Origin of the sequence: Marinomonas fungiae (assembly GCF_001418205.1) — a bacterium.
Lineage (GTDB): Bacteria > Pseudomonadota > Gammaproteobacteria > Pseudomonadales > Marinomonadaceae > Marinomonas > Marinomonas fungiae.
In genome coordinates, this window is the sequence record NZ_LIQF01000001.1 from 447,548 (window position 1) to 505,218 (window position 57,671).

50 protein-coding genes, 3 tRNA genes and 1 riboswitch (2 of these 54 running past the window's edge) are annotated in these 57,671 nt (G+C 45.3%); of the genes, 19 read left to right on the top strand and 34 right to left on the bottom strand.

What is annotated here, in order from left to right; genetic code table 11:
* The 9 genes from ASC49_RS02015 to ASC49_RS02055 all read right to left on the bottom strand — a co-directional run.
* Positions 1-1,569, bottom strand: partial view of a BCCT family transporter gene (locus ASC49_RS02015; RefSeq protein WP_055461530.1) — the 5' portion only. The gene continues 9 nt to the left of window position 1, outside the view; only the first 1,569 of its 1,578 coding nucleotides appear in the window; it begins with the start codon at positions 1,567-1,569; its stop codon lies beyond the left edge, outside the window.
* Between the two features lie 468 nt (positions 1,570-2,037).
* Positions 2,038-2,274, bottom strand: coding sequence for a hypothetical protein (locus tag ASC49_RS02020; RefSeq protein WP_055461531.1), 237 nt, complete (start codon positions 2,272-2,274; stop codon positions 2,038-2,040).
* A 120-nt stretch (positions 2,275-2,394) separates the two neighbouring features.
* A complete protein-coding gene (gene etfB, locus ASC49_RS02025; RefSeq protein WP_055461532.1) occupies positions 2,395-3,165 on the bottom strand; it encodes an electron transfer flavoprotein subunit beta in 771 nt (256 codons plus the stop codon).
* Positions 3,155-4,414 carry an electron transfer flavoprotein subunit alpha gene (gene etfA, locus ASC49_RS02030; protein ID WP_055461533.1) on the bottom strand — a complete coding sequence of 420 codons (1,260 nt, stop codon included), beginning with the start codon at positions 4,412-4,414 and terminating at the stop codon, positions 3,155-3,157. Before etfA ends, etfB begins: the two co-directional genes overlap by 11 nt.
* Positions 4,414-6,327 carry a (Fe-S)-binding protein gene (locus ASC49_RS02035; RefSeq protein WP_055461637.1) on the bottom strand — a complete coding sequence of 638 codons (1,914 nt, stop codon included), beginning with the start codon at positions 6,325-6,327 and terminating at the stop codon, positions 4,414-4,416. Before ASC49_RS02035 ends, etfA begins: the two co-directional genes overlap by 1 nt.
* An 87-nt stretch (positions 6,328-6,414) precedes the next feature.
* Positions 6,415-8,478, bottom strand: a complete 2,064-nt coding sequence (gene dgcA, locus ASC49_RS02040) for a dimethylglycine demethylation protein DgcA (RefSeq protein ID WP_055461534.1) — start codon at positions 8,476-8,478, stop codon at positions 6,415-6,417.
* Between the two features lie 50 nt (positions 8,479-8,528).
* Complete coding sequence (locus tag ASC49_RS02045) at positions 8,529-9,074, bottom strand: DUF5943 domain-containing protein (protein WP_055461535.1); 546 nt, start codon at positions 9,072-9,074, stop codon at positions 8,529-8,531.
* Between the two features lie 143 nt (positions 9,075-9,217).
* Positions 9,218-10,195 carry a dipeptidase gene (locus ASC49_RS02050; RefSeq protein ID WP_055461536.1) on the bottom strand — a complete coding sequence of 326 codons (978 nt, stop codon included), beginning with the start codon at positions 10,193-10,195 and terminating at the stop codon, positions 9,218-9,220.
* Between the two features lie 207 nt (positions 10,196-10,402).
* The gene (locus ASC49_RS02055) at positions 10,403-12,004 is read right to left on the bottom strand and encodes a methyl-accepting chemotaxis protein (RefSeq protein WP_055461537.1); all 1,602 of its coding nucleotides are present in this window, start codon (positions 12,002-12,004) and stop codon (positions 10,403-10,405) included.
* A gap of 196 nt (positions 12,005-12,200) precedes the next feature.
* Here ASC49_RS02055 and purB point away from each other — a divergent pair, with 196 nt between their 5' ends.
* From purB to ASC49_RS02070, 3 genes are all read left to right on the top strand, one after another.
* Positions 12,201-13,574 carry an adenylosuccinate lyase gene (gene purB, locus ASC49_RS02060; RefSeq protein WP_055461538.1) on the top strand — a complete coding sequence of 458 codons (1,374 nt, stop codon included), beginning with the start codon at positions 12,201-12,203 and terminating at the stop codon, positions 13,572-13,574.
* 74 nt (positions 13,575-13,648) lie between these two features.
* Complete coding sequence (locus ASC49_RS02065) at positions 13,649-14,839, top strand: ribosomal protein uL16 3-hydroxylase (protein WP_055461539.1); 1,191 nt, start codon at positions 13,649-13,651, stop codon at positions 14,837-14,839.
* Positions 14,840-14,843: 4 nt separating this feature from the next.
* Positions 14,844-15,260, top strand: a complete 417-nt coding sequence (locus tag ASC49_RS02070; RefSeq protein ID WP_055461540.1) for a GNAT family N-acetyltransferase — start codon at positions 14,844-14,846, stop codon at positions 15,258-15,260.
* Between the two features lie 71 nt (positions 15,261-15,331).
* Here ASC49_RS02070 and ASC49_RS02075 read toward each other — a convergent pair whose 3' ends face one another.
* Positions 15,332-15,952, bottom strand: a complete 621-nt coding sequence (locus tag ASC49_RS02075; protein WP_055461541.1) for an FKBP-type peptidyl-prolyl cis-trans isomerase — start codon at positions 15,950-15,952, stop codon at positions 15,332-15,334.
* Between the two features lie 143 nt (positions 15,953-16,095).
* Between ASC49_RS02075 and ASC49_RS19745 the strand changes: the two genes are divergently transcribed.
* The 3 genes from ASC49_RS19745 (at position 16,096) to ASC49_RS02085 (ending at position 18,843) form a co-directional block, all read left to right on the top strand.
* The gene (locus ASC49_RS19745) at positions 16,096-16,248 is read left to right on the top strand and encodes a hypothetical protein (protein ID WP_156085536.1); all 153 of its coding nucleotides are present in this window, start codon (positions 16,096-16,098) and stop codon (positions 16,246-16,248) included.
* 83 nt (positions 16,249-16,331) lie between these two features.
* Complete coding sequence (locus tag ASC49_RS02080; protein ID WP_055461542.1) at positions 16,332-16,817, top strand: universal stress protein; 486 nt, start codon at positions 16,332-16,334, stop codon at positions 16,815-16,817.
* Positions 16,818-16,893: 76 nt separating this feature from the next.
* Positions 16,894-18,843 carry a DNA topoisomerase III gene (locus ASC49_RS02085; RefSeq protein ID WP_055461543.1) on the top strand — a complete coding sequence of 650 codons (1,950 nt, stop codon included), beginning with the start codon at positions 16,894-16,896 and terminating at the stop codon, positions 18,841-18,843.
* Here ASC49_RS02085 and ASC49_RS02090 read toward each other — a convergent pair.
* The 5 genes from ASC49_RS02090 to exaC form a co-directional block, all read right to left on the bottom strand.
* Positions 18,840-19,457, bottom strand: coding sequence for a LysE family translocator (locus ASC49_RS02090; RefSeq protein WP_055461544.1), 618 nt, complete (start codon positions 19,455-19,457; stop codon positions 18,840-18,842). The two genes, ASC49_RS02085 and ASC49_RS02090, sit on opposite strands and share 4 nt — an antisense overlap.
* Positions 19,458-19,559: 102 nt before the next feature.
* Positions 19,560-20,348, bottom strand: coding sequence for a hypothetical protein (locus ASC49_RS02095; RefSeq protein ID WP_055461545.1), 789 nt, complete (start codon positions 20,346-20,348; stop codon positions 19,560-19,562).
* Positions 20,349-20,418: 70 nt separating this feature from the next.
* On the bottom strand, positions 20,419-21,132 hold the full coding sequence (locus ASC49_RS02100) for a hypothetical protein (protein WP_055461546.1): 714 nt from the start codon (positions 21,130-21,132) through the stop codon (positions 20,419-20,421).
* 88 nt (positions 21,133-21,220) lie between these two features.
* Positions 21,221-22,789 (bottom strand): inorganic phosphate transporter, encoded by a 1,569-nt coding sequence (locus ASC49_RS02105; RefSeq protein WP_055461547.1) that lies wholly within the window; start codon positions 22,787-22,789, stop codon positions 21,221-21,223.
* Positions 22,790-23,146: 357 nt separating this feature from the next.
* Positions 23,147-24,664 carry an acetaldehyde dehydrogenase ExaC gene (exaC, locus tag ASC49_RS02110; RefSeq protein ID WP_055461548.1) on the bottom strand — a complete coding sequence of 506 codons (1,518 nt, stop codon included), beginning with the start codon at positions 24,662-24,664 and terminating at the stop codon, positions 23,147-23,149.
* 200 nt (positions 24,665-24,864) lie between these two features.
* Between exaC and ASC49_RS02115 the strand changes: the two genes are divergently transcribed.
* The 3 genes from ASC49_RS02115 (at position 24,865) to ASC49_RS02125 (ending at position 27,867) form a co-directional block, all read left to right on the top strand.
* Positions 24,865-25,764 carry a helix-turn-helix domain-containing protein gene (locus ASC49_RS02115; protein WP_055461549.1) on the top strand — a complete coding sequence of 300 codons (900 nt, stop codon included), beginning with the start codon at positions 24,865-24,867 and terminating at the stop codon, positions 25,762-25,764.
* A 112-nt stretch (positions 25,765-25,876) separates the two neighbouring features.
* On the top strand, positions 25,877-27,097 hold the full coding sequence (locus ASC49_RS02120) for an MFS transporter (protein WP_055461550.1): 1,221 nt from the start codon (positions 25,877-25,879) through the stop codon (positions 27,095-27,097).
* Positions 27,094-27,867, top strand: coding sequence for an ABC transporter ATP-binding protein (locus tag ASC49_RS02125; RefSeq protein ID WP_055461551.1), 774 nt, complete (start codon positions 27,094-27,096; stop codon positions 27,865-27,867). The genes ASC49_RS02120 and ASC49_RS02125 overlap by 4 nt, the downstream gene beginning before the upstream one ends.
* Before the next feature lie 65 nt (positions 27,868-27,932).
* On the opposite strand, the gene ASC49_RS02130 is transcribed toward ASC49_RS02125, so the two are convergent.
* The 3 genes from ASC49_RS02130 to ASC49_RS02140 form a co-directional block, all read right to left on the bottom strand.
* Positions 27,933-28,017, bottom strand: a tRNA-Leu gene (locus ASC49_RS02130).
* 152 nt (positions 28,018-28,169) lie between these two features.
* A tRNA-Leu gene (locus tag ASC49_RS02135) sits at positions 28,170-28,254 on the bottom strand.
* Positions 28,255-28,394: 140 nt separating this feature from the next.
* A tRNA-Leu gene (locus tag ASC49_RS02140) sits at positions 28,395-28,479 on the bottom strand.
* A gap of 192 nt (positions 28,480-28,671) precedes the next feature.
* Here ASC49_RS02140 and ASC49_RS02145 point away from each other — a divergent pair.
* Positions 28,672-29,559: a carboxylate/amino acid/amine transporter gene (locus tag ASC49_RS02145; RefSeq protein ID WP_055461552.1), complete on the top strand. Its 888-nt coding sequence runs from the start codon at positions 28,672-28,674 to the stop codon at positions 29,557-29,559.
* Between the two features lie 73 nt (positions 29,560-29,632).
* On the opposite strand, the gene folE is transcribed toward ASC49_RS02145, so the two are convergent.
* Positions 29,633-30,316, bottom strand: a complete 684-nt coding sequence (folE, locus tag ASC49_RS02150; protein WP_055461638.1) for a GTP cyclohydrolase I FolE — start codon at positions 30,314-30,316, stop codon at positions 29,633-29,635.
* A gap of 60 nt (positions 30,317-30,376) precedes the next feature.
* Positions 30,377-31,108: a dihydromonapterin reductase gene (gene folM / locus ASC49_RS02155; RefSeq protein ID WP_055461553.1), complete on the bottom strand. Its 732-nt coding sequence runs from the start codon at positions 31,106-31,108 to the stop codon at positions 30,377-30,379.
* 145 nt (positions 31,109-31,253) lie between these two features.
* On the opposite strand from folM, the gene ASC49_RS02160 reads away from it, so the two are divergent.
* A complete protein-coding gene (locus ASC49_RS02160; protein WP_055461554.1) occupies positions 31,254-32,150 on the top strand; it encodes a dienelactone hydrolase family protein in 897 nt (298 codons plus the stop codon).
* A 28-nt stretch (positions 32,151-32,178) separates the two neighbouring features.
* Here the strand turns inward: ASC49_RS02160 and ASC49_RS02165 are convergent, their stop codons facing one another.
* The 7 genes from ASC49_RS02165 to ASC49_RS02195 form a co-directional block, all read right to left on the bottom strand.
* Positions 32,179-33,258, bottom strand: coding sequence for an MJ1255/VC2487 family glycosyltransferase (locus ASC49_RS02165; protein WP_055461555.1), 1,080 nt, complete (start codon positions 33,256-33,258; stop codon positions 32,179-32,181).
* The gene (locus tag ASC49_RS02170; RefSeq protein ID WP_055461556.1) at positions 33,255-33,770 is read right to left on the bottom strand and encodes a phosphatase PAP2 family protein; all 516 of its coding nucleotides are present in this window, start codon (positions 33,768-33,770) and stop codon (positions 33,255-33,257) included. The genes ASC49_RS02165 and ASC49_RS02170 overlap by 4 nt, the downstream gene beginning before the upstream one ends.
* Before the next feature lie 141 nt (positions 33,771-33,911).
* Positions 33,912-34,877 (bottom strand): phospholipase A, encoded by a 966-nt coding sequence (locus ASC49_RS02175; RefSeq protein ID WP_072242017.1) that lies wholly within the window; start codon positions 34,875-34,877, stop codon positions 33,912-33,914.
* Between the two features lie 44 nt (positions 34,878-34,921).
* Positions 34,922-35,269: a 5-carboxymethyl-2-hydroxymuconate Delta-isomerase gene (locus tag ASC49_RS02180; protein WP_055461557.1), complete on the bottom strand. Its 348-nt coding sequence runs from the start codon at positions 35,267-35,269 to the stop codon at positions 34,922-34,924.
* Between the two features lie 40 nt (positions 35,270-35,309).
* Positions 35,310-36,260: a 2-hydroxyacid dehydrogenase gene (locus ASC49_RS02185; RefSeq protein WP_055461558.1), complete on the bottom strand. Its 951-nt coding sequence runs from the start codon at positions 36,258-36,260 to the stop codon at positions 35,310-35,312.
* A gap of 76 nt (positions 36,261-36,336) precedes the next feature.
* Positions 36,337-38,736 carry a putative bifunctional diguanylate cyclase/phosphodiesterase gene (locus tag ASC49_RS02190; RefSeq protein ID WP_055461559.1) on the bottom strand — a complete coding sequence of 800 codons (2,400 nt, stop codon included), beginning with the start codon at positions 38,734-38,736 and terminating at the stop codon, positions 36,337-36,339.
* Positions 38,737-38,973: 237 nt separating this feature from the next.
* A complete protein-coding gene (locus tag ASC49_RS02195; protein WP_055461560.1) occupies positions 38,974-40,182 on the bottom strand; it encodes an MFS transporter in 1,209 nt (402 codons plus the stop codon).
* Between the two features lie 97 nt (positions 40,183-40,279).
* Between ASC49_RS02195 and ASC49_RS02200 the strand changes: the two genes are divergently transcribed.
* Complete coding sequence (locus ASC49_RS02200; RefSeq protein ID WP_055461640.1) at positions 40,280-41,161, top strand: LysR family transcriptional regulator; 882 nt, start codon at positions 40,280-40,282, stop codon at positions 41,159-41,161.
* A gap of 53 nt (positions 41,162-41,214) precedes the next feature.
* Here the strand turns inward: ASC49_RS02200 and ASC49_RS02205 are convergent, their stop codons facing one another.
* The gene (locus ASC49_RS02205; protein WP_055461561.1) at positions 41,215-41,892 is read right to left on the bottom strand and encodes an energy-coupling factor ABC transporter permease; all 678 of its coding nucleotides are present in this window, start codon (positions 41,890-41,892) and stop codon (positions 41,215-41,217) included.
* A 42-nt stretch (positions 41,893-41,934) separates the two neighbouring features.
* Positions 41,935-42,128: riboswitch (cobalamin riboswitch) on the bottom strand.
* 35 nt (positions 42,129-42,163) lie between these two features.
* A complete protein-coding gene (locus tag ASC49_RS02210) occupies positions 42,164-43,255 on the bottom strand; it encodes an FUSC family protein (RefSeq protein WP_055461562.1) in 1,092 nt (363 codons plus the stop codon).
* Positions 43,256-43,430: 175 nt separating this feature from the next.
* On the opposite strand from ASC49_RS02210, the gene ASC49_RS02215 reads away from it, so the two are divergent.
* The gene (locus tag ASC49_RS02215) at positions 43,431-45,338 is read left to right on the top strand and encodes a methyl-accepting chemotaxis protein (protein ID WP_055461563.1); all 1,908 of its coding nucleotides are present in this window, start codon (positions 43,431-43,433) and stop codon (positions 45,336-45,338) included.
* Positions 45,339-45,396: 58 nt separating this feature from the next.
* Here the strand turns inward: ASC49_RS02215 and ASC49_RS02220 are convergent, their stop codons facing one another.
* Positions 45,397-45,978 carry an NnrU family protein gene (locus tag ASC49_RS02220; protein ID WP_055461564.1) on the bottom strand — a complete coding sequence of 194 codons (582 nt, stop codon included), beginning with the start codon at positions 45,976-45,978 and terminating at the stop codon, positions 45,397-45,399.
* Between the two features lie 308 nt (positions 45,979-46,286).
* On the opposite strand from ASC49_RS02220, the gene ASC49_RS02225 reads away from it, so the two are divergent.
* From ASC49_RS02225 to ASC49_RS02240, 4 genes are all read left to right on the top strand, one after another.
* The gene (locus ASC49_RS02225; protein WP_055461565.1) at positions 46,287-47,852 is read left to right on the top strand and encodes a glucan biosynthesis protein G; all 1,566 of its coding nucleotides are present in this window, start codon (positions 46,287-46,289) and stop codon (positions 47,850-47,852) included.
* On the top strand, positions 47,852-49,996 hold the full coding sequence (gene mdoH, locus ASC49_RS02230) for a glucans biosynthesis glucosyltransferase MdoH (protein ID WP_055461566.1): 2,145 nt from the start codon (positions 47,852-47,854) through the stop codon (positions 49,994-49,996). Before ASC49_RS02225 ends, mdoH begins: the two co-directional genes overlap by 1 nt.
* 273 nt (positions 49,997-50,269) lie before the next feature.
* Entirely contained in the window at positions 50,270-50,878 is a 609-nt protein-coding gene (locus tag ASC49_RS02235; protein ID WP_055461567.1) for an OmpW/AlkL family protein, read from the top strand.
* A 249-nt stretch (positions 50,879-51,127) separates the two neighbouring features.
* The gene (locus ASC49_RS02240) at positions 51,128-51,697 is read left to right on the top strand and encodes a porin family protein (RefSeq protein ID WP_055461568.1); all 570 of its coding nucleotides are present in this window, start codon (positions 51,128-51,130) and stop codon (positions 51,695-51,697) included.
* Positions 51,698-51,790: 93 nt separating this feature from the next.
* On the opposite strand, the gene ASC49_RS02245 is transcribed toward ASC49_RS02240, so the two are convergent.
* Genes ASC49_RS02245 through ASC49_RS02260 form a run of 4 tightly spaced genes read right to left on the bottom strand, consistent with a single transcriptional unit; the run spans position 51,791 to position 55,327 of the window.
* A complete protein-coding gene (locus ASC49_RS02245; RefSeq protein WP_055461569.1) occupies positions 51,791-53,011 on the bottom strand; it encodes an MFS transporter in 1,221 nt (406 codons plus the stop codon).
* A gap of 9 nt (positions 53,012-53,020) precedes the next feature.
* Positions 53,021-53,461 carry a plastocyanin/azurin family copper-binding protein gene (locus ASC49_RS02250; RefSeq protein WP_055461570.1) on the bottom strand — a complete coding sequence of 147 codons (441 nt, stop codon included), beginning with the start codon at positions 53,459-53,461 and terminating at the stop codon, positions 53,021-53,023.
* Positions 53,451-54,284, bottom strand: a complete 834-nt coding sequence (locus ASC49_RS02255) for an ABC transporter ATP-binding protein (protein WP_082443662.1) — start codon at positions 54,282-54,284, stop codon at positions 53,451-53,453. The genes ASC49_RS02250 and ASC49_RS02255 overlap by 11 nt, the downstream gene beginning before the upstream one ends.
* A 2-nt stretch (positions 54,285-54,286) precedes the next feature.
* Entirely contained in the window at positions 54,287-55,327 is a 1,041-nt protein-coding gene (locus ASC49_RS02260; protein ID WP_407067168.1) for a FecCD family ABC transporter permease, read from the bottom strand.
* A gap of 215 nt (positions 55,328-55,542) precedes the next feature.
* Between ASC49_RS02260 and ASC49_RS02265 the strand changes: the two genes are divergently transcribed.
* Together ASC49_RS02265 and ASC49_RS02270 are read left to right on the top strand one after the other, a co-directional pair.
* A complete protein-coding gene (locus tag ASC49_RS02265; protein WP_055461571.1) occupies positions 55,543-56,628 on the top strand; it encodes an ABC transporter substrate-binding protein in 1,086 nt (361 codons plus the stop codon).
* A gap of 168 nt (positions 56,629-56,796) precedes the next feature.
* Positions 56,797-57,671: the 5' portion of an esterase-like activity of phytase family protein gene (locus ASC49_RS02270; protein ID WP_055461572.1), read on the top strand. It continues 1,300 nt past the right edge of the window; only the first 875 of its 2,175 coding nucleotides appear in the window; the start codon lies at positions 56,797-56,799; the stop codon falls past the right edge of the window.

Below are 57,671 nucleotides of genomic sequence, written 5' to 3' on the forward strand. Positions count from 1 at the left end.
CTCAGAGCGTAGGCCTTTATAGATGCTTACACACATCAACAGAAGGATTACCGTAAATGGTAGACCCGTTGTTACCGCGCCAGCTTGTAGAGAGCTTAGCGCTTCTGAGCCACCGCCGAACAATAGTACGCCAGCAATTAGACCCACCATAGATGCCCAGAAGATACGCTGCGGCACAGGAGTCTCAACCTTACCACCAGCAGTGATAGAGTCGATTACAAGCGAACCAGAGTCAGATGAAGTAATGAAGAACACCAATACTAGTACGATTGCAATAATAGAAGTAAATGAGCTTAGTGGTAAGTTTTCAAGCATTTGGAACATCGCACTTGATACATCACCTAGACCACCAGCTAATTGACCGATTTGACCCTGTACTTGATCTAGAGCGTTACCACCAAATGCAGACATCCAAATGATAGATACAACTGTTGGTACAAGAAGAACAGCAGTCATGAACTCGCGTACGGTACGACCCTTAGATACACGCGCAATGAACATACCTACGAATGGTGACCAGCTTACCCACCATGCCCAGTAGAACACAGTCCAGCCTTCGAAGAATTTATTGTCATCACGACCAATCCAGTTACTTAGCGGGAAGAAGTATTCCGCGTAAGAAACAGTAGTATGGAACAAGTGACCAAAGAAGCCGATAAAAGAGCCGAAGATCGCAACGAAAAGAACTAAGATACCAGCGATAATCATGTTGATATTAGATAGGAGTTTTACACCACCATCTAAACCACGCATTACAGACAAAACTGCAATACTTGTAACAACAATAATGATCCCGACTTGAGTTGTGATGTTGTTCTCAACACCGAATAGGAAGTTAAGACCACCTGCAGCCTGAGAAGCACCAAGACCTAGAGACGTCGCAAGACCGAAGATTGTCGCGATTACCGCGATGATATCGATAACATGACCAATCGGACCCCAGCAGCGCTCACCCAATAGAGGGTAGAAAGCTGAACGGATTGTTAGTGGTAAGCCTTTGTTGAAAGAGAAAAATGCTAGTGCTAGTGCAACTACGCCGTAGATCGCCCATGGGTGCAAGCCCCAGTGGAACATCACCGCACCCATTGCCGCATCAGCCGCTTCTGGAGTGTTTGGCGCAACGTTTAGAGGAGTACCCCACCAATCTGTGTAGTATGCAACTGGCTCAGCCACACTCCAGAACATCAGACCGATACCCATACCCGCTGCGAACAGCATAGAAAACCAAGAAACAGTAGTAAACTCAGGACGTGCATCAGCACCACCTAGACGAACTTTACCTACTGGCAAAAGAATCAATGCAAGACAGAACACTACGAAAATGTTACCGCCGATCATGAATAGCCAATCAAATGTCTCGATCGACCAGCCACGAGCACCAACCAACCAATCCTTAGCTTGCGCAGGAAAGATAAGGGCTAATGCAATAAATGCAATAATCAACACAGCACTAGTCGTAAATACTGGGTTGTTGACATCCATACCAAGGATTTGGACGTTATCCTGTCCTGCCTTGTAGTCGGACGTATAATCCGTCGACTTAGGACGTTTTTTAGTTTTTTGGTCCATACTGTTACTCCACCTAGTTTAAGTCAGCAACCGCTCACCTAGACTCGCCAGAAACCCAGCCTAGGTGAACAGTCATTGTACAATCTAACATTTACATCCAATGATAGAATTTTGCCCTATCATTTTCAGGCGCACATTTTTTGCACCGTCCAATGATAGTACGACGACTATTTGCTCATTTGATGTCCAATAGCGACAGCTACCGAGCATATTCTAACCACACACGACAAATATTGATTTTAAGCATAGCAGAAAAAATAAAAGGTAAAGAAACTTTTACTTAAGTGCTAGATTTTAGCGCACACAACCCAAATTGACGCATGAGCAATCTGTACTTTTGCGCCAAATTAATGCACTAAAAACAAAGAGTTATGAGAAAGGCATTATATTATTAAAGGCATATCGAGTTAAAACTGATATGCCTTTAATAAACATAAGGAAAAGCTTATGGGACTAAAAAGCAATTCATTATTTCTGTAACAATTGCTTAATTACGTCATGGACATCGGGAAGAATTGTCGCACCTGTCGCCTCTAGCTCTTCACAAGCAGATTTTACTTTAGGTAAGTGCTCAGGATTTTCATCCAACCAAGCTATTAGAACCTCTGAAACCTCCGCTAACGTTTGACAATCTTTTAGCGGAGCACCGATGCCAAGCATCTTTTCTTTGAAGTCCACCTCATCGATCAAATCAACGATCATCATAAGAAGGGTAACCTTTATATACTACAGTTAACACAAAACACGCTAAGAAATGTAACGTAAAAAAGGGGGGATTAACAACTGCTAATCCCCCCTTTTTGCCAGTCTTAGTAAAAGTACTTCTTAACGAATCACCTTCTCTTCGATCAATAGATCAAAGATGGCTTGCGCTTTTTCTTGCGCAGTTTCGTTTTTCATTACTTTACCAGAGCCACCTTGTGGCTTAGCTGTTGCCGCTTTGAAGCGATCTGCAGCCGTTTTCGCTTTCACGACTTTTAGACGCTTAGGACGCGCTTTCGCTGGTGCTTCACTCCAGTTCACTCGTACTGAATCATCTTCAGTTGAACCAGATTGAGTAGCCATCTTAGCGCGAAGCCCTGGGCCAAAAGCACTTTGACGCGCTGCTTGTGCAGCATTATCAACTGAGGCAATAAATGGTAGCTTCACCGTTACTTGACGACGTTGACCACGTGGCAGTGCAAGTAGAACTTGCGCTTCTCCATCTTTGATTTCAACAATGTCAGCAACACGCGCAACAATTGGCCAGCCTAATTGCTCAGAAAGAAGATAAGGCATCATACCTGATGACTCTCCACTCTCTGCACGAACACCCGTTAAAACAATGTCCGCTTGTTGTGCTTTAAGGTAGCTTGAAAGAGCAGGCAGCGCATCAGCGCTTTCTGTTTGTTCCAATACGGTTACTTTTGGTAGCCCCATACCTGCGTATTGACGTAGAACGGGTTCTTCTGAGTTACCAGCATGAACCACATCAAGGTCTGTTCCAGCAAGTTTTAAACCAAGCTCTACCGCTCGGCTGTCCTGATCCGCACGACGAGAACGGCCAGATTGTGGGTGACGACCTACAGAGATTAAAGAAATGACTTTATGCGGCATTGCTATTCTCCTCCGCCTGATCGCTTAGACTTGTTTGCTTGTGCTCAGCAGCCAGTTTCATCAGTTCAGCTAGAATCTCTTCACTGTCACCAATGACACTTAACGCAGCACGCTTAACCATGTCACAGCCAGCATCCGTATTGATTGCAACCACTTTATCTACTTGGCCGATACCCTGCATGTGCTGAATCGCACCAGAGATACCTACCGCCACATAAACTCGTGCTGTCACCCAAGTACCGGTTGCACCAACCTGACGTGAACGAGGCATAAAACCATCGTCTACTGCCACACGGCTAGCACCTTCGGTTGCACCGAGCACTTTTGCCGCTTCGTGGAACTGATCCCAGTTATGGATACCGTTACCCGCAGACAAGATAAATTCCGCTTCGGCCATTGGAATCGCATTCGGATCCACAGCCATCAAGCCTTTATCCTTGATCGTTGCCGCTGAAACAGACACTTCATCAAGAGTCATTGGCGTTGCTTCATGACGCGTCTCGTCGATGGCATCCGCACACTCTTCAAGAAGCATCAAGATCTTAGGCGTCTTACGAGTAATATCTAAGCTGGCAGAAGCACCACGGCTTACCGTTTGTTCAGCGTTTACTTGCCAAGCTTGAGTCGCTGGACGCTCACCAAGGCGAGCAGCCAAACGAGAAGCCAAATCACAACCACCGTGAATGCTGTCTGGGAACAACCAGTGCTTCACAGTGTATTGAGCCTCCACCTTAGCAAGCGCTTGTACACGAGCCTCTGGTGCATAGCCTTCAAATACTTCACCTTCGATATGCAGCACACGGTCAACGCCTGCTGTATCGAAATGTTCTTCTTTCACTTCACCGAAGCAAACAGCAACAACAGCGCCGTTGCCACCCTGTTCAGCGATCAGCTTGTGCGCAAGACCAAGGATATCTTTATCGTGGCCAGTTAGACGACCACCAACCATATCCGGCACAACCATGATGTAGTAATCAGGGTTCTCCACTTTGTGCAGAGGTAGTTGAACCTCTTGCGCAGCTGCAGAGCGCTTCCCTTTCGGTGCAGACGAGTTACCTTTAAGGCGGTCAATACGTTTAATACCGTTCGGACCGATAAAGCCAACTTTATGCGGAAACTTACGAATCAAACCAGAAGGACCGCGAACCTCGCCCCCCTCTTCTTGACTCATATATTGATCATGCAGTGGGTGCAGACGGTTACGCATAATCCATTCTGCACGTGGGTCACGACGAATGATGTCACTCATTAGTGAACCTCCTCAATCAATTGATCCACTAGAATTTCAGAAATGTCTTTCACTTCTGGACGAGGCTCAACAACACCTTCAAGCATGGCAGTACATTGCTGACAGCCTACTGCAACAAGCTCAGCTCCCGTTGCACTCGCGTCTTCCATACGCATATCTGCGATACGGCGTTCACCAGGTATATCCGTGATAGGTGCGCCACCGCCACCGCCACAACAACGTGAGCGGAAACCAGAGCGTTCCATTTCAGCAATTTCAATACCTAAAGAACGTAATAGATCACGTGGTGCTTCGTACTCACCGTTGTAACGACCTAAGTAACATGGATCGTGATAAGTCACTTTGCCGCCTTTGAAAGCGTCAAGTTTAAGCGCACCAGACTGAACCAGTCTGTTCAAGAAGGTAGTGTGGTGCAAAACTTCAACACCTGCCAATGCACCGTCTTTATCAAAGTCAGCATATTCATTACGTAGACAATGGTAAGCATGTGGATCGGTTGTTACGATCTTGTTGAACTTGTACTGACCTAGGGTCGCCAAGTTACGTTTAGCAAGGCTTTGGAACGTTGCATCATCACCTAGACGACGCGCTACGTCACCACTATCACGCTCTTCGTCACCAAGAATCGCCACATCCACTTTCGCTGCTTTCATTAGTTTAACGAAGGCACGTAGAATGCGCTGACTACGCATATCGAAAGCACCGTCAGACACCCAGAATAGAACGTCGACTTCTTTCTTGTCTTTCATAACCGCAAGGTTTTGGTCAGCAGCCCAGTTTGTACGGCTACCAGGAGCGTAACCACCAGGGTTGTCTGTTGCGATGATGTTTTCAAGCACTTCAGAGCCTTTGTTTGGTGTCTCGCCTTTTTCCATGGTTAGGAAACGACGCATGTCAACGATGGCATCAACGTGCTCGATCATCATTGGACACTCTTCCACACAGGCACGACAAGTTGTACATGACCACAGTGTTTCTTGACTTACTAGGCCCGCTGTGATGATTTCGTTTGGACTGCCTTTCGCCTGACCAATTTCTTTACCTGGGTACGGGCTACCTGCATAGTTCGCATCCGAACCACCCGCAAGACCCACCACCATATCTTGGATAAGTTTCTTCGGGTTTAGCGGCTGACCCGCAGCAAACGCAGGACACATTGCCTGACATTTACCACACTGAACGCATGCATCGAAACCGAGCAGCTGGTTCCATTTGAAGTCACTTGGCTTAGCCACACCTAGTACGTCACCATCAAGGTTGGCAGGCTTAAGACCTGTCGAACGGCCACCACCAAAACGCTCTGGGCGTCGGTGGAACGCAAGGTGAAGAGCACCAGCAAAAGCGTGCTTCATTGGACCGCCCCACCCCATGCCGAATAGCAATTCACCAAGACCAATAATTACACCAATGCTAAGAACAGCGATTAGCGCAACACCACCAGTACCTTCAGGAAGGATACCTGCCGCAGGAAGCGTCAATACAATGAACGTAACAGCAAATGTGATTAGGCTTTTCGGCAAACGCATCCAAGGACCTTTCGAAAGGCGCTCAGGCGGATTAAGACGACGTTTAAATACAAAGAAGGCACCCACAAGCATTAGTAGTAGCGCGCCAAGCAAAGCCCAAGCAACGATCTGCTCTTCCACTTTGAATACGTGTACAACTAAAACCAGCACCATTGATAGGACAAAACCACCACCTGTTGCAACGTGCGTACGAGACATATACTTGTCGCGCTCTACCACATGGTGCAAATCTTTAAGGTAGCGTCCTGGCATCGCCATTAGACCAGCGACGATATTGACTTTTTCTGGTTGTCCTGCACGCCATAGGCTTGCACGGCGTAGCATGCCGATCACACCTAGAAGCAACAAAACAACAATAAGAATTGAAGGTAACCAGTCGATAACCATCATTCACCCTCGTATAGCATGAAAGAGGCGGCGTAGAGCCGCCTCTTGGGTTCAGTTTTTTTGGTTTAGTTTTGAATGGCTAAACGATTATAGGTCTTTACATAGACGTAGTGCATCGTACATCGCAGCGTGAGTATTACGCTGAGACACACAGTCACCTAGACGCCATAAGATCATGCCTTCGCCACTTTCTGATAGAATTGGCTGAGGTTTGATATCGAATAGCGCTTCAACATCAAGTTGACCTTTGTTACGAGACTCTTCTTTAAGAGCGTAGTATAGCTCTTCATTTGGACGAATGCCGTTTTCAATAACTACTTGGTCAACAACACGCTCTTCATGCTGACCGGTGTACTCGTTTTCAAGTACAGCTACTAGATTGTCACCTTCACGGTAAACTTTCTCTAGTAGGAAGTCAGACGTCATCACTACTTCTTTCTCGTATAGAGAACGGTAGTAAGTTGGGAACGTTGTACCACCGATACCGACACCTGGTTTGATGTCATCAGTTACGATTTCAACCAGAGAACCTTTAGAAGATAGGTAATCCGCTGCAGACAAACCTGAGAATTCACAGATTGTGTCGTAGATGAGAACATTCTTACCTGGTTCAACCGTGCCATTTAGGATATCCCAGCTAGACACTACTAGGCCTTCTGCTGCACCCCATGCTGGGTTTTGATCTACGAATGGACGACCACCAGTAGCCATGACACACACATCAGGTTTCAGGTCACGAATCATTTGTGCATCAGCCGTTACACCAAGACGAACATCAACGCCTAGACGGTCAAGCTCCATCACCAACCAACGAGTGATACCCGCAATTTGGTCACGCTGAGGCGCTTTCGCAGCGATAGTGATCTGACCACCAAGCTCTTCATTGCGCTCAAGTAGCGTTACTTTGTGACCACGCTCAGCTGCAACACGTGCCGCTTCCATACCACCAGGGCCACCACCAACAACTACTACGTTACGGATAGGTCCTTCAGTCTTCTCGATGATGTGAGGAAGACCCATGTATTCACGAGACGTTGCTGCGTTTTGGATACATAGAACGTCAAGACCTTGGTACTGACGGTCGATACAGTAGTTTGCACCCACACACTGACGGATTTGGTCAACTTGGTCCATCTTGATCTTCGCGATGAAGTGAGGATCGGCCATGTGCGCACGAGTCATACCAACGAAATCAACGTAACCCGCTTCGATAATACGTTTCGCTTGGTTTGGATCTTTAATGTTCTGTGCGTGAATTACTGGAACACTAACTACTTCTTTGATGCCAGCTGCCAAGTGTAGGAATGGCTCTGGTGGGTAGCTCATGTTAGGAATTACGTTTGCTAGCGTGTTGTGCGTATCACAACCAGAACCTACTACACCGAAGTAGTCGATTAGACCAGTATCATCGTAGTACTTAGCAATTTGTTTCATGTCGTCGTGGTTTAGACCATCTGGGTGGAACTCATCACCCGTGATACGCATACCTACAACGAAGTCCGGACCCACTTCTGCACGAACAGCTTTGGCTACTTCAAGACCAAACTTCATACGGCCCTCAAAAGTACCACCCCATTCGTCAGTACGTTTGTTCACACGTGGAGACCAGAATTGGTCAATCATGTGTTGGTGTACCGCAGACAGTTCCACACCGTCTAGACCACCTTCTTTCGCGCGACGTGCAGCTTGTGCGAAGTCGCCGATAACACGCCAGATTTCTTCCACTTCGATTGTTTTACAAGTCGCGCGGTGAACAGGCTCACGGATACCAGATGGAGACATTAGGTTAGGCCAGTTTTCACCGTCCCAACGAGAACGACGACCCATGTGAGAAATCTGGATCATGATCTTGCCGCCGTGCTTGTGCACTGCATCAGCAAGATTTTGGAAATGCGGAATAATGCGGTCTGTCGATAAGTTGACAGAGCTCCACCAGCTTTGCGGGCTGTCAATGGATACAACACTTGAACCACCACAAATACACAAGCCACAACCGCCCTTCGCTTTTTCTTCGTAGTACTTAACGTAGCGATCAGTGGTCATACCGCCATCCGTTGCGTAAACCTCTGCGTGAGCCGTACTAACGATACGGTTACGGATGGTTAATTTATTAATGTTGAGTGGCTGAAACAGCGAATCAAACTGGGACATAGTGGAACCCCGCCTTTTTTAAACGATAGACTGACAATTAGTAATAATAATTAAAGCGGTGTTACTTCAAAGTAACCCACATCACAACCTTCTTCGGCTGCACATTGCGTTTGTTCTGCTTTAGTGCGAACTGGTAGACCTTGCGCTTCAGCGATTTGGTCAAGTGCACCCGCAAACCAACCAGTAAACATGTAATCAACTTTACGATTTACTTTTTTACCGTGAATTTTTTCGTAGTGATAAACGAAAGCTGAGTTCTCAAGACGCACTTTCGCAGTACCTTTCTCAATATCTAGCTCTTCAGTGATGAAGAAGCCCCAACCGCGCTGAGAAAGACGTTTTAGGTAGTGATGCCAAACATCAGCGCCAGAGATACCGTGACAAGCTGCCTCTTGTTCACACCAGAAGTAAGCAGACTTGTAACCTGCTTTATAAAGAATCTCTGCGTAACGCTCTGCGCCAATTTCATCTTCGATACCCATATGGTTGTTTACGAAGAAGTGGCGTGGAACGTAAAGCATTGGCAACGCATCAGTTGTCCATACACCTGTTTCGTCATCTACTTGAATTGGCATTTCTGGAGCATGTGAACCCATTTTTACACCTCAAATCTATTTAAAGCTCGGAACCGCTTTGCGTTTCCTAAAAGTCCTATTAAAACAAAGTTGAAGCCGATAGACTTTGCAGTTATCGACTTCCTATCTGCGCTAAAAGCCGTTTTTCGGCATAAACGTAAAAATTACTCGCCCCAAACCTCAGCAAGTAGGTTAACCCAGTTCTCACCCATGATTTTAAGTACTTGACGCTCAGTGAAACCATGACGTAGCAATGCTTCAGTTAGGTTAGGGAATTCACCCACTGTACGAATGCCTTTCGGGTTAATAATCTCACCGAAGCGAGTTAGACGACGTGCATAACCTTTATCGTGTGTTAGGTACTCAAAGAAGTCTTCGCCGTGACCTTGAGTAAAGTCAGTACCGATACCAATCGAGTCTTCACCAACAATGTTGTAGACGTATTGAATCGCTTCAACATAATCATCAATTGTTGCATTAACGCCTGCACGCAAGAATGGAGTAAACATGGTTACACCAACGAAACCACCATTATCAGCGATGAACTTCAATTCTTCGTCTGAACGGTTACGTGGATGTTCTTTTAGGCCAGATGGCAAACAGTGTGAGTAAGCAACTGGCTTCTTAGATTCAATGATGACTTCTTTTGCTGTGTTCGCACCAACGTGAGAAAGGTCACATAGCACACCAACACGGTTCATTTCAGCAACGATTTCACGACCGAAGCCAGAAAGACCACCATCACGCTCGTAACAACCCGTGCCGACTAAGTTCTGAGTGTTGTAACACATCTGCGTAATACCAACACCCAAATCTTTCAATACTTGTACATAACCAATTTGATCTTCGTACGGATGAGCGTTTTGGAAGCCCATCATTACACCTGTCTTGCCTTCTGCTTTGGCGCGGTGAATGTCTTTAGTTGTACGAACTTTTAGAAGAAGATCGCTGTTCTCATCGATCATCTTGTTCATTGCTGCAATGTTTTGAACTGCACCTTCAAAGTTTTCCCAGAACGACATTGTACAGTTCGCTGCAGTCAGCTTACCTTTCGCCATGTCTTCAAATAACTCGCGATTCCAGTTCGCACAAATCAAGCCATCGATCACAATAGCTTTATCATGTAATTCTGCTGCATTCATCGTTCTTTTTTCCTTTATATCAAATATAGGATTACGTGGAAGAAACACCTTCCGATGAGCCCAGTTTATGACTATGCATGAAACTATTGGTGGCTGGAAACGACTTTAGCCATACCAAAACCGACGTCAATTACGACACTATCCTCATCTAGATGTAACAAATAAGGGTGCCGATAGGCACCCTTGGAAAGAATAGTCTAAATACTGCTAAACACGGTATGAGGAAACCATTTTTCTTAACTCTGACGCTTGCTTCTGGACCGTCACGCTGGCTTGGTTAGTCTGAGTTGCATTTGCACTGGTCGTCATTGCTTCATCACGGATCATTCGAATACGACTATCAATAGTTTCTGCCGTGACGGCTTGCTGCTCCATGGCTGCAGCAATCTCTGTTGCCTTAGCCGACATACCACTGATAGAGACAGAAATTTTACTCAATGCAGCACTGGCTTCGGTCGACTTCTCCACCGTTTCTTCTGCTTGGCGCTTACTGCCACTCATAACCACAACCGCTTCATTAGCACCAGCTTGCAATTTAGTAATCATTTGCTGAATTTGCTCGGTCGATTCCTGCGTTCTTTGTGCCAAAGTACGCACCTCATCTGCCACCACAGCAAAACCACGTCCCTGCTCGCCCGCACGCGCTGCTTCAATGGCAGCATTCAGTGCCAATAAGTTAGTTTGATCTGCGATATCACGTATCACATCAAGAATACTACCCACGTTCCCAGTTTGACTTTCAAGAGACTGCAAGGCATCCGCAGCCTTATCAACCCCTTGCGCTAAACGCGTAATGGATGCAGCGTTATCATTCACAATACGCGAAACTTCCTGCGCGTAGCGATCTGACTCCTTGGCGGCATTAGCCGTTTCGTCAGCCCCCTCTGCAACATAGCGGATAGTCCCTTGCATCTCCTCAATAGCCCCTGCAATACCTAGGGTTTCATTCTGCAATTCTTCCATGCCTGAACGAGTGCGCTCTGAGGCAACCAGCATCTGCTCACCGACGCTTGATAATTCTTGTGATTGATTTTGAACCGTGCCAACCAAGACATTTAAACTATTAATGAATCGGTTAAAGCTTTTCGCCACATCCGCTAACTCATCATCGCCGGTTTCATCAAGTCGAACAGTTAAGTCACGAGCACCTTGAGCGATATCATGCAGCGAATGTTCAAGCTTACGTATATCTGGCAGTGTTTTTTGGCGTAACAAAAGCAACACAGCCACAACCAATATCGCTGATGCTAAAGCGCTTAATAGAGCCACCCATTTGGTTTCTTCAATTTTAGAGATAGTTTCGAGAGAACTTTGCTCTAGACGAGACTCAATATCGCCAGCGACACTCTCTAAGGTTTCAGCAAGCTTGCTTGATGCTTCATCTAAGCCGCCAGCACCTTTCATCATTAGATTCCCTGCATCCGTACCTTCATTAATATAGGCAAGCGCCATCTGGTAGCCAGAACCGTATAGTTGATCTAGATTCTGTTTTAGGACTGAGACTTTATTGGAAAATTCAGGAAGGTGCTTAGCCAGCGCGTCTAAACTTTCCTTAGCACCGATCAAGCTTGCCTGCGCTTCGGGCAGAGCATCATCACCGCGAGTTGCTCCCATATCGGTTAGAAACTGCTGCACCTGAACTGTGTAGTAGCGAGCATCTTTGATTGCGGCCATAGCGTTGACTAGATTCATTTCTTTATGAATGGCTTTTTGATTATTCGTCAAGCCATATTCAGTAATGCTAAACAGAGCGCACAGTATCAATAAAATGAAGCCAATTACTAACCCAAATAAACGGCTGATTGTCATACCTTTCCCTCAATCGGTTTTTATTCTTCAAAACACCTGCCCCATACTATTAAAACTCTCACTTTATATAAAAATTTATAATGTAATATTTTGTCGGATTGATTAGCTTCAATTACAAACCGTTAACGTAGCACCGAGGTCGGCTTTCGCCTATAATACCCGCTCCCTGAAAAACCATGTTCGAGGCGTTTACTCAATGCAATTAACCAGCTTAAATGCGATTTCCCCGATCGACGGTCGTTACGGCTCAAAAACAAATGCGCTACGCCGCTCTGTTAGTGAGTACGGCCTACTACGTATGCGTGTTATCGTGGAAGTACGTTGGCTTCAAGCGCTTGCTGCGCACCCTGAAATATCTGAAGTGCCTGCTCTAAGTGCTGAAGCAACTGCAATCCTTGATGATCTTGCGGCAAACTTCTCCGAAGCGGATGCGCAATCTATCAAAGACATCGAAAAAACGACCAACCACGACGTCAAAGCGGTTGAATACTTCATCAAAGGCAAAATTGCAGACAACGCTGAGCTGGCAGCGATTTCTGAGTTCGTACACTTTGCATGTACGTCGGAAGACATCAACAATCTGTCTCATGCATTGATGCTAAACGAAGCACTAGCGGAAGCCATTATTCCTGAGATGAAAGCAGTTCTTACTGCTATCGAAGACTTAGCCATCGAACATGCGGAACAATCGATTCTATCTCGTACTCATGGTCAGACAGCGTCACCAAGTACTGTAGGTAAAGAAATGGCGAACGTCGCAGCACGTCTTGCGCGCCAAATCAAACAAATCGAAGCAGTGGAATTCCTTGGTAAGATCAATGGTGCGGTAGGCAACTACAACGCCCACCTTTCGGCTTACCCACAAGTTGACTGGCAAGCGCACGCTGAGAAGTTTGTAACGTCTTTAGGTCTAACTTGGAACCCGTACACAACTCAGATCGAACCACATGATTACATTGCTGAGCTGTACGATGCGATCTGTCGCTTCAACACCATCCTAATCGACTTCGACCGTGACGTTTGGGGCTACATCTCTCTAGGTTACTTCAAACAGAAGACCATCGCTGGCGAAATCGGCTCTTCAACGATGCCGCACAAAGTTAACCCAATTGACTTCGAAAACTCGGAAGGTAACTTGGGTATTGCCAACGCAATCATGGGCCACCTAAGTGCTAAATTACCGATTTCTCGTTGGCAGCGTGACCTAACGGACTCTACGGTTCTACGCAACCTAGGTGTTGGTTTGGCACATAGCTTAATCGCTTACCAAGCGTCTCTAAAAGGCATCAGCAAACTAGAAATCAATGCGACTCGCCTAAACGAAGACCTAAACAATTCTTGGGAAGTGTTGGCTGAGCCAATCCAAACCGTGATGCGTCGCTACGGTATCGAAGCACCCTACGAGAAGCTAAAAGAGCTAACCCGTGGTCGCACGATCAACCAAGAAATTATGCAAGAGTTTGTTGATAAGCTTGAACTTCCAGAGCAAGCAAAAGAAGAGCTAAAAGCTCTAACACCTTCAAACTACATTGGTAATGCAGTCGCTCAAGCGAAAGCCATTCGCGGCTAATTACGCATCTATGTTATTTCTTATATACAAAGAGTCGTTTTTATAACGGCTCTTTTTTTTGATGAGAACTTATTATGAATATCGATACGCCCCTAACCATCCTAGCTGGTATGAGTGCAAAAACCTTCTACCAAGAATACTGGCAAAAAAAACCTTTGCTGATTCGCGGTGGTGCAAAAGACATTGAGCTTCCTATTAGCGCAGATGAACTGGCAGGACTTGCCATGGAAGAAGAAGTCGAGTCTCGTATCGTTATTGAACAGGGTGAAACACCTTGGCAATTACTGCAAGGCCCCTTCGATGAAGATACTTTTGCCGAATTGCCTGAACAAGAATGGACCCTACTCGTACAAGCAGTCGATCACTGGGTACCAGAAGTGCAAGTCTTGAAAGAGCGCTTTAACTTCCTACCTAGCTGGCGTGTTGACGATGTGATGGTGAGCTATGCAACAGAAGGCGGTAGTGTTGGCCCACATTATGACCAATACGATGTGTTTCTCGTACAAATGGCCGGCAAACGCCGCTGGCAAGTACTGGCACCAGAGCAGTACCAAGATTCAAATCTTGAAGGCACTAAGCTGCATATCTTGGATAACTTTGAGGTCGATCCAGAGCAAGACTATGAACTAGAAGCCGGCGACATTTTGTATTTACCACCTAACTTTGCCCATAATGGGCGCGCTTTGGATAGCGAATGTATGACCTTTTCGGTTGGGTTCCGTGCTCCTTCCGCACAAGCGGCCTTACAAGGCATCACCGACAAACTGTGCGAAGAGATTAACGAGAAAAACCGATTTGCTGCGCCTGAACCTTTAGAGCGTGATCATCATGCGCAAATTCAAGACAGCGATATTAATCATTTGAAACAGAAATTGCTTGAATTAATCGACTCCCCCGCCCTATTAGCCAACTGGCTTGGTGAGACCATGAGTGAAAGCAAATATCCCGAATACAGCGTTCAGCTGAACGAAGATGAGCTAGAAGAAACCTTTGCTCAAGCAGTCAAAGGTGACACTTTTATTCGTCCCGGCGATGCCCGCCTGTGTTACTACCTAAATGAAGCAGAATCGACTTGTACACTATACTGCAATGGCAACGCTTTGGAACTGGATGGGGAATTGGTCGACTTTATTCAAGCAATTTGCGATCAGGAAGAGTTTGATTTCAGTGGATTGGATCTGACTAAACACCCTCAACTATTAGAAACACTTCGCTTCTTGCTTCAACACCAAGCATTAGTAGCACTGCCCTACGAGGACGAATAACGGCATGAAAGTACTGACATCTGACTGGAACAGTAGCAAGGCACAATTAACCTTTGTTCGCCGACAAGTCTTTATCATTGAACACGGTATTGATGAGCAAGATGAATGGGACGGCCTAGACGATACTGCCATACATTTTGTGGCTTTTGGCACCACAGCTGTTCCAGTAGGTGTTTGCCGACTTACAGATGATGGGCAAATTGGCCGCTTAGCGGTGCTACCTAATTATCGCCATCAAGGTAATGGTACTCTGCTACTACGCAAAGCTATTCAGGTCGCACGAGAGATGCAGCTTACTCAGGTATATTTGCACGCAATGGTGGATGTCCAAATCTTTTATCAAGCGCACGGCTTTAAAACTGACGGCAGGATTTTTATGGAAGCAGGTAAGCCTCATATAAAAATGGTCCGAGAGATATAATGTTTTCTCTTATCTAAAAAGCAGACAAAAAAATAGGAGCCATTGGCTCCTATTTTTCTTTGCATCAGCAATTAGACGATGGCGATTAGCTCAACGTCGAATACCAATACAGAATGCGGTTTGATCAAAGCACCAGCGCCTTGTGCGCCGTAAGCAAGATCAGAAGGTATTGCGAAACGATATTTCGCACCTTCCTTCATAAGCTGAAGACCTTCCGTCCAACCCGCGATAACGCCCGCTAGAGGAAACTCAATTGGCTCGCCACGAGCAATTGAACTGTCGAATACTTGACCATCCACTAGACGACCTTCGTAGTGAACACGAACCGTTGAAGAAGCAACTGGCTGGTTACCCGTGCCTTCTTCTAGTACTTCAAACTGTAGACCAGAAGCTGTTACTTGAACGCCTTCACGAGCTTGGTTTTCAGCAAGGAAAGCTTCGCCAGCGGCCACTGCTTCAGACGCTGCCGCTTTAGATTTTGCTTCCATCTTTTCTTGAAGCTCCGCAAAGGCAGCTTCTAGTTCTTCGCCAGGAACAGCCATTGGTTGCTCATTTAAAGCATCCTTGATCGCTGCGAAAAGATGATCCAACGAAAGCTCGCCTAGATCGCTGCCACGAAGTTGATCACCGATCTGACGACCGATACCATAAGCGATTTTCGCTTCGTTTGTGTCAAAAGACAGTTCAGACATGATGTTATCTCTATAGTGTCGTTTAAATTCGGTGGCTAGGATATCACAACCAAATCTTATTGCCGACCTCAGTAGCAGAATCTGGCACTAGACCCAATTAATGAAAACCATTATCATTATTGAACATTAATTAGGAGCGTCTTATGAGTAAGCTTATAAAAGTCCTAACAGCGCCTAGCGAGCAGCAATACAAATGGCAAAACATCTTCTTTGTTGCTACGATTTTAACTATTACAGCACTCGGTTTCTTAGTGGATGGCCATCTAGACAGTATAAATGTCACTAATGCTCTATAAGCATTCCTGAAAATTGATTTGCGTCACATCGTCTTAGTATGGAAGGATTAGACTAAGTAATCATCCTGATGAGGAGAAAAGCGATGTTACCGAAAATCCGTACTATTTTGTACGCTTGCGATTTAGAACCTAGAACTAACCAAACCATGGAAATGGTTTTGAACCTAGCGATTACTAACCAAGCAAATATTGTATTGCTGCATGTTATGGAGCCAATCAGCGCTCAAGCAGCCAACATGATCAATAACTACATCTCTGACGCTACGATTAAAGAGATGCGTGAAGAAGCAGATCGCTCAACCTTAGAACGCATGCAAACTTATCTTGGTCAATTCATGGAAGCCCATGCTCATGAAGTCAGCGAACTACCCGCGGCTCCAAGAATAGAGCTGGCACACGGCATCCCTTCAGAAACGATCGAAAAAGTTGCAGAGAAAATCGGTGCGGATATGATCGTAATGAACAGCCGTACCCACAGCAAGATCGGCCAAATGGTTATCGGCTCAACGGCCAACAAAGTGGTCCACCATAGCCGTGTTCCCGTTATGGTAGTGCCAATTCTTAAGTAAGTACCACTGCTAATGGACTTGGATGCATAAAATACTGTATAAATAACCATATACATTTTTTACGTTTTGTGCATCCATGATTCTTTATATTGCTGAAAAACCCAGTCTTGCTCGAGCTATTGCAACCGCCCTCCCTTCCCCACAAAAAAAACACGATGGTTATATCGAATTACCAAATGGCGATTGTGTGTCTTGGTGCATTGGGCACTTACTGGAACTAGCAGAACCACAAGATTACAATCCAGCATTTAAGCAATGGAATCTAGATCACCTGCCCATCATTCCGAGTGACTGGCAGTGGAATGCCAAAGCTAATACAAAAAAACAGCTCTCAGTCGTCAAGAAGCTTTTAAAAAATGCAGATCAAATTGTTCATGCGGGCGACCCTGACCGCGAAGGACAGTTACTGGTCGATGAAGTCCTGCATTTTGCTAAAGTACCAAAATACAAACTTGAACAGGCCCAACGTTTACTGGTCAGCGACCTGACTCCAACTGCGGTAAAAAAAGCGCTGACTAAATTACGACCGAACAAAGAATTTGCCGCGTTGTCCTGCTCTGCCTTGGCACGCTCAAGAGCTGACTGGCTTTATGGGATAAACCTAACCCGAGCCTATACAGTAAAAGGCCGCCAAGCAGGCTATAACGGGGTGCTCTCTGTAGGCCGAGTTCAGACACCGGTACTTGGTTTAGTGGTTAGACGCGATAAAGAGCGTGAGGCCTTTGTTTCTAGGGACTACTTCCAAGTCATCGCCCACCTAGCAACAGACACTTTTCCTTTTCAGGCTAAATGGCAACCAAGCGATGCTTGTGCCCCCTATCAAGATGAAGAAGGCAGAGTACTCAGTCGCCCTCTAGCTGAGAATGTAGCACGACGCATAACCAATAAACCGGCCATAGTGAAAGAGTTCAACAAAGCGCCGAAAAAGCAAGCCGCCCCCTTGCCTTATAATCTATCCGCACTGCAAATTGATGCTGCCAAGGCATTCTCAATGAATGCACAAAAAGTGCTGGATATCTGTCAGGCACTCTATGAGAGACACCAAATTATTACCTACCCACGCTCTGACTGTCGCTACTTGCCGACGGAGCAATTCTCTCAAGCAAAGAACATCGTTACGAAACTTCAAGGGCTGGATTTAGGGTTTAAAAATGCCGCCCAGCAAGCAGACCCAACGCAAAAGAGCAAGGCATGGAACGACAAACAAGTGGGCGCACACCATGCCATTATCCCAACGCAACAGCTAAATGCCTTCGACAAGCTCAACCATGATGAAAAGAAAATCTTTGAGCTGATTGCACGCCAGTATCTGATTCAGTTTATGCCTGTCTATGAGTATCTGACGACCAAGATATTAGTTGAGATTGAAGGCGGCCTGTTTAGCACTCAAGGTATCACCGTTCTGAAAGAAGGCTGGAAAGCCTTGATGCCAAGACAGAACAAAGAGGAACCAGAATTACCACAACTAAAAGTAGGACAGCAAATTCATTGTCAGCACGGAGAAGTGCTTGCCAAGCAAACCACACCGCCCGATGCCTTCACTGATGCAACCTTGCTGGCCGCCATGACAGGAATAAGTCGCTTTGTCAGTGACAAAGAAATTAAGGCTATCCTTAAAGAGACCGACGGACTTGGTACCGAGGCCACTCGAGCAGGCATTATCGAATTACTTTTTAAACGCGAATTTCTTAAGAGAGAAGGCAAGCAAATTCATGCTACTGCGGCTGGCAGAGCTTTAATTGAAGCGTTACCAGAAAGTACGACCGTCCCAGACATGACGGCAAAGTGGGAATCCATGCTAAACGATATCAGCCAAAACGCGATACCCTATCAGAAATTTATGATGGAGCTTAACCAAGTACTGCAGCAACTCATTGCTGGGGCCCGACAAGGCTCAATGAGCCAATTCAGCAATCTGCCCAAAACCACGGTAAAGGCAAGCGCTAAACGAAAGCGCCGCACGACCAGTAAAGCCACCGCTTCCAAAAGCAAACGAGGGCAGCAAAAAAACCAATCTACAGGCTAGCCTAAAGCTAGCCAGATCCCCACACCAATCATTAAGGTACCAGCTATACGATTCATAATGCGCACATTCCCACTTTTCATGAGTACTGAACGCATAGTTCGCCCACCTGCGGCATAAATCAACAAGCAACAAAATTCCAAGGTAAGAATGATTGCGATCAAGCTTATTAACTGCGATGCAAGCGGTAGCTCTGAGTTTAAAAATGGGGGTAATAATGCGACAAAAAATGCCCACCCCTTAGGGTTAGCGATTGCCGTAATAAAGCCTTGAGAGATCAACTCAAAGATACTAGCTTGGCGCTCTTTATCATCAGCCTTGATCGCCATTTTGCCGCGCGATAGCCACATTTGTATTCCTATGTAAGCCAGATAAGCACCACCTACATATTTAAACAGCATGAATACAGTAGGATAGTTCAGCAGTAACGCAGCCACGCCTATGGCAGATAACGTGGCAACAAGTCCAACGCCTGTTAACTCACCAATCATCATCCACAAAGATCGTCTCACACCAATTGTCATACCCAGCGTCATCGCCAAGGTCATACACATACCAGGAGTAATAGAGACGAAGAAAAAGGTAGGAATAAATACTGAAAGGAGACCTAAGCTCATGTGACATACTCGAAGATAAAATTCAGAGCTCAAAAATTGCCAGACAAGTAAGTTCTAAGCAATGGCAAACTAAGGGAATTACAAGGAAGCCTAACCGTTCGGCTAAAAGTGTTTCTTTTTCTGGAACTCACCGTCTTCCATAAACTTTTGCCATTCATTGTCCAACTCGCCTTCAGCTTCCGCTTCACCAGCAGATTCTGCTTCTAACTCAGCTTCGCGCTGCTGGAGCTCAAGATCATCGTTAATCTCTTGAATGGCTTCTTGATACTTAGCGATTAACTCAGCCGCCTCAGTTTTTTCCTCAACTGGCTTTAACTGATTAATGGCCTCATTGTATTCACTGATGGCATCGCTCATCTTGTGAGTCAAAAAAAACTGGCGTGCCAAGTAATAATGGTGGTCCGCATTGACCTTATAACGATACCAATTAATCAACTCATCAAAGTGAGCAAAGGCCTCCTCATGAATTTGCTTATTGGCTTTCGCCGACAGCAAATAACCATGAAATGACTCAAATAAACGCTTGAGCTCCATGATCTGAATCTCATCCACCACAGGCTTAGGGCGTCGCTTTTCCTTACTGTTTTGAAACTGGATCATTTCCTCGTTAAGAAAACGACGACGACGTGATAAGGGCTCATCTGGCTGAACGGCTAGCAATTCATCACAAATACTAATTAAACGTTGATACAGCCATAAACGTAAGTCTTTAGGCTGATACTGGGCAGGCATTTCATCTAAATAACGACGAACCTGACGCAACTGATTGTTGAGCAATGCGGCTTTTCGCAAACGCTCTATTCGAGCCTGCTCTTTCAGTTGTAGGTAGATAGCGAACGCTATAAAACCACCGATGGCGATCAGTAGCAGCGTCACAATAATTGCCGTCATAGATTACTTTCCGAAGCGACTATTTTTTTAATTGGGAAGCAAAGTCATTTATTCCTTATAACAGAAGGACTTAGCCTGCTCTAGAACTTTTTCCAAATAATTCGTTTTCAATGCGCTGAATACTTGCATTGAGTTTATTTATTACCTCCGCGGATTCATTATAGGTAGCCACTTTTTCCATCTCAGCAAGCGCCTGTCGAAGCTTTTCTAAAGCCCCTGCTTTTTTGTCCAAATCAAGGCTGACCATGGCTTCCTTGACCAGTAAATCATGATGAGCAAGAGAAAAAGAGAATCGCACCAGAGCAACCTGATCTTTTGCGGTCGCTTTATCGATAAAGTTGTTACTGACAAGACCGCGCAGTAACAAGGGCACCGCCTGCAAAGCTTGATGCACCTGCGAGAGCTGCACATGAGTTTGAACCTTGTCATTGATCGAAGCTTGATGTCCTGCTTTCAACTCGACTAAAAGCTGCTCATAGCCAGGCAATATCGCTTCTAAATCGCTTACCAATTTATGTCGGCCCAATAAATGAATACTTGAGATTAAGTATTCAACTAGCACCTGCTTTGAAAGCAAAGGCAGGTATCTATCCGGTAGGCAATTAAGTAAATCCACAACGCGATAACAACGTCGACTTAACTGTTCGAGCTCATGCTGTTGACGCTCCTGACGTTCCTTATAAAAACGCATCAAGGCGATCGCTATGATCGAAGCCGTACCACCGATAGCAACAGCAATAATAATTGTTACTAAAAAACCACCAGTCACAGGAAGTTCCGCCAATGTTGTAAGCCTATTAGATAGTTAAGCATATAAAAAAACCGATCATTATGCATGATCGGTTTTTCAAAACTTTCTAATATTTCTGTAATTAAGCGACTGAGAAGCCTAAAAGTGCGTAGAAAATAACAGCTGATAATAGTGCCGAAGCAGGTACCGTAATGACCCACGCCGCAGCAATACGTAGCAAAGCAGAACGTTTAACCAACTCTTTCTTGGTTGCCTTCTTAAGACTCTTACGCTCTTCTTTACTGATTGGCGCTGCCGCCTGAAGCGACTTCACTTCACGCAGTATCGCGCGTTTTTCTTCTACATCTGCCATTTTGAAACGTTCAACAAAGGCATGAGTGTCTTCAGCACCCAATCCAGAAGTCTCAGAGTGCTTTTCAATCTGCGCTAATTTCTTCTCATATGATAGTTTCAAATATTCACGTAGGAAGCCCACACCGAAAATACCACCCACTGCAATGTGTGTAGAACTGACCGGCAAACCTAATTGGGATGCTATGATTACAGTAATCGCAGCCGCCATCGCGACACAGAAAGCACGCGTTTTATCTAGCTCAGTGATTTCAGAACCTACAGTACGAATTAGCTTAGGTCCAAACAACGCTAAACCAATTGCAATACCAATCCCCCCAACCATCATAACCCAAAGAGGGATCGCTGCTTTAGAAGCCATACCGCCATGCAACAAGGCATCATTTATTGCAGCCAATGGACCAATCGCGTTTGCTACGTCATTAGCACCGTGAGCAAAACTTAGCAATGCAGCAGACACCACCAATGGGATGGTAAACAGGTTGTTAACCGCATCTTTTTCATTTGCGACTTTCTGAGCGGCGCGGTCAATCAATGGACGAACAACAAAGTAAGCAGTCAAAGCTAGACCTAGGCCAATCAAGGCAGCCGTCACAAAGTCCAGTTTCCAGATCTTTTTAAGACCTTTCATCGCCAAGTAGGTTGAGAACGCCCACACCATGAAAGCAACCAGCAGCGGAACGACTTTTTTCGCCGCTTCAATCATATCGCTCTTGTAAGTAATGGAACGCTTAATGTAGATCAGGAATGACGCGGCAATGACGCCCCCCATAACAGGAGAGATCACCCAGCTGGCAACGATAGCACCAACTTTGTCCCAGCTTGCGATATCCCAACCACCTGCTGCAATACCAGCGCCCATTACACCACCCACGATTGAATGCGTCGTAGACACTGGAGCACCTAGGTAAGTCGCAAGATTCAGCCAGATTGCACCGGCAAGCAATGCTGCCATCATCACCCAAATAAAGGTAGCTACATCAGGTAGTGCATTTGGGTTAATGATGCCGTTCTTGATAGTACCAACGACACTACCACCAGCAATCAGAGCACCTGCCGCTTCAAAGACCGCAGCAATCAAAATAGCACCCGTCATCGACAAAGCTTTTGAACCCACTGCAGGGCCAACGTTATTCGCTACATCGTTGGCACCGATATTCAGAGCCATATAAGCGCCAAATGCCGCTGCAATGGCTAGAATAGAGACATTTGAGATGCCCTCGCCATGGGTGTAAGCGTAGTAGCCTGCGATCACAACGAATGCCAACGCAATCAAGATACGAACGATTTCACCACCGCGGGTAGTTTTTGTGTCTGAGCCGTAATTTGCTAGATCCATAAAAGATACTTCTTAGTAATTAAACGACACTGGTTGGCACAATTGCCCAGCAACTTTTTCCTAAGTTACTAAACCAGCTCTTCAAATTAATCCGTCAAATTTCATTAAATTGAAAACGCGCGACATTCTACACTTAGATCTTTTTTATAAAAACCCAAAGCAGACCGAAACATGACACAAACACCTTTCGAAGCGCCTTACATTTCATTTGAGTGACATTTATATGACTTAAATATGACAGCAATGTTACAAGCGTAGCCATTATCAAAAAAATGGCCATTTCTATCACAAAAAAAGGCTCCCGAAGGAGCCGAAAAGTAGAATTGGGGGGCCAATTCTCAGGGTAAAATATTAGGCTTAGAAGAAGCCAAGCGGGTTGATATCGTAGCTCACCAACATATTCTTGGTTTGTTGGTAGTGATCCAACATCATTTTATGAGTTTCACGACCTACACCGGATTTCTTGTAACCACCAAACGCAGCATGCGCTGGGTACTGATGGTAACAGTTCATCCATACACGACCCGCTTGAATGCCTCGTCCCATGCGATAAGCAAGGTTCGTATCACGTGTCCAAACGCCCGCACCAAGGCCAAATTCAGTATCGTTAGCGATCGCAAGCGCTTCTGCTTCATCTTTAAAGGTGGTTACCGCAACCACTGGTCCAAAGATCTCTTCTTGGAAGACACGCATGTCATTCGAGCCTTTCAGCAGTGTTGGCTTGATATAGAAGCCATCGTTAAAACCGTCAATCACTTCTGAATCACCACCGATCAACACTTCCGCGCCTTCATCACGGCCAATCTGCAGGTAACTCATGATTTTATCGAATTGCTCTTGTGAGGCTTGTGCGCCCACCATGGTTTCTGTATCAAGCGGGTTGCCACGCTTAATCTGACCAATGCGATCTACCACTAGCTTAATGAAATCATCGTAGATATCTTCTTGCACCAATAGACGTGATGGACAAGTACAGACTTCACCTTGGTTAAAGAAGGCCAGCACCGTTCCTTCAACACACTTGCTGATAAACTCGTCTTCAGCATTCATAATGTCTTTGAAGTAAATATTAGGTGACTTGCCACCTAGCTCCACAGTAGATGGGATAATGTTTTCCGCAGCACACTTCATAATGTGCGATCCCACAGGCGTAGAGCCAGTAAAGGCAATCTTGGCAATGCGAGTGCTCGTTGCAAGGGCTTGGCCCGCTTCAGCACCGTAACCGTTAACGATGTTCAACACCCCTGCTGGCAACAAGTCTTTAATCAGATCTGCTAGCACAAGAATAGACGCTGGCGTCTGCTCAGCTGGCTTGAGCACAACGCAGTTGCCGGCAGCCAAAGCTGGCGCCAATTTCCAAGCGGCCATCAGTAGCGGGAAGTTCCATGGAATGATTTGGCCGACAACACCTAGTGGCTCGTGGAAATGGTAGGCCACCGTGTTTTCATCGATCTCACCAATCGAGCCTTCTTGGGCACGGACACAACCAGCGAAGTAGCGGAAATGATCAGCGCTTAGAGGAACGTCTGCAGCCAATGTTTCACGCACCGCTTTACCGTTGTCCCATGTTTCAGCAACCGCTAGAGCTTCAAGGTTGGCTTCGATACGATCGGCAATTTTTAAGAGAATGTTTGAACGTGCTTGTACAGAGGTTTTCGCCCACGCATCTTTTGCTGCATGCGCAGCGTCTAGGGCTAGATTGATATCTTCTTCGGTGGAACGAGGAATACGACAGAATGGTTTACCATCCACAGGACTTACATTGTCAAAGTATTGGCCTTTCACAGGGGCAACCCATTCACCACCAATGAAATTTCCATACTGTTCGTTAAAGCTTACAACACTGCCTTCGGAACCAGGTTTAGCATAGATCATACTGTTTACTCCGTTATTTTTGTTTTTAGCTATTTAATTGCAGTCCATTCAATGTAGTCTCATGAAAACAACAGTTCTTGCCTGACAGTCTAAAAAAGTTGTCTGTCAGTCCATAAAAGTTGACCATGACCTATAATCTGGAGTAAAGATTAAACACTTTCACTCTGCACCATCATCAAACAAGAATTAACGAGGTGTGTATGACTCATCATTTAGCGAGCTTGGGAGCATTGCGTCGACCAACAAAGCTTGTTGAAAATCGAGTTTGCTTTGCAGGCCCGCAGGCAGAGCTCAGTATTTACGATACCTATGAACCCGCTAAAAAAGTCAGTCTTACGTCAGACTCATTACTTTATTGCGGCATGGTGACGGGCGCTAAGGTGATGCATACCAAAAACACTCAAAATATCCCTTTTTTGCCACATGAGTCATTTATTCTGGCGCCAAAAGAAGAAGTTTTTATCGATTTTCCTGAAGCTCAATTAAATCGACCCACAACGTGTTTAACAGTGGAAATATCGCAAGAGCGAATCGCCCAGATTTGTGACCGAATGAACGATGTGACCAACATGAGTGGCTTGACGCCGATTGATCCCAATAAGCCGCTGCACACTCTACATACTCAAGGCACGCAACAAGTCATCGATCGTTTAGTCAGTGATTTCGTCCAGAACGATCCTGATCGTGATCTGCTAGTCGATTTTGGTGTGAGTGAGTTGGTAACACGTATTCTGCGCCATCATGGTCGTGAGGCCCTGCTTAAATTTACTCAACTGACACCCGACGCCAACGGTTTGACCAACGCGCTTATGTTTATCGAATCGAACTTATCGCTGCCGCTGGACATAGATTCATTAAGTAAGTTGGCTTGCATGAGTCGCAGCCGTTTTTATCAAGAATTCAAACGTCATCTTGGTTGCACCCCCAATGAATATCAGCACCAGCGCCGCATGAGTGTGGCACTGGAATATTTGAAACAGCGTCGCTCAGTCACCGAAGTCAGCATGGAGCTTGGCTACCAAAGCCTGAGCCATTTTAGTCGTCGTTTTCATCAACATTTCGGCGTTTCTCCGAGACAAATTCAAAACCAGCTTAATTAAACTGATTTCCAATGATGATTAAAGAAAGCAACGACGGTTACGCCCTTAGTTTTAAGAAAGGTTAGTTGATAAACTCTACTAACCTTTTCTTTTGTCTTTTACAAGGACTTGCATGTCGAGTATCCCCTCTTCGCTTTTGAAGCAGCGTAATTTCGTACATTTTTGGGTCGGCCAAATCGCCTCTTCATTTGCATTTCAAATGTTAGCCGTCGGTATTGGTTGGCAGATTTATGATTTGACAGGCAGTGCCATGGCACTTGGCTTAGTGGGATTATTTCAATTTTTACCACAACTCTTGCTAACACTTGTTGTGGGGCATGTAGCAGATCGTTACAACCGCCGCATCATCTGTGTCTGCACCCGACTGACAATGGCTTCAACGGTCGCCATTCTTGCCTACGGCAACCTGACGGACAGCATTTCAGCCAATCTGATTTACGCCTGTGCCGTGCTGTTAGGCACGGCACGCGCCTTTGAAATGCCCGCTGGACAAGCGATCCTTCCCAATTTGATTCCACCAGATTTGCTCTCTCGTGCTGTCAGCGCCATCGCTTCTGCACGTGAAATCTCTGTGATTGCAGGCCCGGCATTGGGCGGTCTGATTTATTTACTGGGCCCATCGACGCTCTATTTCACCAGCATGGCCTGCTTTCTAGTCTCTTGCTGTATTTTATTTTTCCTACATTACGACTATGTTGCGAAAGGCAAACAACCTATCGACCTAAATCATTTGTTAGGCGGTCTACGCTTTATTAAGCACAATAAACTCATCTTGGGCTCTGTATCATTAGACATGTTTGCGGTATTACTCGGTGGCGCCACTGCGCTATTACCCATCGTAGCGAAAGATATTTTGCATACAGGCCCTTGGGGACTTGGTTTATTACGCTGCGCTCCTGCTGTTGGAGCCTTACTGATGTCTCTCTATCTGGCACGTCGCCCCCTAACGCATAGCGTCGGCAAAATCATGTATGCTGCCGTGGCGATCTTTGGCCTCGCCACTATTGCTTTTGGTCTATCCGAAAACTTGATTTTGTCGATGGCCGCTCTGTTTGTTCTAGGCGCTTCCGATATGATCAGTGTGGTGATTCGCTCGACTCTGGTTCAACTTGAAACACCGGATGAAATGCGTGGCCGAGTCAGTGCCGCTAACTCTGTATTTATCGGCAGCTCAAACCAGCTGGGGGAATTTGAATCCGGTGCTACTGCAGCCCTATTCGGTACCGTCCCAGCAATTGTCTTGGGCGGCTTTGGCACCATTGCAGTGGTAGGACTGTGGATGATCTTATTCCCCAGTTTGCTACACCGTAACACTTTAGAGAATGAAAAATGATTGAGCTGAAAAACATCACAGCCTTCCAAGGTGATAAGAAAGTCTTTGAGAACTTTAATGTTCATATCGGACATGGAGAAAAGGTCGCTATCTTAGGCCCAAATGGGGCAGGTAAAAGCACGTTTCTAAAGCTGATTACTAGAGAAATTTACCCCGTTGTAAAAGACGATAGCCACATCAAGTTGTTCGATCTCGAACGCGTCACCATTTGGGATTTGCGTAAACAAATTGGCTTAATATCTCAAGACCTTCAAGAAGACTACACCCCCTACACTACCGCTATTGAAGTAATTTTGTCTGGTTTCTTTGGTGCGATTGGTCAGCATGGACACCTGACGCCAACACCAGAGCAAATTGAGCAAGCAGAACAGATGTTGGACTATGTTGGCATGGGGACTTATCGAGATACACACTTTCAACGCCTGTCGACTGGGCAAAAACGTCGTCTGTTAATTGGTCGTTCATTGATCCACAAACCGCAGGCATTAATTTTTGATGAGCCCTCTAACGGTTTGGATATCAAGGCTTCTGCTTTATTGCTTAATATCATGCGTGACTACGCTAAGCCCGAAAATAGCTTATTGCTGACCACGCATCATATCGGTGAAATCATTCCAGAGATTCAGCGTGTGATATTGATTAAAAATGGCAAAGTGATTGCTGATGGGGCAAAAAACGAAGTGCTCACTAGTGAAGTGTTGAGCGATTTATATGATACGCCAGTCAAACTGGACAAACATAATGATTACTTTCACATCTGGCTGGATTGAGAGCTTGATGCAGGTAAATTTTAGGCATAAAAAAGCCGATCTAAACAGATCGGCTTTTTTAAATTTGGTGCGGAAGGAGAGACTCGAACTCTCACGCCGTGAAGCACTGGAACCTAAATCCAGCGTGTCTACCAATTCCACCACTCCCGCAAGTGATGACGCGTATTATAGAGATACGCTTACTTTGGTCAATAGGCTTTCGAAAATATTTTCACTCAACCTTCTGACAGAAACTCTTTATGAAACAAGTGTTTATTTCATGCAATAAAAAAGCCGATCTAAATAGATCGGCTTTTTTAACATGGTGCGGAAGGAGAGACTCGAACTCTCACGCCGTGAAGCACTGGAACCTAAATCCAGCGTGTCTACCAATTCCACCACTCCCGCAAAAGAGTGTTTTACATCGTGTGTCGATGTCGGTTTAAGCAATGAAACCAAATTCATTGCTAACAACCAAAATCTTAGACGGATATGAATCAACGCCTTAGACAATAAAAAAGCCGATCTCAGATCAGCTTTTTTAAATTTGGTGCGGAAGGAGAGACTCGAACTCTCACGCCGTGAAGCACTGGAACCTAAATCCAGCGTGTCTACCAATTCCACCACTCCCGCAAGGAATGGTGCGTATTATAGAGATCCTCGTTCTATGGTCAAGGGGTTTATTTCTATTTTTTAACGGATTAATGAATATTTTAAAAATAGAACATATAGAAAACATTAGTAAACCAATTAAAAAAGGATGGTTTACTGACAATCCCCTTGCCTCACTCTATAATGCCCGCTCAATTTCTGGAGACCCTTTCTATGTGGATTTTATTAGCAATGACTGGCCTATGGGCTTTTTCATTTAGCTTGATTGGAGTGTACTTAGCAGGACAGGTCGACTCATGGTTCTCGGTGCTGATGCGAGTCACCTTAGCGATGCTAGTATTCTTGCCGTTTATAAAATTTCGCCAGACACCTAAAGCTTTAGCCCTTAAGTTAATGGCCATCGGTGCTTGCCAACTCGGCATTATGTATGGCTTCTACTATCAGTCTTTTTTGCACCTGACGGTGCCTGAAGTCCTGTTATTTACTGTGATGACACCGATCTATATAGCTCTGATTAACGATATTTTAGAGCGCCGCTTTACACCAGGCTATATCATCAGCGCTTTGATTGCCGTTGCGGGTGCAGTTGGCATTCGTTATCAAGGCATTGACGAAGGCTTTATCCAAGGTTTCTTACTGGTTCAGGGCGCCAATCTTTGTTTTGGGCTAGGACAAGTCGCTTACAAACGCCTAATGGCCAATAACCCTACCGACCTGCCACAATTGACACTGTTTGGCTGGTTCTTTATTGGTGCTTTCATTGTCGTCGTTCCATGCTTCCTAGCGCTAGGCAATTTAGATAAGCTGCCGACGACTAATTTACAGTGGAGCATCTTAATCTACCTGGGGGTAATTGCTTCAGGCGTCGGCTATTTTGCTTGGAATAAAGGTGCAACCATGGTCAATGTTGGCGCCTTAGCGGTAGCAAATAACCTGCTTATTCCAGCAGGCATCTTGGTTAACGTCCTATTCTGGAACCGTGATGCAGACCTTATCCGCCTTACCCTTGGTGGCGGCGTAATTCTATTTGCTTTGTATTTGAATGAATGGCTCATCAAGCAAAAAGATCGCGCAATGCTAATCAAAGCGAACAATGCCTAGCATGGCATCAATGCCGTAAACAAAATAGGGAGCCGATTGGCTCCCTATTTCTGTATCGAATACACACTTAAGCTTAGCTCGCTAAGAACTCGCTACGAGTCTTATCGCTGCGTTTAAACAAGCCACCCAGAGCGGTAGTCTGTGTCGATGAACTCGCATCCATTACACCACGGGCTTTTACACAGTAGTGCGTAGCATTAATGCTCACTGCAACGTTGTCTGTCTCAAGTAATGTTTGCAGTGCTACTAATACCTGTTGTGTTTGGCGTTCCTGTACTTGCGGACGCTGGCCAAAGAAACGCACAATGCGGTTTATCTTAGATAAGCCAATGATCTTGTTCTTTGGTAGATAAGCGACTTTCGCCAAGCCATCGATGGTGACAAAATGGTGCTCGCAAGTGCTAGTAAAGGAGATGTTACTCACCTTAACCATTTCATCTACTTTCATCTTGTTTTCGATAACGGTGATTTTAGGGAATTGGCCATAATCCAAACCAGAAAAAATCTCTTTCACATACATTTTTGCAATGCGATGAGGCGTTTCTGAAAGGCTGTCATCGGTCAGATCGAGACCCAATGTGTACACCACATCTTCAAATGCAGCTTTGATGCGCTGGTACTTTTCTTCGGTCGATAAACCGTTGTCGATCATTGGTGTTTCAAGACCATGTTTCATGAGGGCATCACGAACTCGAGTCGCCTCATCTGAAAGTGCAATATTGCTCACTTTACTGGTTTCTGCCATTGCAGTTGTCATATCAATACCCTGTCTAGCTAATTCGTTCATTCATGATGCCTAGCGCGCCATCGCTTGCGTTTAAGCTAAATGACGGCCTCCGTCCAAAGCCAATGTACGCCCGGTCATGTAACGACTACTGAGGAGGTATTGTACCGCTGCAACCCCTTCCTGTTCACCTGGTTCTAGGCATAATAACGATTTTTTTAATGCTTTCTGCTGATATTCCTTATTATCGCCCTCTTGAAACATCAAAAGAGACGGTGCAATCGCATTAACTTTTACCTTTGGTGCCAACTGGCGAGCAAAGGATAAACTTAAATTGGCTAACCCTGCTTTACTCGCAGCGTACGCGATATGCTTATCACTGCCCTTTTCCGCCACAAAGTCGGTCAAGTGGATTATATCGGTTGCCTGATTCAAATCATGAGCGGCGCATAATAGCAGAGATTGTAGTGACATGTTGAGTTGATACGGTACGGCCACGTGGACTTGCCACATTCTTGCCATCAGCTCATTTAAATCCTCGCTGTCCGTTTCAGATCCCCAGTCCGATGCATTATGGATGATGCTTCTTAATCCGTTGTACTCAGCAACAATGGTATTGACCATTTTGCTCACGGTATCAGGTTGCGTGAAGTCTGCGCGAATGCAATGGACGTCCTCGGCCATTAGCGCCTCGATCACAGGGGTAAACGTTCGGTAACTCATTACCACCCGCTCACCTTGCGCAAGCAAGGAACGGATAACCGCTAAGCCCAAACGTCGACCACCGCCAGTAATAAAATGTGGATAGGCAAACTCTTTCTGCATCCCAGTCTCCAAATATTCGAGCATTAATCACTCAAGCAACCATCCGAATTCTTAAAGAATACGTATTCAAAGCTAGGTTGGTTCAATAAATTAGTCTAACTTTTAATCAGGCTTTTTGACTCGTTTTAATTCGATGGAGCGCACTATGAGTAATAAAGAACAATTGCCAGCGATTCCGCAGGTTGCCTTTGACTGGTATGACGAATACGCCCACGGTGATATCGACCGACGTACTTTTATTCGTCGACTATCCACCTTAGGAGTGGCCGGTTTAACTGTATCAGCCGTTTCCGCCGCACTGTTACCCAACTATGCACTAGCAGAGCAGGTTTCTTTCAATGACCCCGACATTACTGCGCGCTATGTGGAAATTAATGCGCCCAATGGTCATGGTAAAGCGCGTGGTTACCTGGTTATCCCTGCTGGCGTTAAGGATGATAACCCTGCGCCGGGGGTGATTGTTGTACATGAAAATCGTGGCTTGAATCCCTATATCGAAGATGTGGCCAGACGTTTAGCCAAAGAGGGTTTTGTGGCGTTCGCACCGGATGCGTTATTCCCTCTTGGTGGCTATCCAGGGAATGACGATGAAGGTCGCGCCATGCAGAAAACCTTAAACAAAGATAAGATTCTGGGGGATTTCAGTGATGCGGCCACTTTCCTAAAAGCCCATTCACTCACTACTGATAAATTAGGTATTGTGGGGTTCTGCTTTGGTGGTTACGTATCGAACCAACTCGCCGCCTCTTGGCCAAATATGATCGATGCAGCGGTACCGTTTTATGGCACCCCACCAACCTCAGACTTACAGAACCTTAAAGGTCCGCTGCAATTGCATTTTGCCGAGTTGGATCAGCGCGTCAACGATACTTGGCCAGACTATGAAAGTGCTCTGAAAACTATGGGGGTCGATTATGAAGCGTATAAGTATGAACGCGTCAATCATGGTTTTCACAATGATTCAACCGCTCGATACGATGAGAAAAGCGCCGAGCTTGCCTGGCAAAGGACCATCGAATTTTTCAAAAAGCATCTTGCTTAAATCACAAAGGCCTTTGTTTTGTTCAGAGCTAAGATGATGCCGCTGCTGGCACAATATCATCTTTGCAAAAGTACACACCATTGCAGGGGAGAACATGCTGCCAAAGCTGCTGACTCAGTTCTTCAATGGACATTTCAGCGCCCGCAGCAATCCACTCGGCAATACCTTTCGCCACATTCGGATAGGTCACACGAACGACTTTAGAACCCTCTAACCAGGCCTGAATAACCTTAGAAGAGAGAGTTTGACTGGCCTTCGCAAAACCAAGATTTTCCAAAGCCACTACATTAGAAAGCTGCTCAACTTGCCCACGCAAAGGCTTAACCATGATTCGTCGCCCCATGTGTAAAGCTTCAGAATTCAACTCGAAACCAGCGTTACTCAGTACGGACTTACATTCTCGCAAGTTTTTTTGAAAGCCTTCGCGACTAAATGGAAAGACTTCTACATTGCCATATTTGCCAGGTTCAATGTCCTTGCAGTGCATACGAAATTGATAAGAAGGCACACCTTCCAACCATTCCATCACCTCTTCACTGTTTTCAAATGGCAAATACACTAGCACCTGATCATCCTGAGCCACACTTTTATGCTCAGCATGCTGAATGATTGGTGGCAAAATGGGTTCACCAAAATGATGCCAATGCACTCCCACATTCTGGCTGACTGGTGCAAAACGCGACATAATCCAAGAGCCAAGCAGGTCGCCCTTATATTTAGGTATATCGTACTGGAATGCGTACTGATGGCCGATCCCAATGCAAGGCTTGCCCTGACGCCTTGCTGCCCATGCGGTAATGGGTTCGAAATCCGTAAGGATTAAATCGTACTGAGAGACATCTAAACTTGCGATGTCTTTCAGTAATTGTAAGACCTTAGCTTGACGAAACGTTGCCCACATACTGATCTGGCCATTTTTCGCTACAAACGATAAACCTGCAAATGCGCGGTACTGAGCAAAACATTCCATATCAAAATAGTCGTTCGCATCACGTCCCGAGAAGACATAGTCTACCTCTATACCGAGACGAGCAAATTCAACACTCATGGCTCGGGCACGAGTGATATGTCCATTACCGGTTCCCTGCACCCCATATAGAATTTTCATGTTAACACTCCAAACGACACCATCGCACAAGTGGTGCCTAACAAAGCTCCCATCGCTGTATCTGTTGGAAAGTGAACACCCAGAAAAATACGTGACATAGCCACCATTGCCGACCAGCTGTAAAAACTTAAATACAGCTCAGGGAACCATTCACTCAAGCAGTACGCCATGAAAAATGCGCCAGACGTATGCCCCGAAGGAAACGAAAACTTGTCAGAAGGACGAATAAAACTAGTGAAGTCATCCAAAATGTCAGCAGGACGATTGCGTTTAAAGCTTCTTTTTAATATCAAATACAGCACACGCTCTAGGGCAAAGCCGCCCATTATGATATAGGCCCATGTTTCGAAGCCTAACGACCACGCCGCTAACGCTAATACAACATACAATGGCCCATCCGCTGACATTGAAATCACTCGACTTGCGCGCGTCAATAACTGTCGATGCTTGCGTGCCATCAACCAGTAAAATGTTGTCACGTCCATATTGTGAATGCTGTTAAGTATGTTCATAACGCCACCTCTACACGTCTTCTATGATTTCAAAATAGGAAATTTGGGTGTCATTTTCGTGGCAGAGGGATGATGCTTTTATGACAAAAAAGCGCCCACTGAGGGCGCTTTTAAGAGGGAAAACGTTTTTTGAAAGCTGGGCTATAACCAGTTACTCAGCATAAAACCAATACCAAAAGAGCGTGTGTAATTATTGTAATCCAACAATGACTGACCATATCCTTCAAAATACTGAGCATAACCGCGTACCTTGCCCCACATTGGGAAACTGACGCCCAAGCGAACTGAACCGTGGTTTTCGGAGAAATTTAGATTATTGCGTAATAAAACATCTAAGGTGACATCATTGATAACATGCACTACCGTCAGCTCACCATGCCCTAAATAGTCTTCGATATCAGCATTATCATCGTCGGCTTCGGACTCAGGAATACGGTACCAAGGTTTGATTGAGACGACGGTATTCTGATGCTCGAAAATAAAGTCTGCATAGACACGATTCCAAGAGCGTGAAATTGGCTCAGCACGTCCATTAGACTGATGCACAATACCGTAGTTTATATGTGCCAACTTAGCTCCAAAAAATGAGAAATCCAGTTTCGGCTCGGTGGTGATAAACGCCTCTGGTTCATAATTAGTATCACGAAACGGCGCTGAAATTTCACTGTTATAGGCTTGCCAATAGGACTCTTGAGTGTAAGCGAACCAAAGCTTTGAATCTCGCCCTAGCACCCCTTTGGCCACTGGAAATTTTAAACTCACCTGAAACTTAAATTCCGTATCTTGAAGTTGATCAGAGTTAATATTGTTGTAGGTGCCGCGATCACCAGATTTGCCGGTATAGTAGATGGGTAAAAAGTAATTCGGTTTGTGCGCGGTTAGGACAAATGGATCACCTGCCGAGCGCTCCTCGTATTGTACACGCTGCTCAATCATGCCATTGGCTTTGCGTGCACGCTCAGCAATTGGCTCTGGTGACTCCGGTTCCATTGAGACGGAATCCTCCATCTCAATTTCATCAAGTGTAACGGGAGTCGATTCTGCCAAGGTAATTCCACTGTATAGCCCAAGGCCAATTAAAAGCACACTTACCTGCTGCCAACTCATGGCCATCTCCTTTGACAAGCTATCGGGGGTTAAATCAAGAATGGTTAAGCGGGAATCACTTTACGTAAATAACTTTCGTTTTCCATCTCAATGATTTCCACCGATAGGCTAACTTGTTTCACCGCAAAGCGGCACAAAGCATCAAGGACAGACTGTGAAAGTTCAGATTTTTGCTGCTGACTACGTCCGTGCAACATGCGTACGCTGACGTGAACAAAGGCGTCTTGTACGCCCCCAGTAATAAAATGCTTGCAGGCAAAAGCACGCAATTTAATATCCGCAGGTTGAAATAAGCCTGAATCAATACAAGCTTGTTGCACAGCTTCCATCCAATCTAATGGCGGAACTTCTTGCTCAAGATTTTGGCTGTATTCAATGATGCAATGGGGCATAAGGACATCCTTCTAGTTATTGTTAAATGAAAGAATTAACTCAGTAACCAAGCTGTGTATCAACTGTTTTCGGTAATAGGCTCAAATGACGATAGTTACGAATGTTTTGAGCGACAATCTGCGCAGCGCTCTGTGGCGTGGTCGGCGCTGAAATATGGGGCAACACAGTAATGTTAGGGTGCGTCCAGAATGGATGAGAACGAGGTAAAGGCTCATACATAAAGACATCCAACACCGCATGTTTAATTCGCCCTGTGTTCAATTCATACAAGAGTGCGTCTTCGTCAATAATTTTACCGCGCGCAAAGTTTATCAGCTGCGCGCCTGGTTTTATTTTAGCTAAATTCTCACTCCCCAGAAGCCCTTCGGTATGCGGGGTCAACGGCAGTAAGCACACTAATATATCGCTTTGCTCAAGTATTTGCGCTAAGCCTTCTTCGCCAAACAAACAGCTTATATTAGCAATATGTTTTTCAGTTCGACTCCAGCCCTGTACTTGAAAGCCCTGTTTCTCCAAGGCTTGCGCAGCTTGTTGACCTAGCTCTCCTAATCCCAATACTCCGACAGAGCGATCCTTGGCAGAAAAATAAGGCAAGGGCTGCCATAATGCACGGCTTTGCTGATGAGCGTAAGCTGGCATATCACGATGCAAAAATAACGTCCACGCTAAAACAGCCTCTGTCATAGCACGACTTAGCTCAGGATCAACTAAGCGCACAATGCTGTATCGTGGGGACTCACGTTGCTGTAGCATTTTTTCCACACCAGCCCAAACACTGTGTACCCAAACCAAGTTCGGTAGCACCTGTAAATCCGTTGGATCAGGATTCGCCACAATCGCCACATCCACCAGTTTGCGTTCCTTATCGGTTAATTTACGCAGTGGCAGAACAGACTCGTTGGGCATCGATTTTGACAGCACATCCAACCAAAGACGTTCTTCCACGTCATTGAGAGTGCTTACAAATGGAATGATTGAGGATAAGATCATCGATTAAATACCTCTTAAAATGACGTAAAATCCCTTTGTCTAACTAGGGGTTATTAGGAAAGAGGCGCTTTTGGTATCACGCTGTATGTCCAGCTTTTAAAAAGTTCTGAGCAAAATCAGTAGCATTACAAGGCCTACCAAAGTAATAGCCTTGGTAAGTGTAACAGCCCATAAGCTCTAGCTGTTTAAAATGCTCTTCGGTCTCAACACCCTCTGCCAACACTTTTAAAGATAAAGCATTGGCCATGGCAATCACCGCCAAAACAATCGCATAGTCATTTTTATCTGTGATTAAATCACGCACAAAAGATTGATCTATTTTTAGGCGATCAATTGGCAGGTCTTTTAAATATTTCAATGATGAGTAGCCAGTACCAAAATCATCAACCGATAAGCTAACCCCCAGCTCACGGATTTGTTCCATGATCTCTAGGGCGCGCTCAAGGTCTGACATCAAAGCAGTTTCGGTTATTTCGATGTCCACCATACTTGCTGATAGACCACTGTTAGCCAATGCATCAGTGATATCCTGTAGCAAATTCGAATAAGCAAATTGCATCGGGCTGACATTGATAGAAATCCGCCAATTATCTTGCCATAGACCTTGCTTATACCAACCAGCCACTTGCAGTGTGGTCTGCAGTAATACAAAACGCCCTAGCTCATGAATCAAACCAATATCTTCTGCAATCGGAATAAACTCCATCGGCGGTATAAAACCGCGATCCGGCTCATTCCATCGTAACAATGCTTCGGCGCCAATCACCTCACCTTTATCGTTATGTTGTGGTTGGTAATAGACCTCAAATTCATTTTCTTTCAGTGCGCGATAAAGGGACTTTTCCATCTGCAAACGCGCATCAGATAAAGACTGCATGTCTTCTTGAAAGAATGCAAAGGTGTTTCGTCCTAACTCTTTGGCTTTATAAAGCGCTGTATCAGCTTGGCGTACGACTGTCGCCGTCGACTCTTCCGATCCATCAAAGAAGGAGACACCCAGACTCCCCGTGACGTGCAAATCATGTCCTTCGACATGTTTCACTTCTGCGCACACTCTTAGAATGCGCTGCATAAAGTTTACCACTGAGACGTTGTTTTCATTCATCGAGCCCCGCACATTGCTCCATAAAAACACAAACTCATCTCCCCCCATTCGGGCAAATGTTGTATCAAGAGGAACCAACGGGATTAACGAATCGACAACCTTTAACAGCAACTGATCACCGACGTTATGACCAAGGGCATCATTGATCGTTTTGAAGCGATCAAGATCTAGAATAATCAGCACCCCAAAACGCCCTTGCGCCATGTCATCCATCGCTCTTTGTAGATGATCGTTCATTAACGTTCGGTTTGGCAGACGTGTTAAAGAATCGTAATAGGAAAGGTGATTAATTCGCTGCTGCGCCTCTTTACGCTCTGATAAATCACGCATCAATAACACAATCTCAGTTTCACCTTGAACAACATATTTATTGATGCGTATTTCGATTGGCACTAGGCATTGATGACTAGAGAGAGCCGTCTCTGCATTCATCACTTGATCGACAGCTAATTCCTCTAATGACAGCCGTAATGAGGTCCAGAAACTGCCACCAGGAAGCTGCGTCATCGGCTGATTAGTTAAAGACTCAATAGGCATATGAACCAGTTTTGCCGCTGCTTCATTTACCAAGCGAATATTATAGTTCTTATCCAATACTATAATGCCATCCGCTGCATGTTTAATCATGGCTTTGGAATGCTGGTGACTGCGCTCCAATGCATCCAATGCATTACTCAGTCGTTGCCATAGTTCATTGAAGGTGCTCTTGAGACGGCCTAATTCATCATTACGGTGAATCTTATCGAACAAAGCTGGTACAGAAACAGTACGCTTATTATCCAAACGCGTTAATGACCAAGTTAACTGCTTGAGGGGACGAGTGACCATGCCATAAAACAACAGGGATAATATGGATGCTAACAGCACATCTTTAAATAAGTTCTGTACAAACCGTTGGTTATTAACACGGACAACTTGCTCCACCAAATACCGACGATCTAGCTCTAACTCCACTCGCCCTAGAGGAATTTCTATCTCAGAAAAATTTAACTCTCGGGAAACCACTAGGGAATCTTGAATTAAATAGTTCGCAATATCGTCACTCAGAGAGGGCTCAATATCAGGCGCACTCGCCTCAGCAAAGATACGGCCATTTTCATCTGTGACAGTGACTTTTTGAATGGCGGGATTATAAAGCAAACTTTCCGCTTGCTGCTGGGCAAACACTGTGTCTAAGCGAAATAACGCTTGCGATAACGGACGCTCAACAATTGATAAAGTGTCATTGAACTCTTTTTGGATACGATAGGGCTCTTGCTGGATACTTTGATAGGCTTGGAAGAAGCTGAGCACAACACTAAGAATTATTGCTAACAGCAAGGTAGCAATAGACTGTTTAAAGTACAGTGATCGATTAAGCGCTGATACCATTGTTACCCTACTGCTATGCCTCAATGAGTAAGATTGGCATCCATTCCAACACAGATGCCTTAGCGAATCATTGAATGACTATACAGGGTTCAATGATGTATGCAAACTATCGAGTATGACCTAACTCATCAACTTTAAACTATCTTAGAAGTCTTTGATTTAGATAACAATAATATAAGAGGCACTCGCAAATTTAAGACTGAGTTTTAGCCCAATAATGACGCCGTTTACCTTCTGTTAAACAGACTCACCAGTCAGACTTTGGGAAAGGTTAGCATGTCGATGCCCTAACATTAACGTCACAATAAAAACACCGCCGAGAATCAACCAAGAGCCTATTACGACAGCCCCCCAGCCACCCATTTGCCAAAACGGATCAAGATAGAAGCCCCCTACGCTGGCCCCCAAATAATAGAACACCAAATAAAGCGACGAAGCACTGGCTTTTGCCTGATGCGCATTTTTACTAACAAAGCTGCTGGCAGTAGAATGGCATAAAAAGAAGCCAAAACAATTAATAAATAAGCCTGCAATGATAGCTAATAAAGACGACTGCAATGTCACCAAAGAGCCGATCATAACAATGCTTGTACCTAACGACATAATGCGCGGCTGAGATAGGCGTGTTGCCAACTTACCCGAAAATGCCGAACCCACGGTGCCACTTAAATAAGTCAGAAACAATAAACTGACATACTTCGCCGACAGCGAGTAAGGTTCATCTTCCAAAACAAAAGTAATGTAGCTGTATTGATTAATAAATATAAAGAAATTAAAACCACCGATTAGATAACACATCAGTAACATTGGATTGCGCAAATGCATGGCAACATTGGTAGCGATAGTATGAACCTGAAAACGCTTTGCTTCAAAATGACGTGAATTCGGCAATAATAGCCAAAACAAGCCGAAGCATATTAAGCTGACCACCGCCATAGTGAGAAAGGCCGCAGATGGTCCTTGCCACTCACCGATAAAGCCGCCGATCAGACGTCCGCCAATCCCCCCTAAGGTATTACCACTGATATACAGGCCAACTGCAATCGCCATGGCGTGAGGACTGTATTCATCTCCTAAGTAAGCCACAGCAATCGCAGGCAGACCGGCAAGAAAGAAACCTTGCAAGGCCCTTAACAACAACAGCGAGCCGTAATCATTGGCGAAACTCAAAGCAAACGTGGTCAACGTTACCCCAAACAATGTCATCACCATGATTTTCTTACGGCCTAAAGCATCCGATAAGGGGCCATAAAACAATAACGACAAACCAAGCGTTAACGTTGTAATGGTAAAACTACTGGCTGCCTGGAGCTCATTGATCGAGAACTCATGCGCAATCATAGGTAACAAAGGCTGTGTCACGTAAACATTCGCGAACACCATAAAGGAGCCAATCATTAATGCCAACGTACCGCGCCAAAACGCCCAACCACCCATTTCAATCACTTTAGATTCTCCAGAGTACCTTAAGGTTGGAGAACTATACGCCTGAACTTTTTATCAATAAAATATATATAAATTATAGATTGGATAATAAATTTTGATAGAAATAAGACCTCTACACTACTTCATCACTGTCGCCAACGAACTGAGTTTTACTAGAGCGGCAGAAAAGCTGCATATCGCGCAACCGGCAATTAGCATGTCGATAAAAAAATTGGAGCACGATCTGGGCGTTCAACTTTTTCATCGTCACGACCGTAAAATCAGCCTAACCGACGAAGGTCATGTGTTATACGAACATGGTAAACGCTTACTACAACAAGCGGATGAAACAGAATTGGCCATGAAGGAGCTTAGTGGCTTGAGCGCAGGAGAAGTCCGCGTGGGCATTCCCAGTATGCTGGGCTCCTATTATTTTCCACCTATTTTAATGGCATTTCGCCACCGCTATCCCAACCTCACACTACAGGTGATTGAAGGTGGCACTTGGAAACTGCAGCAAATGCTCGAAAACGGTGACATTGACTTGAGTGTGATTGTCGCCGAAATGCCCAGTGATTCATTAGAGACACGAGCCCTACTGAAAGAACAAATGCTGGTGACGGTGCCTCAAGATCATCCGTTTGTCGCCTTAGACAGCATCCCTCCAGAGCTTTTCTTCAAAGAAGAATTGGTGATGTTTAAAGAAGGCTATTTTCATCGCCGTGTGATTGATCGCTTGGCACAGCAACAAGGCATCAAGCCGAACTTTGGCTTTGTAACCAATTTGATTCCCTTAATAAAATCTATTGTAAAGAACGGCTTTGGTATCTCAACATTGCTAGGCATGGTGATTGAAGAGGACGACGGTCTGGTAACGCGCCCGTTCTCTGAGGAGGTCTGGCTCGATATCAATATTGCTTGGCGCAAAGATGGCTATCTATCCAGAGCCAATCAAGCTTTTTTAGAATTCGTGATCCAAGAATCAGAACAACAAAAGTGAATGAAAAAAGCCAGCTGATTTTAGCTGGCTTTCTGATGTTGCCTTATTCGCACTTATTTGGCTTGATACAAGCGCGTTTCAACCCAAGGCGAACCTTGCAAGCGCTTGATAGCTTTGGCGCCAGCCAAAATACCTAAGTCAAACAATGGCTCAAGCAAAACCACACTTAAATAAGCCATACCAAAGGTCGCCACCGAGCTAAGATTTTCCGCGCCAAAACCTTGGCCGTAAAACGCCCAAAATGCAACCCAGACGATGATGCCACCTTGATACGTTAACGACAGACGTAGGGCTTGGCTGTACTGAATGTCCACATAAGCGGTTTGCTCAGAAATCGTACGACGCGCTACGGCAGCCATCGCAAACAGCGGTAACAACAAGGTGGTGACGTTCATGCCATATTGCGGTAAATCAAATGGCGCAAAGAACATGCCTTGCACAAGTAGGCCAGCGCTTAGCCCTAGGGCCGCAGCGGCAGGACCAAAGACTAAAAATAACGTAGAGCCTAAGATAAAGTGTACTTCCGAAACGCCCACTGGCTGCTTGGGAAACACTTCAAAGAAAATAAACACGAGCAACGTCGACATAAGAGCACGCATTAATAGGCTAGTCAGGCCGTCTTTCTTAATGGTGTCTAACGATGATTTCGCCACAAGGCCAAAAGCCAATGCCGCGGTTGCATAACTAAGTCCTAATTTTGCGCCAGTAACAACGCCAGGTTCGATGTGCACAGAGTGCCTCCTTATCGTTTTTTCATACCACCCGTATGAGATGAGAAACAAAGCTGAATGGCCGGTCTCCGGACTCGGTAACACTTATCGCTTCCTTCCCATACGAATAGTGAAAAACGACTGAGCAATCCTTGCTGTTACCTACCGTTGCGGGGGCAGTATAGAATCATTGGCACATGCCAACTCCCTATTTCCCGTTTCACTTCTAACGAAGCACCGTTCAACGGTGCTGACTGTAACAGCTAGCGTCCCACAATAGAACTGAACGAACTTAATGATCAGCTTTATTTGATTCATCTCGGCGAGTAAATAGTAACTCTGATAAGCGGTTACGTTGCTCCATTCTCTGTTCAAGGTTGCGGAAGAAATCGCTACGGTGGAAGATAGCGCCACCGACAAAGCCAATCACACTGCCTAATACAATATCAATTAAGCGATGCTCCAATAATAAGGTAGCGTCCACACCGCTGGTGGTAATCTCTGCCATGATAACGGTTAGAGGTGTAATGAAAATCACAGCCAATCCATAATTTTTAACGATCAACATCTCCACGATGGTCTGTAGCACGCAAACACACAAAGCGAGCATTAATGCGGAGGGATGAAAAGAGAAAATCGCACTCGCCAAAAACATACCAATAACAGTACCGACAATACGATGTACATTTCGATGCCATACCATCCGGAAGGTCGCGCCTTGTAAAATGGCGGCGCAGGAGATGGGAACCCAATAAGGATTGCTCAATGCCAACCATAATGCGAAGCCATAAGAGCCTGCGATACACAAACTTAAAAACAGCGCTTCTAAGATAATGGCATTGACGCGTTCATCTACTTGAACCGGGTCACTAATCGCTTTATGCGCCCCCGTAAAAAGGCTGTAAATAAAGGCCATAAACACCGACCACATCCCCCCAATCGCAATCAGCCCAACACGCTCAGGTGTTGCAGCGATATCAAAGGGCATAGCCATGGCCACGCAGGAGGCCAATATAAAGAAAAAACTACCTGGTGGCGGCAAACGGTAATAACGAGTGATGACAATCACCGCAAAAGCAATCACGAATAAAGCAACAGGAGCCAATCCCGAAATCGAGGCCGCTAAGGTGGCTAAGGTCAGACAAGCCATAAAGCCAAAGGTACACAGAATCATCGTCAACATACGTGACGTCGTTCTGGTCGGGCTCATATATAGAAAAACCATTGACCCAAGGCTGGCAATCATGGCCTCGGCAAAGGAATCCGTCAAAGCACCCAATACCGCAGGAGCCCCGATGGTAATGCCTGCCACCACAGGCAAATGCCATGGGCGGCTCACATTATTCAGAGTTAGCAACCCTTTTAATGCAGATTTATAATTCACAGTTAATATGCCTCATGAAAAGTCATTTTTACAAACTCTTTAAATTTTCATCACTTTGTTTCGCTAATCGATTATTCTATTTAACTCGATTACTAAGTTTTGTTTCTTAGAAATCGAGTCTAAGTTTCCTTACTATATCATGTAGACTTCGGGTCATAATTAAAAGGAATACAACATGAGCCTTTCATTACAGAGTAAAATTACTCTTCAAAGCATTCTCGCCACCTTGATCGTCAGTATTGCCGTCGCATGGTTAGCCGCCAGCAAATTTAACACGACCAGCCAAAACAGCATTCAATCCGAATCGACATCTCAAGCCGAAGCCATCAATATTTACCTAAGTAATTGGTATAGCGATCGTGAAAGAACCATGTCAACCGTTCGCAAGCATCTAGAAAGCGTATTAAAACAAAACAGCGAAAACGAAGACCAAATTCTATCGATCTTACAACAAGCTCAGGCGAGCCTTGGCTTTGGGATGACTTTTCTAGGCCTCGAAAATGGTCGCATGTATCGTCATGACCCGAGCTTAAACAGCGCAGACTATGATCCACGTGTACGCTCTTGGTATAAGGATGCAAAGGCCTCACAGCAAACCTATGTCACAGCACCATATGTCTCAGCTTCCACTCAGAAACTATCTATGACCTTCGTGGAGCCAGTGATTGTAGACGGTAAATTTGTGGGAGCGATTGGCGGCTTAGTGTTCCTTGACGACCTACTTAATCGACTATTAGAGCTTAAAGTTCTAGGCCAAGGAGAGCTGATTTTATTAAGACAAACTGGGGATATTCTTGCTCATCGTAATAAGACCCTAATCCAAAAGAATATTACCGAATCAACGTATCAAATTAACGCTGACGATATAAAACAAGCCCTAAATGGTCATGTTTACAAAGAAATCAAAGACGACGGTGTGGCCAAATATTTATACCTGCAAGAACTAGGAAAAACCAATTGGGTGCTGGCTTTGGTCATGGATAAAGCAACCTTAATGGCACCGATGAAAGAGTTCACCACGACCGCCTCGTTATTTGTTGTCATTCTACTCGCCGTGATTGCTTTGATTGTATTCAAGGTTTCTCAATGGTTATTGAAAGATCTTAAAAATGTAACCGCTCGTCTGAAAGACATTGCAAATGGTGACGGTGACCTATCTGCCCGACTAACGAATCACAGCAAAGATGAAGTCGCAGAGCTGGTTAATGCGTTCAACCAGTTTGTTGAACGTTTGCAAGGGACAGTCAACAACATTAAAGCCATCGAAGGTCAGCTTTCACAGCAAGCCCAATCGATCAACCAGACATCAAGTCATAGCCATAATCGCCTATTAGCGCAGCAAAGCAGCATTACCATGGTCGCTACAGCAGTCAATGAAATGGCACAAGCAACCCAAGAAATCGCCGACAATGCGCTTGAAACAGCTCAAAACGCTGACAACGCTGTGTCTTCAAGTGAATCAGGTCAAGCTCAGATTGACGCTAGCCAACATAGTATTCAACAGCTAGCCAACGACGTCAGCTCTGTTTCCGAAGTCATTCAGCGTGTGAGCCAAGATGCTGAGAATATAAATTCAATCCTGAAAACCATTTCCGACATCGCAGAGCAAACCAACTTACTTGCTTTAAACGCTGCCATTGAAGCGGCACGTGCAGGAGAGCAAGGTCGCGGGTTTGCTGTTGTAGCCGATGAAGTACGCGTACTCAGCCAACGCACTTACAGCTCGATTGAAGAAATTCAGAAAATGATCGAAAACCTGCAACACAGTAGTAGCAATGCGGTGACACAAATTCAGCGCAGCCATGAGCAAGCTGAGCGCAGTGTTCAAGACATTCATACCGCTCGCGAAAGCTTTGAAGAGATTAAGCGTCTGATTACTAGCATTAGTGACCGTGCCACACAGATTGCCAGTGCTACAGAGGAGCAAACCAGTGTCACTAAAGGCATCAGTGAAAACACCACTGAAGTCGATGATGGTGCGCGCGAGATGGTGACTTTCGCCCATGAGAACGCTGAGACTGCCAGACAATTGGCGCAATTAACCAGCGATTTGAAAGATAACGTTCACTATTTCAAAAGCTAAGCAAATCTAGCTCAAAAAAATGCCCAGTTCTCAAACTGGGCATTTTGCTTTTAGATGCTTACACAGCAAACGGCGCCACGCCTATCAGCAAGCCATGTAAATAAAATGCGACCAAAGCATAAGCCAAAACCGCCACGACCACCGCGATGATATCGTACTTAAAATCAGGCGCTTCAAATTGAACACCTTCGGCTTTAAATTGACGACGGGTGATAACGAAGTTGACCACCGCCCACACTAAAAATGAACCAAACAACAACACGTCTGCCGTTGTGCCATTACTGATCAAATGGGCCAAAGCCCACAATTTAATCCCGACGACCATCGGGCAGCCTACTCGTGCTTTAATCTTAGAATAAGGCATTGCTGCTGCGGCGATATAGATAAAAGCAAACAGAACCAATAGTGCCGCAAGATGACGTGTCCAAACCGGTGGGAACCAAAGCCACTCGGCGCTGTAGCGCGCGTAGCCATAGCCCATAATCAAAGTCAATAAACCAACAATCGCCACCGCAGCATGCAACATTTTCCAGTTGCTTTTTCCTAGCTGTTGCATCATAAATACACGCCATTCAGGCGCAAATAATCGTATCGAGTGGATCCCGATAAACAAAACCAAACCAACCAATAACAGCGCCATGTTTTTCTCCTATCCGAGTTTTGTGAAGGCCGTTAACTTAATCGCTCAAGAGCCCTGTACAGAAACATAAAAAGATCTATCAGCCGTTCATATTTCAGTAGCATTTCCTATATTATTCAATCAATTATACAGTCTTTACAATCTATGAATGCGACTACTTTATATTTCGTTTTCTTTGCGAAATCTCGACACCAAAACCACACTCTGGTTGGCATTAATCATTATCATTAATTCTGATCCCAAAATTTGAAGCAAATTCATCGCTTGGCCCATAACTTAATCTCATTGGACAAAGATCTCATTTTTTTATGCTTAAATTTACGACGTTTACATTACCGCTTCTGACGGCTCTATCACTGCCTATCCAAGGGATAGCTGAAGACAGCGCACCAACTCAAGAGCCAACCAATACTAAAGTGGTTGCAGACGCCGCTTCTGAAAATACTGGCTATAGTTTCAGCCAACAAACCGTGATCGACATGGCTAGAGAGCTATCGCAATCGCCAATGCAAGCACCTGACAAAGCGCCGGCGGCTCTCAATAATCTTGACTACGACACTTATCGGAAAATTAATTTTCAACAGAATCAAGCGGTTTGGGGCAAGTCACCGACACAGTTCTCGATCCAACTGTTCGCACCTGGCTTTCTTTATAAAGATTTAGTGGAAATCGATGCCGTAGAAAACGGCCGCGCATTTCCCATTAAAGCCACTAAAGATTCTTTCATTACGCCGACAGAAGAGATAGATCAGCTGATTTCTGATTTGGGCAAATTTGCGGGCCTACGCCTACATTACCCAATCAACAAGCCGGATTACAAAGACGAGTTTATTGTGTTCCAAGGCGCTAGCTACTTTCGCGCTGTATCAAAAGCACAACAATACGGTGTCTCTGCTCGCGGCCTAGCAGTGGACGTTGCGCAACCAACCGGTGAAGAGTTCCCGATGTTTCGCCACTTTTGGATTGAGCGTCCATCGTCAACCCAGCAAGCGATCGTAGTACATGCATTACTTGACAGTAAGAGTGTAACTGGTGCTTACCGATTTGGCATTTACCCAGGCTCCCCAACTCGCATTGATGTAGAAGCGACTCTATTCCCTCGTCGCGACCTTAATCACATCGGTTTAGCACCATTGACGTCAATGTATATGTTTAATGGCGCCTTAGATCATCCGAAAACAGAAGACTACCGTCGTGCCGTACACGATTCTGAAGGACTACAAATTCTTACGGGACGTGGAGAAATGCTGTGGCGTCCACTAAGCAACCCTGAGACCTTGCAAATTAGTGCCTTTATGGATCAATCCCCTCAAGGCTTTGGACTCATTCAACGTAACCGTGACTTTGAAGATTATTTGGATCTAGAAGCACAATACGAGAAACGCCCTTCTGTGTGGATCAAGCCATTAGGTGATTGGGGGGCTGGACACGTTGAACTGGTTGAAATTCCGTCTAATTCCGAAGCCAATGACAACATTGTTGCTTACTGGCAACCCAAGGAAACACTGAAAAAAGATCAAGCGTTTAACTACTCTTATCGTCTGACACTGACCAATGACACACCGATTTTATCCGGTAAACCGCATGTGGTACGAAGTGCTCAAGGCCATAAGTTAGCCTCTAAAGACCCACAAGTTGTGATTGATTTTAACAATATTGAAGTTGAAGACCTTGACTCCGTTAAAGTCGATGCATCGATCAGTGAAGGTCAAATTCTAGAAGCTCATGTGACGCAGAACCCGTACGAGAAAGGCCTACGAGCGTTCATCACATTTGATCCAGACAATGCAAACTCAGCTGAACTGCGTGTGCAGTTGAAGCAAAATGACACGCCTTTAGCTGCCACTTGGTTATACCGTTGGGTGAGTAAATAATGAATCAGACGACACAAAATTCAGGCTTGTACGCGCTACCAAATGAAGCGCCGCTCGATATGCCTCGTCATGTGGTAAACGAAATTCGCCAGACTGCGAAGAAGCAGAATCAGCATTTCTTTGTAACCACGTTGCTGTCCCGCCTATTTGTTTTTCTTGGCACATTAGGATTATCAGCTTACGGCGCTTACGAAATGTATGCGGTGTTGAGTACCAACCACATCACTTGGTTACAGTGGTTATTTTTAGCCCTGTTCTGCGTTAACTTTACTTGGATCTCGTTTGCTTTTACTCAAGCAACACTTGGCTTACTGTTTAAGTTAGCGCCGTTCAAGCGCAAACGTAAGGAGCTAGATGCAACTGGCGTCACCGCTATTTTATTGCCCGTTTATAATGAAGATCCCGTTCGTATCCGTGCCAGCATTGAAGCCATGCATGAAGACCTATTAGAAAAAGCGCCGGGTAAATTTGCCTTTTTCATCTTAAGTGACACCAATCGAGCAGAAAACAGCATCAAGGAAAAGCACACTTTCTATCCGATTCTAAATCAGAACACCGAGGCATGCCCAATTTACTACCGTCGTCGTTTAAACAATGCGGAAAGGAAAGCCGGTAACGTGGCGGAATGGGTCACACGTTTTGGTAATGACTATGAGTGCATGATTGTACTGGATGCTGACAGTTTGATGAGTGCGGAATGTTTGTTGTCCATGTCTCGTCGCATGGCAGCTGAACCATCATTAGGTCTGATTCAAACCTTACCGACGATCATTCGCGCTGATACTCTTTACAGCCGTATTCAGCAATTTGCAAACCAGTGTTTTGGACCGATTTACGCAGCTGGGTTAACGACTTGGCACGGTAATGCGTCAAACTTCTGGGGGCACAACGCCATCATTCGTACCAAAGCGTTCGCGGAAGCTTGTGGTTTGCCTATTTTGCCTGGCAAAGCACCATTTGGCGGCCATGTGATGAGTCATGACTTTATTGAAGCAGCGTTACTACGTCGTGCGGGCTGGGGGGTACGTTTTGATACCGATTTACAAGCTTCCTATGAAGAGGCTCCACCATCCCTAATTGATGTGATGGTACGCGACCGCCGATGGTGTCAGGGCAATTTACAACATAAAGCCTTCGTAAAAGCAAAAGGCCTGCATTTCGTTTCTCGCATGCACTTGATGACAGGTATTTTCTCTTACTTCAGCGCAGTTTTTTGGTTTGCCTTGATCAGTGTAGGTTTTGCCTTGGCGGTACAGGCTTACTTTGTTAAACCCGACTATTTCAATAATCTGTCGCTGTTCCCAAATTGGCCTGTGTTCGACTTCGAAAAAGCCCGCTCTTTGTTTATTGTTTCCATGGGGCTGGTCTTAGCACCTAAACTTTATGGCTGGCTGAGTGCCCTACTGCACTGGCAGCAATGTCGTAAGTTTGGCGGTCCAATTATGCTGACCTTGGATACCCTACTAGAGATTCTAGTATCGGCTTTGTACGCACCTATCTTGATGTTCTCTCAATTCCTAGTAGTAATGGACGTACTACGTGGACGCGACAGTGGCTGGAAACCTCAGTCTCGTGATGATGGCGCAAACAAATGGAAGGAAGCCACGCGTGCTCACATTTACCACACTATTTTAGGCATAGGACTGGCGGTAAGCTCTTATTTTCTAAGCCCACAGTTGTTCTATTGGTCAATGCCAATCACTTTTGGCCTAATCTTCTCAATTCCGTTGTCTTGGTTAAGTGGCGGTTCAAAACGTGGTAACTTACTATCAAAATTTGGCTTTTTGAAAGGTCCAGAGGAGCGCCGTCCATCGGAAATTGTTACTCGTCTTGAGAATAAACTAACTCAGCTGGAGCAACATTCCTCTGAGCTATCTAACATTCCGTTGCGCGCCTATATCAACAATGTGGACTTTTATGCTTGGCACCTTGCGCAATTACCTGAACAAGAGAACAACCAGTTTGATCGGCATAAAGTATGTGCTACTTGGCTAATTGAGCACAGCGATTCTATTGAAGACCTAATGGCTCATCTTAATGAACAAGAGCATTTAGCCATTATCAAGTATCGCTCACTGTTCTTGAGACTTAGTAAATTTTTGCCCGAAAAAGTTACGGATACAAACCACAAGGCTTACGCCTAACGTTTGAAAAGCCGCTCGCCATAGCGGCTTTTTTATTTCCTAATGACATGTCGATACACCTAAAAACTCACGCCAGATTCGCGCACCCGTTAATCAATCCACGCTTTTTACACTCTTCGATACGTCATTTCATGACATAGATTAATAAAAATAACTTATAAAACGCTCACATCCCTCAAATTTTGATCTAGGTTAATTTTTTTTTCGTTCAGAGGCGTATTGTTGCCACATCTTATTTGCAACGTTAATTTGCATCCATCAGGAGACAACGATATGAAATCAGTAACTAAAATCGCTCTACTTTCTGCAGCAATCGTAAGCGCACCATTGGCAATGGCTCATGAAGCAGGCGATATGTTTGTTCGTGGCGGTCTAATCAATGTAATGCCAGATGAAAGCAGCACAGGTCTAGACCTTAGTGTTGGCAACGATCTTCAAATCGGTCTAACGGCAACATACATGTACACTGATAACATCGGTATGGAGCTTCTAGCAGCAACACCTTTCACTCACGATGTAGATCTTGCTGGTGCAGGTAAAATCGGTGAAGTGTCTCACCTACCACCATCTCTAATGGTGCAATATTACTTTGGCCAAGCTGATAGCGCAGTGCGTCCATACGTAGGCGCTGGTTTGAACTACACCATTTTCTTTGACGAGAAAACTGAAGGTGCTATCGCGGGTACAGATCTAGAGTTAGATGACTCTTTTGGTGTGGCGGCACAAGCGGGTGTCGATTTCAACATCACTGATAACCTATTTATTAACGCTTCTGTTTGGTACATGGATATCAACACTGACGTTAAACTGGATGGTGTTAAGTCTGCTGAGCTAGACATTGATCCAATTTCTGTAATGGCAAGCGTTGGTTACACTTTCTAAACTAATGCTCGACTAACTGTACTCCACTGAAGAGCCCCGCTGGATAAGGACTGTCCAGCGGGGCTTTTTTTATGGCAAAAACAAACGTAAAGAATCATTAAACTCCTGCTATTTTTGGCAATATCAAGCACACAAACTGAACCAAACGCATATCAAACGTGGAGATGAGGCACTCTGTATTTACTCTTAATCCTTAACGTACAACACTGAATTCGTTGCAAACAAAAACGGTCACAAGGAGTAATACCAATGAAAAAAGTCATGCCGATCTTAGCCAGCAGTGTTGCCCTAACAGCATTTGCAAGTGTCGCTCAAGCACAAGACTGGAGTACTCACGACAGTGGACTTTACGTGGGCGGTAATTACGGCTATCTCAAAGTAGATGGAGACGATGATTTCGATGATAACAACGACGTATGGCAAGGTTTAGTAGGCTACCGTTTTAATCAGTTCTTTGCTCTGGAAGGTGGCTACACTGACTTCGGTTCTTATGGCGGAAGCTTGGCGAATGCCGAAACAGATGGCTACAGCGCCGCGGTTAAAGGCATCTTGCCATTAACAGATTCCATTGAGTTTTTCGCTAAAGCAGGCCAAATGTGGTACGACACAGACTACACTGTTGCTGGACTAAGCGGTAGTTCTGATGATGAAGCGCTGTTTGCCGGCGCAGGCTTAAACTTTAAATTGTCAGAGCAATTATTGCTAAATGCTCAATACACTTGGTACGACGCAGAGTTGAGTGTCGACGATGTAGATGAAGATACGGATTTTGATACTAACTTTAACCAAGCTAGCGTCGGTGTTGAGTACCGTTTCTAACAAACCCAACACGCTAATAAACTAAACCTAATAAAAAAGCCCACGAATCATGCGTGGGCTTTTTTTGTAATGTGAGCATCTAAAAAACCAGATTTAAGAAGCGTGATTCAAAGCCGTCACTTGACGATATAGACCATAGCCAGCAATACAGCCGACTAGAGCAAAGCCAAGCCAAATCCACTCTCGCGGCATAGCTTGCCATGATAGTAATGCCCCTACACCTATATTTCCTAAGAAAGCCGTCACCCCACCCATGCAGGAATAAAGTCCATAATAACTACCAAGTTCAGATTTATGACAAAACGTTGGCACATAAGAACCCAGTAGCGGTAAAACCAACATCGACCCAAAGCTGAATAACACGGCATATACGATAAAGTTCAACCCAGAAAATACTTCAAACTGGAACATAAACAATAAGTAAGAGCAGCCCATTAAGGTAATACCCGCTCCCATTGCCTTGGCATTGCCAATCGTCTTAGATACCCAACGACTAATCGGCATTTGCAGTAGAATGCCCATAATAGAAGACGTCATAAAGACCCAAGTGATGACATCGGAACTAAGCTGTCGAAACGATACTTCATCGGGTAACGACAAATACAATTGATGAAAGAAAAGCTGAAAAGCGCAGGCGCAACAGATAAATTTTATAAACGCTCTATTGCGTAGCATGCTATGCCATTGATGCCAGAATCGTCCCTGCGCTCCGCCACGGCGTTCTTGCTCTAAAAGCTCAGGCAGGAAACACCACTGCACGAAAAACAACACCATGAATAAAGCAGCCGCACCGACTCCCACCCACAGAAATTCTAGACTTAGTAACGCGATACCTAACAAAGGCCCAAGAAACATCCCCGCTTCACTGGTCCAGTTTTGCATTGCGAAAATACGATCTCGTCTAAGCTGGTCAGGGGCCTCATAAGCCAAATAAGCGTTACTTGATGGCGTAAATAAGGCTCCTGCAAACCCCGTCAGGAACGCCCCTAACAATAGTAACGGCAAATTCGCGGCCACACCTAATAAAGCAAACCCCGCCACTCTCACTAAACAGCCAAGAAGAATCAACCGCTTATAGCCTAAATAGTCTCCTAACGTGCCGCCGACTAAAAACATCCCTTGCTGGCTCAACACACGCAGACCAATCACTAGCCCTACATGCCAAGGGCTAAGACCGAGGTTACGCTGCAGATGGTCTGCCAAATACGGCAGCAGCATGTAGAAACCTAAATTAAAGGTAAAACCATTGATGACCAAGACACGACTAGCTGCCGATAACTGACGCCAGTCGGCCAAAAAGTGATTTGCATTCATAAGAAAGGGTTATTCAAGATTTTTTAAAAGTGCGTCAACACGCTCTGGGTGTAATGCTACTTTAGCGCGTAGGGAGGGATATTTAGCATCGACTGCCGCCTTGTTGATCGGGTTACCAACTTGAATCACACCCACCATCCCCATCATCAAATGGGGCGGACAGTAATAAAGGTTAATCCCCTCATGATCAAGGGAAATCTGGTAAGTCTCGTTCAGTTTTGAAGACCAAGCGTCCTGCCCATCGGCTGTCACATAAGATTTGACATGATGTCCTGACTGAGTCGGGACGAAAGTTACCGTATCCCCTACTTGCGCTTGAATAAAGTCGGGCTCAAACACCATTGGGCCCTTTTCACCGTAGCTCAGCATCTTAATCTGCCAATCTTTGGCTTGTGTATTGAGCGACACTGTAAGTGCCCATAATGTCATGAGAACAAACTTAAAGGGCATGCGCTTTTCCTGCCGAAGATCCCGACAAAGATTCTTTCATGGTCATAAACGCATTAGCTCCGCGTCGTTGAGTACGAATAAATGGCACACCTAAGCTGTCCAATTGCACATCGGCCTTAACGCCATACACCTCTTCTAGCATCTGCGGCGTAATCACCTCTCTTGGTGTACCTTGGGCAACCACTTTCCCACCTTTAAGCACCAACAAATTGTCGGCGTATTGAGCGGCTAAGTTTAGGTCATGAAGAATCATCAAAGACACCCAGCCTTTATGCTTGGTTTGTTGGTCTAAGTGATCTAAGAGCACCTGTTGAAAATGCAAATCCAACGCACTGACAGGCTCGTCCAGCATCAAGATCTCAGGTTTACGCATCAGAGCCTGGGCAAACAAAATCATCTGACATTGACCACCACTTAAGGTTCGCACATCGCGGTTGGCGAGATGTAATAAACCGATTTGATCCAGTGCCTGTAACGCTTCTTCTAGCAAGCTATCACTAAGTTTCAGTGACAAGGCATTTAATTGTCCTAATAAGACGACCTCTAATACGCTTAAACCTACATCCAAGCGGATATCTTGCGGCATATAACCAAACTTCTGACGCCATTGTGGCAAGGTCGCTTTGCTCAGCACGTGCTCATTAAACTGCACGTCACCCGCTTGCGGTTTTACATCCCCAAACAACATCTTTAACAAAGTACTCTTGCCGGTGCCATTTGGTCCAATGATGACATGGGTTTTGCCTGCTTCAAGAGAGAAGCTCATGTTATCAGCCAGCACTAAATCATCGTACGCTAACGAAATATCTCTTACCTGTAACATGCTTAGCGCCTCTTACCGATAATCAACCAAAAGAAGAATGGAACCCCAATGATAGCAGTGACAATACCTATCGGGAATAATGCCCCTGGTACAATCACTTTGGACAGTACCGAGGCACTGGAGAGTAAAAACGCGCCAACTACAAAAGACAGGGGTAAGAAGTAACGCTGGTCTTCGCCAACCAACATACGTGCAATATTAGGTGCGACAATGCCAATGAAACCGATAATGCCAACAAAGCTGGTGGCTGTCGCTGTCATGATCGCCACGAGAATTAAAGTTTTTAGACGCAAGCGAGTTACATTTACCCCTAAGCTTTTAGCGCGTTCCTCGCCTAAGCGCAATGCGGTCAATTTCCAAGCATCTTTCATTAGAATTAGCACACACACACCGGTCACTAATGCTGTAATCGACACATTGGTCCAAGTGGCTTTGGTCAAACTACCGAACAGCCAAAATAGAATCTGCTGGCTTAATTCTGGAGACGAAACAAACTGCACCAATGACAATAGCGATTGGAATAAGAACAGCAGTGCAATACCGGCCAAGATCAATTGCCCAGATGAGATATGGCGCATCATCGCTAAGCCAAATAATAAGCTTGCCGAGAACATGCAACACACAAAGGCCCCGATTGGCACAGCTATTTCAGAACTCAAGCCTAACGAGCCAACATACAGCATGAGCGCCGCACCAAAGCCAGCCGCCGCGGCCATACCGAGGGTGTAAGGACTTGCCATGGGGTTATTGAGCAACGTCTGCATTTCAGCGCCCCCCACCCCTAACGATCCTCCGACGACCAGCGCCATGAGAGCTATCGGTAAACGCAAGTTCGTTACAATCACTTCTGTTGTCCGCGAAACCTCTACCGGCAATCCAACCCAATTTAACAGCGCCTGGAGTACCTCATTCAAACTAAGCAATGATGGGCCAGTCGCAATATCAAAAATAAATGAAATAAGCAGTAGAGCAAGTAGTGCAACCAAGACTAGCCAGCGACGTTTTTCATGACGTCGTTGGGTTTCAAGTGCCTCAGCGATCATAGTAGATGTTTGCATGTACAGTGGGTCTAAATCATAAAGTTGCCAAGCATCGCGTTGGCAAAGGTTAAAAACAGGATTTCGTTGATTACTCATCGAAATCAAATGATAATGATTTGCGAAATCATTTTATGTAACTATAGAATAGCTCTCAAGGGCTTATTGCAATAATTAGTGCAATGGAGCTGTTTTTCATCGACTTCTCTTAGGATAACTCTATGCTGCCTAAAATTTTGGCCTTAACATCTCTTGTTTTTGCAACCAGCGCCAGCTTCGCCCAAGATGTGACCATTACCGATGTACTTGATCGCCAAGTCACTTTTGATGCGCCTGCACAGCGGGTGGTGGTCGGTTTTTACCCAGAAGATTACATGGCGATTGGTACCGAAGCAGCCTACGATCATGTGGTTGGAATGTCCAAGTACATCTGGCAAGCACGCCCAGCCAATTGGGATATGTATGTTGCCCACCGCCCCTCTTTGGATGAAATTCCTGGCATCGGACGTGTTGACACCAAGACTTTTTCAGTCGAAAAGGTCATCAGCTTAAATCCTGATTTGGTTATGCTGGCCGACTGGCAATACAAGGGGCTAGGCAGTGACGTTGAGCGCCTTGAGGCTGCAGGCATCCCTGTTATCGTCGTAGATTACAACGAGCAAACCCTTGAGCGTCACGTAAAAAGCACCGAAATCATTGGCGTCATCACGGGCCAAGAAGAGCGCGCTAAAATCATTGCTGACGAATATGCGCAAAACTTACATATGATTCAAGAGCGCCTCGAACAAGCCAACCTACCTAAACCGAGTGTTTACACTGAATACGGCGCCTCTGGGGTCAATGAAGTTGGCTACACTTTCGGTAAAAACATGTGGGGAGCGATCTCCACCATGGCCGGTGGTGATAATATCTCAGCGCCTTATGTTGAATGGTGGGGCAAGCTAAACCCTGAGCAAATTCTAGCGGCTGACCCAGACGTGATCGTTATGACAGGCTATGAAAGCAGTACCAGTGAAGACGGCATGATGATGGGACAAAATGTGACACAAGAAGACGCGCAGCAACGCTTAGAAGGCTTCAAGCAACGCACTGGCTGGTCAACGTTAAACGCGGTAAAAAATGATCGTATGTACGCCGCTTATCACGGTGCAGTCCGCTCTATTCTTGATGGCGCTATGATTCAGTTCTACGCTAAAGCGCTTTACCCTGAGCTATTCAAAGATCTTGACCCACAAGCGGCTTACCTTGAGTTCTACAAGAAGTATTTGCCCGTTACCCCAAGTGGCACCTTTGTTTTAGGACTATAAATTAATTGGCGCTGAGCCCTAATTGTTCAGCGCCTTTTCTTTTAGAAGCCACTGCTAATGGCTCAAAAGTCATCCGCTGTCATCATTTCGACATGCAAATCACACGTAACTGAAAACATCTCACGCTAAGTTAGTTCGAATTTTGATAACTTATCTTTGGAGATATTCATGTTAAGAACGATTTTCCGCCGCACACTGTTAGCTGGCTGCCTTGCAGGCGTAAGTCTGGTGGCACAAGCAGACTCTTTCAATCGTATTGCTAGTTTCCCTGTCACTAAAAATCTTGGCAACCAAGCGCTTGAAACAATCACATCAGCCGAAATCATTACGGCCACAGCGGATGGTCATACCCTAATCTATTCCGATAGCCCTCGCGGTGGCATTGGCTTTATCGATATCAAACAAGCAAACCAACCTAAAGCACTGGGCTTTTTAGATCTAAAGGGTGAACCAACGTCAGTCGCCAGTGTTGGTCAATGGGTCGTTGCAGGGGTCAACACTTCCGAAAGTTACACCAATCCAAGCGGCTACCTTGCCATTGCTAATGTTGCTTCGCAGAAAGTCATGCAGCGATGTGATTTAGGTGGTCAACCTGACTCTGTCGCTGTGTCAAAAGATGGCCGCTACATCGCTGTTGCCATTGAAAACGAACGGGATGAAGAGCTAAACGATGGTGCCTTGCCACAAATGCCAGCCGGCTACGTGGTCATTATCGAGTTCGACCAAGCTACTGGAGAATGCAAGAAAACCCACAATATCTCTTTAACAGGTCTGGCGGACATCGCACCAAGTGATCCAGAGCCTGAATTCGTTGCGTTCAACGACAACAATGAAGTGGTTGTCACTCTACAAGAAAACAATCACATCGTAGTCATCAATGCTGAGCAAGCCAAAGTAATGCAACACTTCTCTGCCGGCACCGTAAATCTCTCGCAAATCGATGTCAAAAAAGATGGCGCATTGACCTTTACTGCATCGCAATCTAATGTAAAACGTGAGCCTGATGCGGTGAAATGGCTAGACAATGATCGCTTTGTCATTGC

Bases quoted from the DNA above. Each gene is read 5' to 3' on its own strand.
- ASC49_RS02020 (WP_055461531.1), bottom strand. From the start codon at position 2,274: ATGATGATCGTTGATTTGATCGATGAGGTGGACTTCAAAGAAAAGATG.
- etfB (WP_055461532.1), bottom strand. From the start codon at position 3,165: ATGCCGCATAAAGTCATTTCTTTAATCTCTGTAGGTCGTCACCCACAA.
- etfA (WP_055461533.1), bottom strand. From the start codon at position 4,414: ATGAGTGACATCATTCGTCGTGACCCACGTGCAGAATGGATTATGCGT.
- ASC49_RS02035 (WP_055461637.1), bottom strand. From the start codon at position 6,327: ATGGTTATCGACTGGTTACCTTCAATTCTTATTGTTGTTTTGTTGCTT.
- dgcA (WP_055461534.1), bottom strand. From the start codon at position 8,478: ATGTCCCAGTTTGATTCGCTGTTTCAGCCACTCAACATTAATAAATTA.
- ASC49_RS02045 (WP_055461535.1), bottom strand. From the start codon at position 9,074: ATGGGTTCACATGCTCCAGAAATGCCAATTCAAGTAGATGACGAAACA.
- ASC49_RS02050 (WP_055461536.1), bottom strand. From the start codon at position 10,195: ATGAATGCAGCAGAATTACATGATAAAGCTATTGTGATCGATGGCTTG.
- ASC49_RS02055 (WP_055461537.1), bottom strand. From the start codon at position 12,004: ATGACAATCAGCCGTTTATTTGGGTTAGTAATTGGCTTCATTTTATTG.
- purB (WP_055461538.1), top strand. From the start codon at position 12,201: ATGCAATTAACCAGCTTAAATGCGATTTCCCCGATCGACGGTCGTTAC.
- ASC49_RS02065 (WP_055461539.1), top strand. From the start codon at position 13,649: ATGAATATCGATACGCCCCTAACCATCCTAGCTGGTATGAGTGCAAAA.
- ASC49_RS02070 (WP_055461540.1), top strand. From the start codon at position 14,844: ATGAAAGTACTGACATCTGACTGGAACAGTAGCAAGGCACAATTAACC.
- ASC49_RS02075 (WP_055461541.1), bottom strand. From the start codon at position 15,952: ATGTCTGAACTGTCTTTTGACACAAACGAAGCGAAAATCGCTTATGGT.
- ASC49_RS19745 (WP_156085536.1), top strand. From the start codon at position 16,096: ATGAGTAAGCTTATAAAAGTCCTAACAGCGCCTAGCGAGCAGCAATAC.
- ASC49_RS02080 (WP_055461542.1), top strand. From the start codon at position 16,332: ATGTTACCGAAAATCCGTACTATTTTGTACGCTTGCGATTTAGAACCT.
- ASC49_RS02085 (WP_055461543.1), top strand. From the start codon at position 16,894: ATGATTCTTTATATTGCTGAAAAACCCAGTCTTGCTCGAGCTATTGCA.
- ASC49_RS02090 (WP_055461544.1), bottom strand. From the start codon at position 19,457: ATGAGCTTAGGTCTCCTTTCAGTATTTATTCCTACCTTTTTCTTCGTC.
- ASC49_RS02095 (WP_055461545.1), bottom strand. From the start codon at position 20,348: ATGACGGCAATTATTGTGACGCTGCTACTGATCGCCATCGGTGGTTTT.
- ASC49_RS02105 (WP_055461547.1), bottom strand. From the start codon at position 22,789: ATGGATCTAGCAAATTACGGCTCAGACACAAAAACTACCCGCGGTGGT.
- exaC (WP_055461548.1), bottom strand. From the start codon at position 24,664: ATGATCTATGCTAAACCTGGTTCCGAAGGCAGTGTTGTAAGCTTTAAC.
- ASC49_RS02115 (WP_055461549.1), top strand. From the start codon at position 24,865: ATGACTCATCATTTAGCGAGCTTGGGAGCATTGCGTCGACCAACAAAG.
- ASC49_RS02120 (WP_055461550.1), top strand. From the start codon at position 25,877: ATGTCGAGTATCCCCTCTTCGCTTTTGAAGCAGCGTAATTTCGTACAT.
- ASC49_RS02125 (WP_055461551.1), top strand. From the start codon at position 27,094: ATGATTGAGCTGAAAAACATCACAGCCTTCCAAGGTGATAAGAAAGTC.
- ASC49_RS02145 (WP_055461552.1), top strand. From the start codon at position 28,672: ATGTGGATTTTATTAGCAATGACTGGCCTATGGGCTTTTTCATTTAGC.
- folE (WP_055461638.1), bottom strand. From the start codon at position 30,316: ATGACAACTGCAATGGCAGAAACCAGTAAAGTGAGCAATATTGCACTT.
- folM (WP_055461553.1), bottom strand. From the start codon at position 31,108: ATGCAGAAAGAGTTTGCCTATCCACATTTTATTACTGGCGGTGGTCGA.
- ASC49_RS02160 (WP_055461554.1), top strand. From the start codon at position 31,254: ATGAGTAATAAAGAACAATTGCCAGCGATTCCGCAGGTTGCCTTTGAC.
- ASC49_RS02165 (WP_055461555.1), bottom strand. From the start codon at position 33,258: ATGAAAATTCTATATGGGGTGCAGGGAACCGGTAATGGACATATCACT.
- ASC49_RS02170 (WP_055461556.1), bottom strand. From the start codon at position 33,770: ATGAACATACTTAACAGCATTCACAATATGGACGTGACAACATTTTAC.
- ASC49_RS02175 (WP_072242017.1), bottom strand. From the start codon at position 34,877: ATGAGTTGGCAGCAGGTAAGTGTGCTTTTAATTGGCCTTGGGCTATAC.
- ASC49_RS02180 (WP_055461557.1), bottom strand. From the start codon at position 35,269: ATGCCCCATTGCATCATTGAATACAGCCAAAATCTTGAGCAAGAAGTT.
- ASC49_RS02185 (WP_055461558.1), bottom strand. From the start codon at position 36,260: ATGATCTTATCCTCAATCATTCCATTTGTAAGCACTCTCAATGACGTG.
- ASC49_RS02190 (WP_055461559.1), bottom strand. From the start codon at position 38,736: ATGGTATCAGCGCTTAATCGATCACTGTACTTTAAACAGTCTATTGCT.
- ASC49_RS02215 (WP_055461563.1), top strand. From the start codon at position 43,431: ATGAGCCTTTCATTACAGAGTAAAATTACTCTTCAAAGCATTCTCGCC.
- ASC49_RS02220 (WP_055461564.1), bottom strand. From the start codon at position 45,978: ATGGCGCTGTTATTGGTTGGTTTGGTTTTGTTTATCGGGATCCACTCG.
- ASC49_RS02225 (WP_055461565.1), top strand. From the start codon at position 46,287: ATGCTTAAATTTACGACGTTTACATTACCGCTTCTGACGGCTCTATCA.
- mdoH (WP_055461566.1), top strand. From the start codon at position 47,852: ATGAATCAGACGACACAAAATTCAGGCTTGTACGCGCTACCAAATGAA.
- ASC49_RS02235 (WP_055461567.1), top strand. From the start codon at position 50,270: ATGAAATCAGTAACTAAAATCGCTCTACTTTCTGCAGCAATCGTAAGC.
- ASC49_RS02240 (WP_055461568.1), top strand. From the start codon at position 51,128: ATGAAAAAAGTCATGCCGATCTTAGCCAGCAGTGTTGCCCTAACAGCA.
- ASC49_RS02245 (WP_055461569.1), bottom strand. From the start codon at position 53,011: ATGAATGCAAATCACTTTTTGGCCGACTGGCGTCAGTTATCGGCAGCT.
- ASC49_RS02250 (WP_055461570.1), bottom strand. From the start codon at position 53,461: ATGCCCTTTAAGTTTGTTCTCATGACATTATGGGCACTTACAGTGTCG.
- ASC49_RS02255 (WP_082443662.1), bottom strand. From the start codon at position 54,284: ATGTTACAGGTAAGAGATATTTCGTTAGCGTACGATGATTTAGTGCTG.
- ASC49_RS02260 (WP_407067168.1), bottom strand. From the start codon at position 55,327: ATGATCGCTGAGGCACTTGAAACCCAACGACGTCATGAAAAACGTCGC.
- ASC49_RS02265 (WP_055461571.1), top strand. From the start codon at position 55,543: ATGCTGCCTAAAATTTTGGCCTTAACATCTCTTGTTTTTGCAACCAGC.